The 56881-nt window shown below is 71.1% G+C and carries 55 protein-coding genes and 3 tRNA genes (2 of these 58 cut by a window edge); 27 read left to right on the top strand and 31 right to left on the bottom strand.

The window, feature by feature from the left end; translation table 11 throughout:
* Positions 1-1746 carry the 3' portion of a sigma-54-dependent Fis family transcriptional regulator gene (locus MMF94_RS19745; RefSeq protein WP_241038524.1) on the top strand. It extends 72 nt beyond the left edge of the window, so only the last 1746 of its 1818 coding nucleotides appear in the window; its start codon lies off the left edge, out of view; its stop codon occupies positions 1744-1746.
* A 7-nt stretch (positions 1747-1753) separates the two neighbouring features.
* On the opposite strand, the gene MMF94_RS19740 is transcribed toward MMF94_RS19745, so the two are convergent.
* Both MMF94_RS19740 and MMF94_RS19735 read right to left on the bottom strand, forming a co-directional pair.
* Positions 1754-2230 carry a MerR family transcriptional regulator gene (locus tag MMF94_RS19740; protein ID WP_241038521.1) on the bottom strand — a complete coding sequence of 159 codons (477 nt, stop codon included), beginning with the start codon at positions 2228-2230 and terminating at the stop codon, positions 1754-1756.
* Between the two features lie 11 nt (positions 2231-2241).
* Positions 2242-3117, bottom strand: a complete 876-nt coding sequence (locus tag MMF94_RS19735; RefSeq protein ID WP_241038516.1) for an SDR family NAD(P)-dependent oxidoreductase — start codon at positions 3115-3117, stop codon at positions 2242-2244.
* A 109-nt stretch (positions 3118-3226) separates the two neighbouring features.
* Here MMF94_RS19735 and MMF94_RS19730 point away from each other — a divergent pair, with 109 nt between their 5' ends.
* Together MMF94_RS19730 and MMF94_RS19725 are read left to right on the top strand one after the other, a co-directional pair.
* The gene (locus MMF94_RS19730; protein ID WP_241038514.1) at positions 3227-4153 is read left to right on the top strand and encodes an ABC transporter ATP-binding protein; all 927 of its coding nucleotides are present in this window, start codon (positions 3227-3229) and stop codon (positions 4151-4153) included.
* Positions 4150-5337, top strand: coding sequence for an ABC transporter permease (locus tag MMF94_RS19725; protein WP_241038511.1), 1188 nt, complete (start codon positions 4150-4152; stop codon positions 5335-5337). The genes MMF94_RS19730 and MMF94_RS19725 overlap by 4 nt, the downstream gene beginning before the upstream one ends.
* A gap of 27 nt (positions 5338-5364) precedes the next feature.
* Here the strand turns inward: MMF94_RS19725 and MMF94_RS19720 are convergent, their stop codons facing one another.
* The 6 genes from MMF94_RS19720 to pdxH all read right to left on the bottom strand — a co-directional run bounded on the left by MMF94_RS19720 (position 5365) and on the right by pdxH (position 13150).
* The gene (locus MMF94_RS19720) at positions 5365-6462 is read right to left on the bottom strand and encodes a sunset domain-containing protein (protein ID WP_241038509.1); all 1098 of its coding nucleotides are present in this window, start codon (positions 6460-6462) and stop codon (positions 5365-5367) included.
* Positions 6463-6573: 111 nt separating this feature from the next.
* A complete protein-coding gene (locus MMF94_RS19715) occupies positions 6574-7962 on the bottom strand; it encodes a cryptochrome/photolyase family protein (RefSeq protein ID WP_241038507.1) in 1389 nt (462 codons plus the stop codon).
* A 118-nt stretch (positions 7963-8080) separates the two neighbouring features.
* A complete protein-coding gene (locus MMF94_RS19710) occupies positions 8081-9379 on the bottom strand; it encodes a citrate synthase (protein ID WP_241038506.1) in 1299 nt (432 codons plus the stop codon).
* A 95-nt stretch (positions 9380-9474) separates the two neighbouring features.
* The gene (locus MMF94_RS19705) at positions 9475-10833 is read right to left on the bottom strand and encodes an APC family permease (protein ID WP_241038505.1); all 1359 of its coding nucleotides are present in this window, start codon (positions 10831-10833) and stop codon (positions 9475-9477) included.
* Positions 10834-10916: 83 nt separating this feature from the next.
* Positions 10917-12293, bottom strand: coding sequence for an MFS transporter (locus MMF94_RS19700; protein WP_241038504.1), 1377 nt, complete (start codon positions 12291-12293; stop codon positions 10917-10919).
* A gap of 206 nt (positions 12294-12499) precedes the next feature.
* Positions 12500-13150 carry a pyridoxamine 5'-phosphate oxidase gene (gene pdxH / locus MMF94_RS19695; RefSeq protein ID WP_241038503.1) on the bottom strand — a complete coding sequence of 217 codons (651 nt, stop codon included), beginning with the start codon at positions 13148-13150 and terminating at the stop codon, positions 12500-12502.
* Positions 13151-13514: 364 nt separating this feature from the next.
* Between pdxH and MMF94_RS19690 the strand changes: the two genes are divergently transcribed.
* Complete coding sequence (locus tag MMF94_RS19690; protein ID WP_241038662.1) at positions 13515-14630, top strand: citrate synthase 2; 1116 nt, start codon at positions 13515-13517, stop codon at positions 14628-14630.
* A gap of 19 nt (positions 14631-14649) precedes the next feature.
* Here MMF94_RS19690 and MMF94_RS19685 read toward each other — a convergent pair whose 3' ends face one another.
* Positions 14650-15921, bottom strand: a complete 1272-nt coding sequence (locus MMF94_RS19685; RefSeq protein WP_241038502.1) for an MFS transporter — start codon at positions 15919-15921, stop codon at positions 14650-14652.
* 71 nt (positions 15922-15992) lie between these two features.
* On the opposite strand from MMF94_RS19685, the gene MMF94_RS19680 reads away from it, so the two are divergent.
* From MMF94_RS19680 to sepH, 3 genes are all read left to right on the top strand, one after another.
* Entirely contained in the window at positions 15993-17099 is a 1107-nt protein-coding gene (locus MMF94_RS19680; protein WP_241038501.1) for a GlxA family transcriptional regulator, read from the top strand.
* The gene (gene serC, locus MMF94_RS19675; RefSeq protein WP_241038500.1) at positions 17096-18232 is read left to right on the top strand and encodes a phosphoserine transaminase; all 1137 of its coding nucleotides are present in this window, start codon (positions 17096-17098) and stop codon (positions 18230-18232) included. Before MMF94_RS19680 ends, serC begins: the two co-directional genes overlap by 4 nt.
* A 240-nt stretch (positions 18233-18472) precedes the next feature.
* Positions 18473-19546: a septation protein SepH gene (sepH, locus tag MMF94_RS19670; protein ID WP_241038499.1), complete on the top strand. Its 1074-nt coding sequence runs from the start codon at positions 18473-18475 to the stop codon at positions 19544-19546.
* 11 nt (positions 19547-19557) lie between these two features.
* Here sepH and MMF94_RS19665 read toward each other — a convergent pair whose 3' ends face one another.
* Positions 19558-20115, bottom strand: a complete 558-nt coding sequence (locus MMF94_RS19665) for a DUF2537 domain-containing protein (RefSeq protein WP_241038498.1) — start codon at positions 20113-20115, stop codon at positions 19558-19560.
* 4 nt (positions 20116-20119) lie between these two features.
* Complete coding sequence (locus MMF94_RS19660; RefSeq protein WP_241038496.1) at positions 20120-20932, bottom strand: TrmH family RNA methyltransferase; 813 nt, start codon at positions 20930-20932, stop codon at positions 20120-20122.
* 175 nt (positions 20933-21107) lie between these two features.
* Between MMF94_RS19660 and MMF94_RS19655 the strand changes: the two genes are divergently transcribed.
* The 7 genes from MMF94_RS19655 to MMF94_RS19625 all read left to right on the top strand — a co-directional run bounded on the left by MMF94_RS19655 (position 21108) and on the right by MMF94_RS19625 (position 28798).
* Entirely contained in the window at positions 21108-22616 is a 1509-nt protein-coding gene (locus MMF94_RS19655) for a glutamate-cysteine ligase family protein (RefSeq protein WP_241038494.1), read from the top strand.
* Positions 22617-22881: 265 nt separating this feature from the next.
* On the top strand, positions 22882-23790 hold the full coding sequence (locus tag MMF94_RS19650) for a hypothetical protein (RefSeq protein WP_241038493.1): 909 nt from the start codon (positions 22882-22884) through the stop codon (positions 23788-23790).
* Positions 23787-24470 (top strand): hypothetical protein, encoded by a 684-nt coding sequence (locus tag MMF94_RS19645; protein ID WP_241038490.1) that lies wholly within the window; start codon positions 23787-23789, stop codon positions 24468-24470. Before MMF94_RS19650 ends, MMF94_RS19645 begins: the two co-directional genes overlap by 4 nt.
* A gap of 3 nt (positions 24471-24473) precedes the next feature.
* The gene (locus MMF94_RS19640) at positions 24474-25610 is read left to right on the top strand and encodes a VldE C-terminal domain-containing protein (protein WP_241038488.1); all 1137 of its coding nucleotides are present in this window, start codon (positions 24474-24476) and stop codon (positions 25608-25610) included.
* A gap of 4 nt (positions 25611-25614) precedes the next feature.
* Complete coding sequence (locus tag MMF94_RS19635; RefSeq protein WP_241038487.1) at positions 25615-26226, top strand: hypothetical protein; 612 nt, start codon at positions 25615-25617, stop codon at positions 26224-26226.
* Between the two features lie 19 nt (positions 26227-26245).
* The gene (locus MMF94_RS19630; protein ID WP_241038485.1) at positions 26246-27823 is read left to right on the top strand and encodes a family 16 glycosylhydrolase; all 1578 of its coding nucleotides are present in this window, start codon (positions 26246-26248) and stop codon (positions 27821-27823) included.
* Positions 27824-27880: 57 nt separating this feature from the next.
* Positions 27881-28798 carry a glycoside hydrolase family 16 protein gene (locus MMF94_RS19625; RefSeq protein WP_241038483.1) on the top strand — a complete coding sequence of 306 codons (918 nt, stop codon included), beginning with the start codon at positions 27881-27883 and terminating at the stop codon, positions 28796-28798.
* Between the two features lie 141 nt (positions 28799-28939).
* Here the strand turns inward: MMF94_RS19625 and MMF94_RS19620 are convergent, their stop codons facing one another.
* Positions 28940-30376 carry an NCS2 family permease gene (locus tag MMF94_RS19620; RefSeq protein ID WP_241038481.1) on the bottom strand — a complete coding sequence of 479 codons (1437 nt, stop codon included), beginning with the start codon at positions 30374-30376 and terminating at the stop codon, positions 28940-28942.
* Between the two features lie 44 nt (positions 30377-30420).
* Between MMF94_RS19620 and MMF94_RS19615 the strand changes: the two genes are divergently transcribed.
* Genes MMF94_RS19615 through MMF94_RS19605 form a run of 3 tightly spaced genes read left to right on the top strand, consistent with a single transcriptional unit; the run spans position 30421 to position 32358 of the window.
* Positions 30421-30672 carry a DUF2530 domain-containing protein gene (locus tag MMF94_RS19615; protein WP_241038479.1) on the top strand — a complete coding sequence of 84 codons (252 nt, stop codon included), beginning with the start codon at positions 30421-30423 and terminating at the stop codon, positions 30670-30672.
* Between the two features lie 28 nt (positions 30673-30700).
* Complete coding sequence (locus MMF94_RS19610) at positions 30701-31438, top strand: SDR family NAD(P)-dependent oxidoreductase (protein WP_241038477.1); 738 nt, start codon at positions 30701-30703, stop codon at positions 31436-31438.
* Entirely contained in the window at positions 31438-32358 is a 921-nt protein-coding gene (locus tag MMF94_RS19605) for an SMP-30/gluconolactonase/LRE family protein (protein ID WP_241038475.1), read from the top strand. The genes MMF94_RS19610 and MMF94_RS19605 overlap by 1 nt, the downstream gene beginning before the upstream one ends.
* Before the next feature lie 12 nt (positions 32359-32370).
* Here the strand turns inward: MMF94_RS19605 and MMF94_RS19600 are convergent, their stop codons facing one another.
* From MMF94_RS19600 to MMF94_RS19590, 3 genes are all read right to left on the bottom strand, one after another.
* The gene (locus tag MMF94_RS19600; RefSeq protein ID WP_241038473.1) at positions 32371-32580 is read right to left on the bottom strand and encodes a hypothetical protein; all 210 of its coding nucleotides are present in this window, start codon (positions 32578-32580) and stop codon (positions 32371-32373) included.
* 39 nt (positions 32581-32619) lie between these two features.
* Positions 32620-33816 (bottom strand): L,D-transpeptidase, encoded by a 1197-nt coding sequence (locus MMF94_RS19595; protein ID WP_241038471.1) that lies wholly within the window; start codon positions 33814-33816, stop codon positions 32620-32622.
* Between the two features lie 95 nt (positions 33817-33911).
* The gene (locus MMF94_RS19590; RefSeq protein ID WP_241038469.1) at positions 33912-34949 is read right to left on the bottom strand and encodes a UDP-N-acetylmuramate dehydrogenase; all 1038 of its coding nucleotides are present in this window, start codon (positions 34947-34949) and stop codon (positions 33912-33914) included.
* A 24-nt stretch (positions 34950-34973) separates the two neighbouring features.
* On the opposite strand from MMF94_RS19590, the gene MMF94_RS19585 reads away from it, so the two are divergent.
* The gene (locus MMF94_RS19585) at positions 34974-35480 is read left to right on the top strand and encodes a DUF2505 domain-containing protein (RefSeq protein WP_241038467.1); all 507 of its coding nucleotides are present in this window, start codon (positions 34974-34976) and stop codon (positions 35478-35480) included.
* Here MMF94_RS19585 and MMF94_RS19580 read toward each other — a convergent pair.
* Entirely contained in the window at positions 35449-36711 is a 1263-nt protein-coding gene (locus MMF94_RS19580; RefSeq protein WP_241038465.1) for an MFS transporter, read from the bottom strand. The genes MMF94_RS19585 and MMF94_RS19580 overlap by 32 nt on opposite strands.
* Before the next feature lie 81 nt (positions 36712-36792).
* Between MMF94_RS19580 and purU the strand changes: the two genes are divergently transcribed.
* Positions 36793-37686 (top strand): formyltetrahydrofolate deformylase, encoded by an 894-nt coding sequence (gene purU / locus MMF94_RS19575; RefSeq protein WP_241038464.1) that lies wholly within the window; start codon positions 36793-36795, stop codon positions 37684-37686.
* A 74-nt stretch (positions 37687-37760) separates the two neighbouring features.
* On the opposite strand, the gene lon is transcribed toward purU, so the two are convergent.
* The 7 genes from lon to MMF94_RS19540 all read right to left on the bottom strand — a co-directional run bounded on the left by lon (position 37761) and on the right by MMF94_RS19540 (position 44741).
* A complete protein-coding gene (lon, locus tag MMF94_RS19570; protein ID WP_241038463.1) occupies positions 37761-40106 on the bottom strand; it encodes an endopeptidase La in 2346 nt (781 codons plus the stop codon).
* A gap of 134 nt (positions 40107-40240) precedes the next feature.
* The gene (locus tag MMF94_RS19565) at positions 40241-40807 is read right to left on the bottom strand and encodes a YbaK/EbsC family protein (RefSeq protein WP_241038462.1); all 567 of its coding nucleotides are present in this window, start codon (positions 40805-40807) and stop codon (positions 40241-40243) included.
* A complete protein-coding gene (locus MMF94_RS19560) occupies positions 40804-41106 on the bottom strand; it encodes a DUF2516 family protein (protein ID WP_241038661.1) in 303 nt (100 codons plus the stop codon). Before MMF94_RS19560 ends, MMF94_RS19565 begins: the two co-directional genes overlap by 4 nt.
* Before the next feature lie 88 nt (positions 41107-41194).
* On the bottom strand, positions 41195-41950 hold the full coding sequence (locus tag MMF94_RS19555) for a hypothetical protein (protein WP_241038461.1): 756 nt from the start codon (positions 41948-41950) through the stop codon (positions 41195-41197).
* Positions 41951-41971: 21 nt separating this feature from the next.
* On the bottom strand, positions 41972-42322 hold the full coding sequence (locus MMF94_RS19550) for a helix-turn-helix domain-containing protein (protein WP_241038660.1): 351 nt from the start codon (positions 42320-42322) through the stop codon (positions 41972-41974).
* A gap of 317 nt (positions 42323-42639) precedes the next feature.
* On the bottom strand, positions 42640-43854 hold the full coding sequence (locus tag MMF94_RS19545; protein WP_241038659.1) for a DUF445 domain-containing protein: 1215 nt from the start codon (positions 43852-43854) through the stop codon (positions 42640-42642).
* Between the two features lie 368 nt (positions 43855-44222).
* Entirely contained in the window at positions 44223-44741 is a 519-nt protein-coding gene (locus MMF94_RS19540; RefSeq protein ID WP_241038460.1) for a bifunctional DNA primase/polymerase, read from the bottom strand.
* A gap of 275 nt (positions 44742-45016) precedes the next feature.
* On the opposite strand from MMF94_RS19540, the gene MMF94_RS19535 reads away from it, so the two are divergent.
* Positions 45017-45925, top strand: a complete 909-nt coding sequence (locus MMF94_RS19535; protein WP_241038658.1) for an NAD-dependent epimerase/dehydratase family protein — start codon at positions 45017-45019, stop codon at positions 45923-45925.
* A gap of 97 nt (positions 45926-46022) precedes the next feature.
* On the opposite strand, the gene MMF94_RS19530 is transcribed toward MMF94_RS19535, so the two are convergent.
* Entirely contained in the window at positions 46023-46226 is a 204-nt protein-coding gene (locus MMF94_RS19530; protein WP_142059975.1) for a cold-shock protein, read from the bottom strand.
* A 301-nt stretch (positions 46227-46527) separates the two neighbouring features.
* On the opposite strand from MMF94_RS19530, the gene MMF94_RS19525 reads away from it, so the two are divergent.
* Positions 46528-47457 (top strand): acyl-CoA desaturase, encoded by a 930-nt coding sequence (locus tag MMF94_RS19525; RefSeq protein ID WP_241038459.1) that lies wholly within the window; start codon positions 46528-46530, stop codon positions 47455-47457.
* 21 nt (positions 47458-47478) lie between these two features.
* Here MMF94_RS19525 and mftR read toward each other — a convergent pair whose 3' ends face one another.
* The 6 genes from mftR to MMF94_RS19495 form a co-directional block, all read right to left on the bottom strand.
* On the bottom strand, positions 47479-48099 hold the full coding sequence (gene mftR / locus MMF94_RS19520; protein ID WP_241038458.1) for a mycofactocin system transcriptional regulator: 621 nt from the start codon (positions 48097-48099) through the stop codon (positions 47479-47481).
* Between the two features lie 102 nt (positions 48100-48201).
* Positions 48202-49551, bottom strand: coding sequence for a sensor domain-containing diguanylate cyclase (locus MMF94_RS19515; RefSeq protein ID WP_241038456.1), 1350 nt, complete (start codon positions 49549-49551; stop codon positions 48202-48204).
* Between the two features lie 285 nt (positions 49552-49836).
* Positions 49837-49910 (bottom strand) — tRNA-Phe (locus MMF94_RS19510).
* 27 nt (positions 49911-49937) lie between these two features.
* A tRNA-Asp gene (locus tag MMF94_RS19505) sits at positions 49938-50011 on the bottom strand.
* 37 nt (positions 50012-50048) lie between these two features.
* Positions 50049-50121, bottom strand: a tRNA-Glu gene (locus MMF94_RS19500).
* Between the two features lie 146 nt (positions 50122-50267).
* Entirely contained in the window at positions 50268-50504 is a 237-nt protein-coding gene (locus MMF94_RS19495) for a hypothetical protein (RefSeq protein ID WP_241038455.1), read from the bottom strand.
* A gap of 367 nt (positions 50505-50871) precedes the next feature.
* Here MMF94_RS19495 and MMF94_RS19490 point away from each other — a divergent pair, with 367 nt between their 5' ends.
* Positions 50872-51093: a heavy-metal-associated domain-containing protein gene (locus MMF94_RS19490; protein ID WP_241038454.1), complete on the top strand. Its 222-nt coding sequence runs from the start codon at positions 50872-50874 to the stop codon at positions 51091-51093.
* 86 nt (positions 51094-51179) lie between these two features.
* Complete coding sequence (locus MMF94_RS19485; RefSeq protein WP_241038453.1) at positions 51180-51584, top strand: hypothetical protein; 405 nt, start codon at positions 51180-51182, stop codon at positions 51582-51584.
* 8 nt (positions 51585-51592) lie between these two features.
* Here the strand turns inward: MMF94_RS19485 and MMF94_RS19480 are convergent, their stop codons facing one another.
* Positions 51593-52921, bottom strand: coding sequence for a GDSL-type esterase/lipase family protein (locus MMF94_RS19480; protein WP_241038452.1), 1329 nt, complete (start codon positions 52919-52921; stop codon positions 51593-51595).
* A 422-nt stretch (positions 52922-53343) separates the two neighbouring features.
* Here MMF94_RS19480 and MMF94_RS19475 point away from each other — a divergent pair, with 422 nt between their 5' ends.
* The 4 genes from MMF94_RS19475 to MMF94_RS19460 form a co-directional block, all read left to right on the top strand.
* Positions 53344-55221, top strand: coding sequence for a propionyl-CoA synthetase (locus MMF94_RS19475; protein ID WP_241038451.1), 1878 nt, complete (start codon positions 53344-53346; stop codon positions 55219-55221).
* A gap of 198 nt (positions 55222-55419) precedes the next feature.
* Complete coding sequence (locus tag MMF94_RS19470; RefSeq protein WP_241038450.1) at positions 55420-55719, top strand: hypothetical protein; 300 nt, start codon at positions 55420-55422, stop codon at positions 55717-55719.
* An 80-nt stretch (positions 55720-55799) separates the two neighbouring features.
* Positions 55800-55991: a ferredoxin gene (locus MMF94_RS19465; RefSeq protein WP_241038448.1), complete on the top strand. Its 192-nt coding sequence runs from the start codon at positions 55800-55802 to the stop codon at positions 55989-55991.
* Positions 55992-56163: 172 nt separating this feature from the next.
* A protein-coding gene (locus tag MMF94_RS19460; RefSeq protein ID WP_241038446.1) for an acyl--CoA ligase family protein crosses the window boundary here: on the top strand, positions 56164-56881 show its 5' end (the start). The gene runs 890 nt beyond the window's last position; only the first 718 of its 1608 coding nucleotides appear in the window; the start codon lies at positions 56164-56166; its stop codon lies beyond the right edge, outside the window.

Genomic DNA, 56881 nt, shown 5'->3' with positions numbered 1-56881 from the left:
ACGTCCTTCCTGGTCGATGACCATGTGGAGGAGGGCACGGTCCGCGAAACCATCCTCGCGTCGTGGACTCGCTCCAGAGAGTGGGACGTCGCCACCGACAGTGTCGAGCTGTCGTGCGAGTTCGACACCGAGCCCGACTCACCGCTCGTCCGGGCCGCGGCGCCCATCATGGCCGACGTCGCCGACCAGCTGGCCGGGGAACCGGTGAGCCTCATCCTCACCGACGCCGACGGCGTCGTACTGGAGCGGCGCACCGGCGACTCGGGGCTGAACCAGCACCTGGACAAGGTCTGGCTCGCCCCCGGGTTCTCCTACGCCGAGCGCTTCATCGGCACCAACGGGATCGGCACCGCACTGGAAGGGCGCGGTCCCGCGCAGGTGTTCGGCCACGAGCACTACGTCGACCACCTCGCCGACCTCGCCTGCGCAGGCGCCCCGATCTGGCACCCGGTCAACGGCAAGCTGCTCGGCGTCGTCGACCTCACCTGCTGGCGCCCCGACGCCGGACGTTTCATGTCCACCGCGGTGGCCCGGATCGCACGCCAGATCGAGAACGCCCTGCTGGACCAGTCCGGCCCGCGCGAGCTCGCTCTGCTGCACGACTACCTGACGGCATGCCGGCGTGGCCGCGGAGCGGTGCTGGCCGTCAGCCCCGACCTGGTGATGTTGAACGACAGCGCCCGCGCGCTCATCGACCCCACCGACCAGGTCACACTGCTCGCCGGGGCCACCGAAGCGCTACGTTCCGGCCGCAGGCTGCTGCTCGTCGACCTACCTAGCGGGGCCGTCGCGCGCGTGCACTGCCGTCCGAGCTGGTCGGACCGTGACACGGCCGGCGGCGTCCTGACCGTTCAGCTCGCCGCACCCGAGATCGCCCGTCCCCGCCAGGGCCCGACGCCCCCGACGTCGTCGCAGCTCGCCGTCGGGTCCGGGGTGCTCTGGATGAAGTGCTGCCAGGCCGTGGACCGCCACTTCCGCAACCGGGAGTGGCTGGTGCTGGAGGGCGAGCCGGGCGTCGGGAAGAGCACCATCGCCCGGGCCACCCACCAGCGGCGCACCCCGGCAGCGCACCTGCGCCTGCTCGACGCCGACGACTACGGGCCGCGGTGGATCGCGGAGATCATCGACGAACTGGAGAACGGCAGCGGCACGCTCGTGCTCTCCCACGTCGACCGGCTTCCTCCCGACGGGCTGCAGGCCCTCGTCGACGCCCTCGAACCGCACCGCGAGTCCACCGACCCCGAGCGCCCCTGGGTCGTGGTCACCGTGGGCCCCGGCGGCCTCGACTCGAGCGCCCTCCTGGAGTCCTTCCCCCGCACCGTGGTGGTGCCGCCGCTGCGCCACCACGTCGAGGACGTCGCCGAGTTGGTCCCCCACCTGCTCGCGCGGCTCACGCGAGGAAGCGACCTCACCTGTTCGTCGGAGGCCATGCGTGTGCTCATGCGGCACCGCTGGCCCGGCAACGTCGAGCAGCTCTACCAGGCGCTGCGCAAGGCCGTCGCCCGTCGCCGGTCCGGCGTGCTGGCGGCGGCGGACCTGCCCCCGGAGTGCCGGGCGATCACCCGCCGGGTGCTCACGCCGCTCGAGGCCATCGAGTGCGACGCCATCGTCAACGCCCTGCTCGACAACGACGGCAACAAGGCAGAGGCGGCCCGTCACCTGGGGATGTCACGCGCCACGATCTACCGCAAGATCCGCGGCTACGGGATCTCGACGCCTGGTCTCGAAGCCGGCAGCCGAGGGTGACCGCCGATCAGACGTGACCGTCGCCGGTGGCACCGCCGTAGGTCGCGATCTTGTACTCGGTGGCGGCCAGCGACAGCGTGAGCTCGCGGATCTGGCGCCGGACCGTGTCACGGTGCTCGATCAGCATCTCCAGCCGCTCGGGCACCGTGTCCTCCCCTGCGTCGACCAGCGCCACGTAGTGCTGCAGATCCCGGATCGCCATCCCGGACAGCCGCATGCGCGTCAGGAACACCAGGCGCCGCACCACCGCAGGCTCGTAGAGACGGTGGCCTCCCGCGTCCCGGCCGACCTCGATCAGACCGATCCGCTCGTAGTAGCGCAGCGTGTGCGGCGAGAGGTCGAGCAAGTCGGCCACCTCGGCGATCGACATCGGCTCCTCGACGCCGGTGACGTCGACGAGCCGGTGGATCACCTCGACCGACATCGGTCCGTCCAGCTCGCCGAGCGCGCTGAGCGCCCTGCTCATCAGGTCCTCGGTTGCCACGGTGGTCGAGACTAGATCGGCCGGACCGAGGGCACGGCGTCGGCGAAGTCGGCGCCGACCGAGGCGTGGCGCCACCCCTCCAGTTCAGCGAGGCCACGGTGGTAGGACGCGGAGATCCGCTCGACCGCCTCGCAGCCGAGTGCGAGCCGCAGCGGCAGGTCCGAGCCGTGGACGAGGTCGACCAGGATGTCGCCCGCGCGGGCCGGGTCGCCCTGCTGCATCCCGTCCGCGCCTGCCATGTCCGTCCGAACTGCGGCGAGCACATCGGCATAGGTGTCGCTCGCCTCGGCGAAGCCCAGGACGCCCGGCGCGTTGAACGACGTACGGAACCGGCTCGGCTCGACGATCAGCACGCGGATACCGAACGGCGCGACCTCCCCGGCCAGCGCCTCCGACCATCCCTCGAGTGCGAACTTGCCGGCCGAGTAGGCGCCGACGCCGGGGAACGACATGCGTCCGCCCTGGCTGCTCATCTGGACGATGGTGCCGCTGCCCTGCTCCCGCATGGCAGGCAGCGCGGCGCGCACGAGCGCGGCCGGGCCGAACAGGTGCAGGTCCATGAGGTCACGCAGGGTGGCCTCGTCCACTTCCTCGGCAGCCCCGACGAGGCCGCGTCCGGCGTTGTTGACCAGCACGTCGATGCGGCCGAACCGGTCGAGTGCGGCCCGGATGACCTCCGGTGCACGAGCGGTGTCGCGGACGTCGGCGGCGATCGCGGCGAACCGGTCGGGGTGGGCCGCCGCGAGGTCGGCCACCGCGTCCGGCCGGCGGACAGCGGCGACGACGCGGTCCCCCGCAGCCAGCGCGGCCTCGGCCAGCCCGCGGCCGAGGCCCTGCGAGGCGCCGGTGATGATCCAGGTCGATGGTGTCGTACCAGGGGTTGTCATGCCGGCGAAGCTAGGTCTTCGAGCGCGCTCGAACGCAAGCGCCGCGACGTCCGACGGCTGGTTCTCACGACGGCGAAAAGCGGCTTGACCGACCAGTAGGGTCACTCGCGTGCTGGACATTGGGGGGATCTCGAAGCGATTCGGATCCCGGCAGGCACTCGCGGACGTGACCTTCGCGGTGCGGCCAGGCGAGGTGTTCGGGTTCGTCGGCAGCAACGGGGCCGGCAAGACCACGACGATGCGGATCGTGCTCGGCGTGCTCGAGGCCGATGCGGGCGAGGTTCGCTGGAAGGGCTCCCCGATCGACGCCGAGCTGCGCAGGCGCATCGGGTACATGCCCGAGGAGCGCGGGCTCTACCCGAAGATGCGAGTGGGCGAGCAACTTCGCTACCTCGCCCGTCTGCACGGACTGAGCGCCGCCGAGGCCTCCACCTCGGTGCAGCACTGGACGGAGCGGCTCGGGGTCTCCGAGCGGGTCGGCGACGAGGTGCAGAAGCTGTCGCTGGGCAACCAGCAGCGTGTGCAGCTCGCCGCGGCGCTGGCGCACGACCCCGAGGTGCTGGTGCTCGACGAACCGTTCTCCGGGCTCGACCCCACGGCCGTCGGCGTGATGAGCAGCGTGCTGCGGGACAAGGCCGACTCGGGCGTGCCCGTGATCTTCTCCAGTCACCAGCTGGACCTGGTGGAACGCCTGTGCGACCGGATCGGGATCATCGCGGCCGGGCGGATGGTCACCGTCGGCACCGTCGGGGAGCTCCGGGCGCGCGACGGCGTCGTTCTCGACGTGTACGGGCCGCGCCCCGGCTGGGCAGACGCCCTCCCCGGCGTCGAGCTCGTGGCAGGCGACGACATCGACCACACCCGAGTGCGCCTCGCCGAGGGCGTCGACGACCAGGACGTCCTGCGCGCGGCACTGGCGGCAGGCCCGGTGCACGAGTTCCGGCGCTGGCGACCCCCGCTCACCGAGCTCTATCGCGACGTCGTCGAGGCCGGACCCACCGCCACGGCCGAGCCCGGGGATGTGCCCGCGGCATGACGGCCCCGCTCGGTCCCCGGCAGGTGGTGCTGCTCGTCGCGCGCCGCGAGTTCGTCTCCCAGGTCAAGTCGCGCGGCTTCGTGATCGGGATCGTGATCACGATCGTCCTCTTCGGCGGCCTGTTCCTGCTCTCGGCGTACATCAGTTCCGAATCCGACAGCAAGACCCTCGGTGTCACGCAGCAGACGGCTGCGCTGCAGCCTGCGCTGGAGCAGGCCGCGAAGGCCCAGGGCATCGACCTCACGGTGCGCACGGTCGACGACGGGGCCGGCAGGCAGCAGGTGGACGCCGGTGACCTCGACGCCCTGTTCACCGGCGAGGCCGGCGGCTACGAGCTGCTCGGCCTCGACTCGGTGGACAGCAGGCTGCAGTCGCTCGTCTCGTCGGCCGTGCAGCAGCAGACCCTGACGTCGGCCCTCACCGGAGCCGGGATCGACCCGGCACAACTCACCGCACGGGCGAAGGTGAGCGTCGACACGCTCCAGCCGGTGGACCCCGAGTCCGGGCAGAAGCTCGCACTCGCCCTGGTCGGGGTCATCCTGTTGTTCTTCACGCTCAGCGGCAACGGCCAGGTCGTGGCCACGGGAGTGGTGGAGGAGAAGCAGAGCCGCGTGGTCGAGCTACTGCTGGCCACCATCAAGCCGTGGCAGCTCATGGCCGGGAAGATCATCGGGCTGGGTGCCGTCGGGCTGCTGCAGCTGGTGATCCTGAGCGCGATCAGCGCGGGGAGCGCCGGCGCCGCAGGCCTGCTGACCGTGCCGACCGCCGCCGTCGGGATGTTCGTCATGGTGGTGGTCTGGTACCTGCTGGGGTTCTTCCTCTTCGCGGCTCTCTACGCCGCGATCGGGTCCACCGTGTCGCGCCAGGAGGAGCTCAACTCGGTGGTCGCACCGATGATCTTCCTGCTTCTCATCCCGTTCGTACTGACCCTGAACCTGCTGCCCAACGACCCCCGCAACGGCGTGGCCGAAGTGCTGTCCTTCGTCCCGTTCTTCTCACAGACCGTGATGCCCGCCCGCTACGCCCTCGGCGTGGCACCGCTGTGGCAGGTGCTGGTGTCCGCGCTGATCGCGCTGGCCGCGATCGTCGTTGTGGTGCGCCTGGCCGGGCGGGTCTACCGGAACTCCGTGCTGCGCACGGGCGCCAGGGTGAGCCTGCGCGAGGCACTGACCAACCGCTCCTGACCCGTCCGATCCCGGGTCGGGGCCGAGTCAGCTCTCGGTGCGCTTCTTCGGCGCCCATTCGGTGAACCCGGCCGCCTGGGCGTCAGCCGCGGAGCGGAACCAGATCTCCGCCTTGGTACGGCGGAAGTACGGGCTGGCGGGCGAGTGGAAGAGCAGGGAGCCAGTGCTGGCCTTGATCGTGTACTCGGGGTCGGGCGCCGAGCCGTCCGGGCCCGCGGCGACCGCGCCAGGGGGCAGCGTGGAGGTCTGCGGTGACGGCGACGGCTTGCGCCGTCGCGGCGACGGCCGGTCCGATCGGGGGGTGGCCCTCCTCGGAGGCGCCGGGGTGAAGAGCGAGTGCGGCTCCGGCTCCACCGGCCGCGCCCACGAGACGGCGGGCTGCACCGGCAGGAGCTCGGTCTCTGCGTCGTCGGGCGAGGTCGTCGAGCCGGTCGTCACATCCGCGGCGGGCGCGGGCGGCGCGGAAGGAGCGGGCGGTGCGGCAGGCGCAGCAGGAGCGGGCGGTGCGGCAGGCGCAGCAGGAGCGGGCGGTGCGGCAGGCGCGGCAGGAGCAGGCGGCGCGGCGGAAGCGGCAGGCTCGAACATCGAGGCGGCCGTCTCGGACGCGGGCGGCGTCTCCGGACTACCCGGCGTCGCCTGCGTCTCTCCTACGGCTGAGGAAGGGGCGGCCGGCTCGTCCGGCACGGGCACCGCTTCGGCAGCCTGGGCCGCAGAAGCCGCACCCGGCTCGGGCTCCACCGGCGCCGCCGAAGCGACCGGGTCGCTCGCCTCGGGCGCCGCCGGAACGGTCTCGGCCGGCTCCACCGGCTCGGCTGCAGCAGCCACCGGAGCGGGCGCCTCGGGCTCCACCGGGACGGCCTCTGCCGGAGGCGTCGAGGGTGCGTCGGTCGTCGTCTCGGAGACGACTACCACCGGAGACGGAGCGATCGTGGCGCTCGCTCGCGATGGGGACAGGAGCGGCTGTGCAGGCGCCGGGGGCACCAGCGCGGGCACGGGTTGCACGCCCGGCCACGGTTGCACGCGGACGTTGGCGGCGGCCCGACGGGACCGGACGAACCAGATGGCAAGGCCCAGCAGCAGCACGACCAGCCCGAGCCGACCGCGACGCCGCGGCGACCGCCTCACGTCTTTCCCGGCCATCGCCCACCCTTCTTGTCGCTGTGTCCCGAAGGGTAAGGTCGTCGCCCATATGGAGCAATTAAGCGGGTCGCGTAGTAGTTCCCCGCGGTCTCCTGATCAGCCTCTCGTGGCTTTCACCCGCTCGTAGCGCGCCAAGGCCTCCTGCCGCTCGGCCTTGTGGTCGACGATCGGCTCCGGGTAGCCGTTCGGCACACCGCCGGGCAGCGTCCACGGTTGGTGAACGGCTTTTCCCGCCACATCTCGTAGCTCGGGAACGAACCGCCGCACGTACTCGCCGTCCGGGTCGAACTTCTCCCCCTGCAGCACGGGATTGAAGATCCGGAAATACGGAGCCGCGTCGGTGCCGCTCCCGGCCGTCCACTGCCAGCCGTGCTGGTTGGACGCCAGGTCCCCGTCGACGAGAAGTTGCATGAAGTGACGCGCACCGCGCCACCAGGGCAGGTGCAGATCCTTGACGAGGAAGCTCGCCACGATCATCCGCAACCGGTTGTGCATCCACGCCTGCTCCCGGAGCTGGCGCATCCCGGCGTCGACGATCGGGTAGCCGGTGCGCCCTTCGCACCAGGCGTCGAACAGCCTGTCGGCCTCACGGCCGGACGCCAGCGGCAGCGCGTCGAACGCGCTGTCGTAGTTCGCCCTCGCGGAGTCGGGGCGCTGGAACAGGACGTCGGCGTAGAACTCGCGCCACGCCAGCTCTGTGCGGTACGTCTCGGCCGACGACGAGCGCCGGGACGCCAGGTCGGCGAGCATCGTCCGCGGATGGATCACCCCGTACTTGAGGTACACCGACATCCGCGACGTGCCCTCCTTGTCGGGCCGGTTCCGGTCGCTCCCGTAGCCCGACACCCCCGCGTCGAGGAACTCGTGCCAGCGGGCGAGCGCGGCGGCCTCGCCCGCGTCAGGGAGATCGGCGTCCACCTGCTCGTCCTCCGGGACGCTCACCGCGCGCGGGCCACCACACCGCTTCGCGGGATCGAGCCACGTGACCGTCGAGGCGTCGGTGTCGGCAGGCGAGCGCCATCCGTGCTCGGCCCAGGCCCGCCGGAACGGCGTGAAGACCCGGAACCCCTCCCCGTCACCCTTGCGCACACGGCCCGGCGCGACCGCGTACGGCGACCCGGTACGGACGAGCTCGAGGCCATCGGCGACCAGTGCCTTCTCGACCGCCTCGTCACGGCGCACCCCGTACGGGCCGAAGTCGGCCGCGATGTGCACGGTGGCCGCGTCGACGGATGCCGCGACCGCGGGCACGACGTCGGCAGGGTCGCCGCGCACGACGAGGAGCCGCCCACCCAGATCCCGGTCGAGCGCGCGCAGCGACCGGTAGAGGAAGGTCCGGCGCGCCGGGCCGGACGGTCCGAGCAGCGCGGGGTCGAGCACGAACAGAGCGAGCGACCGGCGCGCGGCACCGGCCGCGGCGAGGAAGGTGGGCTGGTCCCGTACCCGCAGGTCACGGCGGAACCAGACGACGGCTGTGTCACCCATGGGCCGACGCTAACGGCGGGGAGCACATCCCGCGCGTCGACAACCGCCGAACGCCGACGGGACCGTATCGCTGACGCCGGACGTCAACGATGCGGCCCCGCCGGTGTGCGAAAGGAGCTCAGCGATTACCCATCGGAACGTAGGGACGCTCCGAGGAACCGACGTAGAGCTGGCGAGGGCGGCCGATCTTGGTGGTGGGGTCGTTGATCATCTCGCGCCAGTGGGCGATCCAGCCCGGAAGGCGACCGAGAGCGAACAGGACCGTGAACATCTTGGTGGGGAAGCCCATGGCCCGGTAGATGACGCCGGTGTAGAAGTCGACGTTCGGGTAGAGCTTGCGCTCGATGAAGTAGTCGTCGGCGAGCGCGCGCTCCTCGAGTGCCTTGGCGATGTCGAGAAGCTGGTCGGTGACCCCGAGCTTCTTGAGGATCTCGTCGGCGCTCTGCTTGACGATCCTCGCCCGCGGGTCGTAGTTCTTGTAGACGCGGTGCCCGAAGCCCATCAGGCGCGCACCCTTGTCCCTGTTCTTCACCCGCTCGACGAACGCGTCGACGTTGCCGTCCTCCACGTCGCGAATGCGCTGGAGCATCTCCAGCACGGCCTGGTTCGCGCCGCCGTGCAGCGGACCGAACAGGGCATTGATGCCGGCCGAGATGCTCGCGAAGAGGTTGGCCTGCGACGACCCGACGAGCCGGACCGTGGACGTCGAGCAGTTCTGCTCGTGGTCGGCGTGCAGGATGAGCAGCACGTCGAGGGCACGTGCGAAGTCAGGGTCGATCTCATACGGCTCGGCCGGGAAGCCGAACGTCATCCGCAGGAAGTTCTCGACCAGGCCGAGGGAGTTGTCGGGGTAGAGGAAGGGCTGCCCGACCGACTTCTTGTAGGCGTACGCCGCAATCGTCGGCACCTTGGCGAGCAGCCGAACTGTCGACAGCTCGACGGCGTCCTCGTCGAACGGGTCGAGGCTGTCCTGGTAGAAGGTGGACAGTGCGCTGACGGCGCTCGAGAGCACCGGCATCGGGTGAGCGTCGCGCGGGAATCCGTCGAAGAACCGTTTGAGGTCCTCGTGCAGCAGGGTGTGGCGGCTGATCTTGTTGGTGAAGGCGTCGAGCTCGGACCGGGTCGGCAGCTCCCCGTAGATGAGCAGGTAGCTGACTTCGAGGAACGAGGAGCTCTCGGCGAGTTGGTCGATCGGGTAGCCCCGGTAGCGCAGGATCCCGGCGTCACCGTCGATGTAGGTGATCGCCGAGCTGCACGCTGCGGTGTTGCCGTAGCCGGAATCGAGTGTGACCAGCCCGGTGGAGGGCAGGAGCTTGCTGATGTCGAAGGCGGACGCACCTTCGGTACCAGCGTGAATAGCCATCGCGTGCTCCCCGCCGGGGTGGCGCAGAACAGCGGTCGTGGTCTCGTCGGCCATGTGGAGGTTCCCTCGCACTCTTCGTTTCGTGGTTGGCCGCAACGCTAGTGCTCGATCGGGTGAGTGCGCCCGACGAAACATGTGACGTGGGGCGCTCAGCCCTTGGTGAGCTGTTCGGGGTCCACGTCCACTCTGCCGACCACGAGATAGTTGATGAGCCAGAGTGCTGCGCCCACCGCCAGCAGGATCCCAGCCAGCGCGAACTGCTGCAACGGCCGGCCGGACAGGGGCGTGGCGAGGAAGCCGCAAAGCACGATGCCGGCGTAGGGGCTCCAGGCCGGCGCGCGGAAGTGGTTGTGCTCCACCTTGTCCTTGCGGAGCACGAGCACCGCGATGTTGACGACGGTGAAGACGGCCAGCAGGAGCAGGGCCGTGGTGCCGCCGAGCTGCGTGATGTCGACACTTCCGACCAGGATGATCGCGATGACGCTGGTGAAGATGATCGCGAACCAGGGCGTCCGGCGGCCCTCGTGGACCCTGCCGAACACCCGCGGGAGAACCCGCTCGTTCGACATCCCGTAGAGCAGGCGGCTCGCCATCAGCATGTTGATCAGCGCGGAGTTCACCACCGCGAACAGACCGATCACGGCGAACACGCCGAGCGGGAACCCGGGCGCCCCCACCTCCAGCACGCGGAAGAGGGCGCTGCTCTTCGCCGCGGCGAGGTCGTCGGCAGGCACGAGCATCGAGGACAGCACCGCGATGATCACGTAGATGGCCGCGGCGACGGCCATGCCGAGTAACATCGCCCGCGGGAAGATCCTCGGCGGGTTGTGGCATTCCTCGGCCATGTTGACGGAGTCCTCGAAGCCGACCATCGCGAAGAACGCCAGCGATGTGGCGGCGGTGATCGCGATGAACGCGGTGGTCTCCCCGGTGTTGATCTCCACGAGCCGGGACGGCTCCCCTGCTCCGCCCGCCACCGCGACGATGCCCACACCGATGATGAGCAGCAGACCGGACAGCTCGATGAGGGTGAGCACCACGTTGGCCTTGACCGACTCCCCGACCCCGCGGAAGTTGATCAACGCGAGCCCCACGATGAAGGCCGCGGCCACGGCCCAGGTGGGCAGCTCGATGAACTGCCGCAGGTAGGTGTCGGCGAACGCCTTGGCCGCGGTGGCGGCGGACGTGACCCCGGACGCCATCACCGTGAACGTGACCATGAACGTCAGGAAGTTGATGCCGAACGCCTTGTGCGTGTAGAGCGCCGCACCGGCCGCCCTCGGGTACTTGCCGACCAGCTCGAGGTAGCTGAACGCCGTGATGAAAGCGACGATGAAGGCCAGCAGGAACGGCACCCACAACGCGCCGCCGATCACGCCTGCCACCGATCCGGTGAGCGCGTAGATGCCGGTGCCGAGGATGTCGCCGATCACGAAGAACAGCAGCAGCTTCGGACCGATCGCCCGCTTCAGAGCCGGCTGGCCAGTGACCGTGCTCACATCAGTCATACGATGATGGTGACTGTTGATGCGCCCTACGTCATCCGGTGGCCGTCCGGTTTGTCAGGATCGATACCTGCCCGTCATACGATTCATGGCCGATCGGCTGCCACCGGCGCGCGGTAACGCCAGAACACCGGGAACACCGCGACCACGACGATCGCGAACACGATCGTCGCGAAGCCGCCCGCCGCGACGGCCGCCGAGGGACCCACCGCGGCCGCGGCAGGCCCGTGCCAGAGATCCGCGAGCCGCGGGCCGCCGACCACCACCACGGTGAACACACCCTGCATGCGGCCACGCATGTCGTCGGTGGCCACCGTCTGCAGCATCGAGTTCCGGAACGCCGAACTGACCATGTCGCCTGCGCCTGCCACGGCGAGGAACAGCACCGCGAACCACAGCGAGCCCGACAGCCCGAACAAGGCGATGCCGACCCCCCACGTACAGATCGCGATCGTGACCGCCACGCCCTGCCGCCGCACGTGTGTGAGCCAGCCCGAGAACAGGCCGGCCACCACCATGCCTATGGGTATCGCGGCGAACAGCAGCCCGAGGGCCGGTCCGCCGGCGATCGGGTCGCCGAACACCGTGTGCGCCATCTCGGGGAACACCACCCGTGGCATCCCGAAGCCCATGGCGACGACGTCGATGAGGAACGACACCAGCAGGACCTTGTGCAGTGCGACGTAGCGGAACCCCTCGATGACCTGGCGGGCCCCGGCGCGGCGCGTGACCGCCTTCTCCGGCGGGAGCGAGGGGAGCCGCCAGGTGGCCCAGAGGGTGGCGAGCAGCGCGATGGCGTCGATGAGATAGAGCGTCGGCAGCCCCACGACCGGGATCAGGACCCCGGCCAGGAGCGGTCCGGCGATGGCGCCGACCTGCTGCACCGTCATGTTGAGCGCGTTGGCCGCCGGTAGCTGCTCGGCGGGCAGCAGGCGGGGGATCACCGCGTTGCGGGTGGGCTGGTTGATGGCGAGGAGCGCGGTCTGCACGGCGAACAGGACCAGCACGCTCCACACGCCGCCGACGCCGCTCGCCGCTGTCACCCACAGGGCGAGCGACGACAGCGCGATCCCCCCACCCGAGGCCAGCAGCAGGACGCGCCGGTCCATCACGTCCGCGATGGCGCCGCCCCAGAGCCCGAACACGACCAGCGGCACCAGCCCGAAGACGCCCGTCAGCCCGACGTACGCCGACGAGTTGGTGAGCTGGTAGATCTGGGTGGGGACGGCCACCACCGACAACTGCGAGCCGACCACGGTGACCACACCGGCACTCCAGAGGCGCCGGTAGGCAGGCGTACGCAGCGGGCGGGTGTCGGCCAGCGCGCTACGGGCGATCACGCGCAACCGCTGGGTGGTGAAGGCGGTGCGCCGTGTCGGCGCGTCAGGGCCTGTGTCGATCCGCCCGGTTGGAGCTTCCGGACCCAGGCTGCTCGGGCGGGTGGGTTCGTCGGGTCCGGGCATCACTCGGATACGAGTACCACCTCTGTACCGAGAGTTCCGACCAACACCTCAACCGGACAAACCGCTGTCCACCCTCGGGCCGGGCTCCGAACGCGACCTTCACCTGCGCATCCACGAACGACGAGCGCCGTCCGCGGATCGCCGGGCCCGGATCGCGCGAGCGATGAGTGCCGAGGATCACGGTGGCCGGCGTCCCGCGGCCGGCGTCACGGCGCCAGCCGGCGCACCCTCCAGCTGCGATCGTGACCGTCGACCTCGAAGCGCAGCCGGTCGTGCATCCGGTTGGCGCGGCCCTGCCAGAACTCCACCTGCTCCGGCGCGAGCCGCCAGCCGCCCCAATGCGGTGGCGCCGGCACCGCGGCATCGTCGGCGAAGCGGCGCGTGGCGGCTTCGAGCGCGTCGTCGAGGGACCGGCGGTCGCGCACCACCGTGGACTGTGCCGACGCCCACGCACCGAGCTGCGCCCCGCGCGGCCGCGTGGCCCAGTACTTCTGCGTCTCCTCCGGCGTCACGAGCTCGACGGGACCACGGACGTGGACCTGCCGATGCATCGTGTACCAGGGGAAAGTGGCCGAGGCGTAGCGGCTGAACCGCAGGTCGTGGCTCTTCTTCGAGGTGTAGTTGGTGTAGAACACCACCCCCCGCGGATCCACGGCCTTGCACAGCACGGTCCGCGACGACGCACGGCCGTCCGCACCCGCTGTGGCCAGCACCATCGCGTTGGCCTCTGCTATTCCGGCCTCCTCGGCCTCGACGAGCCAGCGGGCCAGCTGCTCGTGCCAGGTCGGCGCCAGCGCGGCGACGTCGAGCTCCGCGCTGTCGTAATCAACACGCATCGTCGCCAGTTGCTCCGCCATGCCGCGCCTCCCCGGGTTCTACGAGGTCACGCTATGACCCGGCGGTTTGGTCCGATAGATCCGGTGACGGATCCAACACCGTCTGCCCGTTGCCTCGGTGGGCTCGCCGAAGGCAAGGTGACGCGATCGCGTCGACCGTGCACGTCAACCGTGCCGGACGGACGCGATCGGCGCGCCGGCCCGGACGCACTCCGCCGGACGGCGAGCGAAGCCCGGCCGACGACGCCACCGGTGCCTTCGGCCGGTGACCCCTGTCGGGCACCACGACGAGGAGGACGCGGTGACCACTGCGCCGATCCCATTGGGCACGACCCCTTCCGGCACCGCGGAAGCCTCGAAAGGGCCGGCCACGGCCGACCATGAGATACCCCCGCCGCCGCCGGGATTCACACCAGGACTCGAAGGCCACGTCGCCTTCCGCACGGAGATCGCGGAGCCGGACAAGAACGGCGGTGCCCTGCGCTACCGCGGCGTCGACATCGAGGATCTCGTCGGCAAGGTGACGTTCGGCAACGTCTGGGCACTGCTCGTCGACGGCCGTTTCGGACCGGGCCTGCCCCCCGCCGAGCCGTTCCCCATCCCGGTGCACACCGGTGACGTCCGCGTGGACGTGCAGGCCGCGCTCGCGATGCTGGCTCCGTACTGGGGCTACCGCCCGCTGCTCGACATCACCGAGGACGAGGCCCGCGAGCAGCTCGCCAGGGCGTCGGTGATGGCCCTGTCCTACGTGGCCCAGTCGGCCCGCGGGATCGGCGTTCCTGCGGTGCCTCAGTCGCGCATCGACGAATGCAGCACGATCACCGAGCGGTTCATGACGCGCTGGCGCGGCGAGCCGGACCCGGCGCACATCAAGGCCGTGGACGCGTACTGGGTGTCGGCGGCCGAGCACGGGATGAACGCCTCCACCTTCACCGCCCGCGTCATCGCGTCCACCGGCGCCGACGTCGCAGCGTCGCTGTCGGGGGCCATCGGGGCGATGTCCGGGCCGCTGCACGGCGGAGCCCCTGCCCGGGTGCTGCCGATGCTCGAGGCGGTCGAGCGGTCCGGCGACCCGAAGGCGCTGGTCACGGGCATCCTCGACCGCAGGGAGAAGCTCATGGGCTTCGGGCACCGGGTCTACCGGGCCGAGGACCCGCGGGCCCGCGTGCTCCGTCGCACGTGCCAGGAGCTGAAGGCCCCGCGTTACGAGGTGGCGGTGGCGCTGGAGCAGGCGGCACTGAGCGAGCTGCGCTCCCGGCGCCCCGACCACCCGATCGAGACCAACGTGGAGTTCTGGGCCGCGGTGATCCTCGACTTCGCCGAGGTGCCGCCGCACATGATGCCTGCGATGTTCACCAGCGCCCGCACCGCCGGGTGGTCGGCGCACATCCTGGAGCAGAAGCGCGAGAACAAGCTCGTGCGCCCGTCCGCTCAGTACATCGGCCCCGGCCCGCGCAGGCCGTCCGAGGTCGAGGGCTGGGGCGAGATCAAGCACGACTGACGGCCGCGCCGGCCCCGGGTCACGCCGGGGCCGGCAACGGCATCCGTCGCACCAGCAGCGAGAGCACGCCTGCCACCACCGCCAGCGCTCCGCCGACGTACCAGGCCATGTCGTACGCGCCCAGCTCGTCGCGCACGATCCCCGCGCCGAGCGCCATCAGGGCCGCGCCGACCTGGTGGGAGGCGAACACCCAGCCGAACACGACGGGCGCGGACGCGCCGAAGAACTCCCGGCACAGCGCCATCGTGGGCGGGATCGTCGCCACCCAGTCGAGCCCGTAGAACACGATGAACGCCACCATGTTCGCCTGGATGTCGGGCCCGAACAGCCACGGCAGCGCGAGCAACGAGAGCCCGCGCAGCACGTAGTAGGCGAGCAGCAGCAGCCGGGGATTGACGCGGTCGGTGAGCCAGCCCGATGCGATCGTGCCCGCCACGTCGAAGATCCCGACGAGCGCGAGGAGCCCTGCCGCGGTCGTCTGCGGCATCCCGTGGTCGTGAGCTGCTGGGATGAAATGCGGCTGGATCAACCCCATCGTCGTAGCGCCGCAGATCATCATCCCCAGCGCGAGGTACCAGAACGGACCCGTCCTGGCCGCGGTGGCCAGCGACCGCACTGCCAGCCGCGCCGCGCCCGACCGCACCGGGTCCACGTCGTCGGCCTCGGTGCCGCCGTAGGGCACCACGCCGACATCGCGCGGGCGGTCACGCAGCAGCCACATCACGAGTGGGGCCACGGCCAGCGCCGCGGCAGCCACGACGAGAGCGGCTGGCCGCCAGCCGTACGCCGCGGCGAGCTGGGACACGAGCGGAAGGAACACGAGGCCGCCCGCCGCACCGCCTGCCGTGAGCACGCCGGAGACGAGCCCACGACGGGCGACGAACCACCGTCCGGTCACCGTCGCCACCAGCGCAAGTGCCATCGACCCGGTGCCCAGCCCGACGAGCACGCCCCAGCACAACACGAGCTGCCAGCTCGCTGTCATGAACACGGTGAGCCCGCTGCCGGCTGCCACCACGACCAGCGCCACCGTGACCACGGAACGGATGCCGAAGCGCTCCATCAGCGCGGCTGCGAACGGCGCCGTCAGCCCGTAGAGGGCCATGTTGACGGCGGCGGCGAGTGAGATCGTCGAGATCGACCAGCCGAACTCCATGTGCAGCGGGTCCATCAGCACGCCGGGGACGGCCCGGAAACCCGCGGCGCCGACCAGCGCCAGGAACGTGACGGCCGCGGCCCACCAGGCGGGATGGATGCGACGCGTGCGCGCCGGTGTACTGAGTTCGGTCACGCCGGTAAGGATCAATGCTGCCCACTCGGGACGAAAGTGGCCCGATGGCCATCATGTGTAAGGATTCGGCCATGGCCCTTCCCAACGGACAGGCCCGTACCCCCGGCGACGACCTCCGCCGCGTCCATGAGGTCGCCGTGCTCGCTCTGCCCACCGTGGTGGCGTTCGAGCTGGGCCTGCCGCATCGGCTGCTCGGCGGGGCCGTCGACGACGACGAGCGCCCGCTCTACAACGTGCGCGTCGCCACCCTGGACGGCGGACCGGTGCGCACCTCGGCCGGATACCAGGTGCTGCCCGAGCACGACGCGTCGATCCTGCGCACGGCCGACACCGTGGTCGTCCCCGGGATCTACAGCGGTACCGCGCGGGAGCACGGCGAGCTCGAGCCGGAGCTCGCCGCCGCGCTGCACGGCCTCGACGCCCGCATGGTGTCCATCTGCACCGGGGCGTTCGTGCTCGCCGCGGCAGGCCTGCTCGACGACCGCCCGGCCACCACCCACTGGATGCACGCCGCCGCGTTCCGGGCGATGTTCCCTGCGGTGCTGCTCGATCCCGACGTCCTCTACGTCGACGACGGTGACGTGCTGACGTCCGCGGGGAACGCCGCGGGTATCGACCTGTGCTTGCACATCGTGCGCCGCGACCACGGCGCCTCGGTGGCCAATCGCGTGGCACGGCGCAGCGTGGTGGCACCGTGGCGCGACGGTGGGCAGTCCCAGTTCATGGAACCGCTCCCCGACCCCGGCGGTCCCGGCACCGCCCCCACCAGGGCATGGGCCTTGGAGCAGCTCGGCACGCCCCTCGCCCTCGCCGACATGGCCGCGCACGCCGCGATGAGCGTGCGGACGTTCACCCGGCGGTTCCGCGACGAGACCGGACTCAGTCCCGCACGCTGGCTCGCGATGCAACGGGTGGCCCTCGCGCGGCGGCTGCTGGAGACCACCGACCTTCCTGTGGAGCGCGTCGCGGCCGACGCGGGGTTCGGCACCGCCACGTCGATGCGCCTGCATCTGCACGCCGCCATCGGGGTGTCGCCGCTGGTCTACCGGCGTACATACCGCGGCGACGGCGCCGCCGCCCAGGACGATCAGCACAGGTCCGGACGGGTGTCCCGTCACGATTCCGTGAGTACCCACACCCGGCTCGACACGCCAACGGCTGCGACACTGGAGCGGTGACAGCCTCGACGACAACCGACCTGAAGATCCCCGCCGAGCTCAAGCCCGCCGACGGGCATTTCGGCTGCGGCCCGTCCAAGGTTCGCCCAGAGCAGCTCGCCGCGCTCGCCGACGCCGGCGCCGCTGTGATGGGAACGTCGCACCGGCAGAAGCCGGTGAAGTCGCTGGTCGGGCGCATTCGCGCCGGGCTCGCCGACCTCTTCTCGCTACCGGACGGCTACGAGGTCGTGCTCGGCAACGGCGGCACCACGGCGTTCTGGGACGCCGCGGCATTCGGCCTCGTGCGCGAGCGCGCCCTCCACCTGGCCTACGGCGAGTTCTCGTCGAAGTTCGCCGACTCCACCGGCGGCGCCCCCTTCCTGGGCGACCCGGTCATCGTCAAGGCGGACGCCGGCAGCGCCCCCACTCCCACCTCGGATCCGTCGTGTGACTTTCTCGCCTGGGCCCACAACGAGACCTCCACCGGCGTCGCCGTTCCCGTCGTGCGCCCGGACGGCTCCACCGACGGCCAGCTCGTCGCGATCGACGCCACCTCGGGTGCAGGCGGGCTGCCCGTCGACATGAGCAACGCCGACGTCTACTACTTCGCGCCTCAGAAGGGCTTCGCCTCCGACGGCGGCCTGTGGATCGCGCTGATGAGCCCCGCCGCCCTGGAGCGGGTGGCCGAGATCGCGGCCACCGACCGGTGGATCCCGCCGTTCCTGTCGCTCGCCACGGCCGTCGACAACTCGGGCAAGGACCAGACCTACAACACGCCCGCCGTCGCCACCCTGTTCCTGATGGCCGACCAGATCGACTGGATGCTGGGGCTCGGCGGCCTCGACGCCTGTGTGGCCCGCACCGCCGACTCGTCAGGGCGGCTCTACACCTGGGCCGAGAAGTCCTCGTTCGCCACGCCGTTCGTCGCCGACCCGAAGCACCGGTCCCAGGTGGTCGGCACGATCGACTTCGCCGACTCGGTGGACGCGGCGGCGGTCGCCAAGACGCTGCGGGCCAACGGGATCGTCGACACCGAGCCCTACCGCAAGCTCGGGCGCAACCAGCTGCGCATCGGCATGTTCCCCGCGGTCGAGCCGGACGACGTGCAGGCCCTCACCTCCTGCATCGACTGGGTAGTCGAGCAGATGGCCTGACCGTCCACCGGTCGCGTCCTGTTTCGATCTCCACCGGTGACACTGGGTAGTCGAAACCGTAATGTCGGATCAGTGCGCCTCTGAGGCGAAAACGTGCAATGCTGCGCGCGGGGGGAAGCGCTGACCGGGGCAGCGTCGACGTGAGGCGACGTTGCACCGGCCCGGCGCGCCTCCACCTCAGGTTGCGATTCGGCAACTACCGTCACCCAGACGGGGAGAACGAGAGCGGGGAGGCCGTCGATGCGGGCGCTGCGGGTCGTCGGGATCACCGAGAGCGGCGGTGAGATCTCCGTCGTTCTCGAGGATCCTGTTCGCCACGAGCGCTTCACCGTACCGGCGGATGAGCAGTTACGTGCTGCCGCACGGGGAGACCTCTCCCGGCTCGGACAGATCGCGATCGAGTTGGAGAGTCAGTTGCGCCCTCGCGAGATCCAGGCCCGCATCCGTGCCGGAGCATCCGTGGAGCAGGTCGCCACGGCCGCAGGTGTGCCGCTGCAGAAGATCGAACGCTTCGCGTACCCGGTGCTATTGGAACGTTCGCGCACGGCGGAGGTGGCGCAGCGCGCCCATCCGGTGCGTGCCGACGGACCCGACACACGCATGCTCGGCGACGTCGTGGCCCACACCTTCGGGCTGCGCGGCCAGAACTACGGCGAGGCCGAGTGGGACTCGTGGAAGGGCGAGGACGGCCGCTGGGTCGTCGCACTGTCCTGGCGCGCGGGCCGGTCGGACAATCGCGCGCACTGGACGTTCCAGCCCGGGGCGAACGGCGGCACGGTCACTGCTGTGGACGAGCACGCCAGCGACCTGGTCGAGGGGTTGCCGGCACGGCCGCTGCGCACCGTCGGACCGGTCATCGAGCTCGGCCGCACCGAGGAGATCCCGGAGCCGCCCGCGCCCGACCACACCGAGGAGCTGCGCGCAGCCGCCTCCGACACCGTGCGCGCCAGCGGGCGCATCGACAGCGGCCGCGACCACACCGCTTCCGAGACGTCACGCGCGGCGGAGCGCCCGGTCGCTCGCCCCGCGCCCGAGCCTCGCCGGGCCGCGCCGCCGGCTCAACGCCAGCCACCGGCCGAGCCCCGCACCACTCCCGCCCCGGCTGCCCCGGCTGCGAAGCGCGAGCAGCCTGCTGCGCCCCCGCGGTCCGAGAAGCCGGTGGCCGAGCCTGCCGCCGAGCAGCCCGTGGCCGAGGAACCGGCCGCGAGCCAGCCCGCGCCCGAGGCGCCCACCACGAACCGGCGCACCAAGAAGGGCAAGCCGGTGATGCCGTCCTGGGACGAGGTCCTCCTGGGAGTGCGCGGCCAGCGCTGACCGCCGGCCGTTCAGCCCAGCAGCCCCAGCAGCAGCACGAGCCACGCCGCCACCAGGCCTGCCGCCGCGCCCGTCGCCGGCCAGCGCCAGAACGGCGTGGCCCGCAGCAGGTAGAGCGACGGGGCCAGGCCGAGCCCGACGAGCAGGTTGGCCGGCACCCACAGCAGGCCGAACGCCTCGGCGAACGCGCGGCTGAGCGCGATGTCGGCGAACGCGATGAGCACCGCGAAGAACGCGGAGACGGCGAGTCCCGTGGCCCAGGGCGTCGGTCCGGTCGGCTCGCCCGACGTCCGCGGGATCGGGCCGGTGGAACCCACCTGGATCGACTCGACCTCCCCGGTGATCGGATCGGTGAACTCCACGGAGCGGCCGAGGTGGTCGGCCACGCGCGACGCCAGCTGACGCCCGCGTCGTTGCAGAAGCTCGAGCTCGCGTGGGCCACCGGAGCGCGTCACCGACACCGCGAACGCCGCCCACTCCCGCAGCGCCTCCTGCAGATCGCGTGGCAACGCAGGGTCGCCCGGTTGTCGTTCCCCGAGTACGACCCGGCCCCCCGCGACGAGCTCCACGGCCTCACCCTACGACTGATCCCACGGCGTGGAAGGCGACGGCGGCCGCGGTAGCGACGTTCAGGGAGTCCACCCCGGTGGCCATCGGGATCCGGACCCGCAGATCAGCCGCGGCGAGCGCCTCGTCCGAGAGACCAGGGCCCTCCGCGCCGAGCAGCAGCGCGACGCGCTCTCCCTGCAGCCCCGATGCCGTGATCGGCACGGCGTCGGCTGCCGGTGTCAACGCGGCCACCCGCAGGCCCGCAGCCCGCAGCACGTCGAGCGACGCAGGCCAGGGGCCGGGCAGCTCGGTGAACGGCACCCGCAGGACGTGTCCCATCGAGACGCGCACGCTGCGCCGGTAGAGCGGGTCGGAGCAGCGCGGCCCGAGCAGCACCGCGTCGACTCCGAGCGCCGCCGCGTTGCGGAACAGGGCGCCGAGGTTCTCGTGGTCGTTCACACCTTCGAGCACCGCCACGAGACGTGCGTCGCGCACCAGCGCCGCCGGATCGGGCGGCGCCGCCCGATCCGCCACCGCGAGCACCCCCCGGTTGAGATGGAAACCGACGACCTCGGCCATCGTCGGGGCGTCGGTGGCGTAGGCAGGCACCGCCAGCCCGGCAAGATCGGTTGCGAGCTCGTCGATCCGCCGCCGCACGCCCAGCAGCGAGCGCACCGGGTACGGCGAGTCGATCATGCGCCGCACCACGACCACCCCTTCGGCGATCACGAGGCCGCGGCCTCCCGGCCGGTCCGGGCGCCGGTCGGCGGACGTGAGGTCCCGGTAGTCATCCGCCCGTGGGTCACCCGGATCGTCGAGAGTGATGATGGTCGCCACGCTCCGAATCGTCCCAGCCGCGGCGTGTCGGCTCCGTCATCCGGTCGGCCGTAGCGGCGGGTTCACCCACCGTGTCACGGTTGACAACCGCCCGGAGGCGCCCGCCGCCCGAGGACTGCTCGGTCCGAGCATCGAGACACTCCGGCTCGGCCCGGGGGCAGGAGGCACCGCACGCATGGGCCAGGACGTCGACCGGCGAACGTTCAGTCGACGGGACAGACAGCAGTACCGGGCGAAAGTGCAACGCTGCCTCGATGTCCTCGCCCTGATGCTGCGGGAGCACCCGTTCGCCCGTGACGAGCCGATGACGGGGATCGAGGTGGAGCTCAACCTCGTCGGCCGCGACTTCGAACCATCCCTGACCGGCGCCGACGTGCTGGACGCGATCGGGTCGTCGGAGTTCCAGTCCGAGCTCGGCCGCTGGAACCTCGAGCTGAACCTGCCTCCCCGGCCGCTCCCCGGCGACCAGTGGCGCCACCTGGAGCACCAGCTCCTCGACGAACTCGCCGTCGCGAGGGCGAAAGCACGGGACTGCGGCGCCCTCCTGGCCGTCATCGGCATCCTCCCCACCCTGGAACGCCGCCACCTCGTTCCCGACGCCCTGTCGCCCGACCAGCGCTACGAGATGCTCAACGAGCAGATGCTCAACGCCAGGGGCGAGCCGATCCGGCTCGACATCGCAGGCGACGACCCGTCGGGCAAGCACGGGGTGGAGCCCGAGCACCTCACCGCCGACTTCGACTCCATCGCCCCCGAGGCGGCCTGCACCTCCATGCAGCTGCACCTGCAGGTCCACCCCGACGCGTTCGCCGGGTACTGGAACGCCGCGCAGTGCCTGGCAGGCGTGCAGCTCGCCGTCGCCGCCAACTCCCCGTTTCTGCTCGGATCCCGGTTGTGGGCCGAGACCCGGGTCCCGCTGTTCGAGCAGTCCTGCGATGTGCGCACGCCCGAGCTGCGCAACCAGGGCGTGCGGCCGAGGGTGTGGTTCGGCGAGCGCTGGATCACCTCGATCCTCGACCTGTTCTCGGAGAACGGGCGGTACTTCCCCGCGCTGATGCCCGTCACCGAGGACACCGACCCGATGGCCGAGCTGCACGACGGTCACGTACCCGGCCTCGACGAGCTGCGGCTGCACAACGGCACCATCTGGCGCTGGAACCGGCCCGTGTACGACGTCGCCGACGGGATGCCGCACGTCCGAATCGAGAACCGCGTACTGCCGGCCGGGCCGACCCCGATCGACATGGTGGCCAACGCGTTGTTCTTCTACGGGCTGCTGCGTGAGCTCGTAGAGGCCGAGCGGCCACTGTGGAGCTCGATGTCCTTCGAGGCCGCCGAGGAGAACTTCACCACCGCTGCGCGGCACGGCATGGAAGGCCCGCTCTACTGGCCGGGCAGCGGCTGGATCCGTCCCGACGAGCTCGTTCTGCGCAAGCTGCTTCCGCAGGCCGCCCAGGGGCTGCGCCGCTGGGGCGTCTCCGCCGAGGTGAGCGATCGCTATCTCTCGGTGATCGAGCGGCGCTGCCTCAACCGGCGCACCGGGGCAGCCTGGCAGCTCGACACCGTGGCGGCGCTGGAGGCCCGCGGTGCCGACCGGCACACGGCGCTGCGCGGCATGCTCCAGCGCTACCTGGACTCCTCAGCGGCCAACGAACCGGTGAGCGACTGGCCCGTTCCGGCCTGACCGGTCCGTTCACCATCGCAAAGCCCTTTCCCGTTCCGCCCCGTGGCGCTGTGCCCCGCTCCTAGTGTCGATCCCGTTCCGATCGCGGCCGATCCCAGATAGCCGCAGGTCGACCGGCCGATCCGGTCGTCCTCACCACTAGTCCGCGCGCCCCGGCGCCCCGCTGCGGGTGCGATCTCGCGCGCCCGCAGAACGGGGGGACCATGCCCGATCGACCCCATCCGACCCTTCGCAGGCCGCTCCCCGGCCGCGGCCGGTGACGGCCGTGGCCCGTTTCCGGCTCTTCGGCCGCGCCCCGACGCCGGCAAGCCCCTCACCCGCGCCGCCCGGGCCCGGTGCCTGGCCCTACGGCCCTCCTGGTCCCTACGGCCCGCCGCCGCCCTGGGGTGCCGCCGGCCCGCCACCGGTCGGTGCGGGTGCTCCCTGGCCCGCCCAGGTCGCCGGACCGGCCACGCGTGCGGCGCGCCCGCTGCCGCCGCAGGGCGCGGTACCACCCGCGGATCCCCCCACCGACCCCGTCGGCTTCCCGCCGATCCCCGCCGTCCCGGCTCCCCGGCCACCCGCGCCCCAGCCGCCCGGCTGGTGGGGGCAAGCAGCGCCACCGCCGCCCGGCCCACCCACGCCCCACCCGGCCGAAGCGGCCGCCCTGGCCGGCGCCTTCGCCGTCGACTACCTGTCCTGGGACGAGGAGGACCCCCAGCGGCGGGGCCGCGTGCTGCAGGACTATCTGGCCTCCTCCGGCGCCGACCCGGCGCATCTGGGCTGGTCCGGCCACGGGCGGCAGCGCGCCGAGTTCGCGCTGCCCGGCCGGGTGAGCCCCGACGGCGAGGGCCGCGTGCTCGTCGACGTCAGGGTCCGGGTCACGCCGTATCGCTGCGTGGGCGAGCGGGAGGCCGACCGGGCCACGGGCACCGGGCCGGAGCCCGGGAGCACCGTCGGCACGCCCGCGTCCGCCCCCGCTCCCACCGGCCGCGGCTGGCGCGGACTCCCGTCGTCCTGGATACGGCTGAGCGTCGCCGTGGTGTCGGAGGGCGGCCGCCTCGTGGTCGACGCGGGCGAGGAGACGCTCGGCGAGGAGCCTGAGCCGCAGCCGCCGCCCGCCATCGCTGCCGACGACCACACGCTCGCCGACGACGACCCGCTCAGCGAACCCCGCGCGGCGGGTGCCTGGTGAGCACCGTCCGCAAGCCCGTCATCGTCGGGCTCGCCGCCGGCGACGGCGCCACCACGCTCGCCGCCGCCCTGCACGCCCACGACGGGGGGCGGCTCGAGGCACGCGCCGCCCGCGGAGCCGACATCGTGGTGTGCCGCCAGGCGTCGCTGCGGCATGCCGCCACCCTGGTCTGCGCCCCGGCCCGCCCACGCCCCATCCTCGCGGTCACCCTCGGGCCGGGCGACGAGCACGCACCGGCAGATGGCCTCCGCCACGCGCTGCACCAGCGCTTCGAGGCCGTCGTCGCGCTCCCGCACGTGGCCCAGTGGCACCTCCTGACGACAACCCACCATGACGCCGCCGCCGTACTGGCCCAGCCACCGGAGCAGCTGACCAGCCCGCTGCGCGAGCACGCCGCAGCGCTGCGCGCGCTCGTCGCGGCCCTCGTCGGGTCGGGCCTGCTCGCCAGGCCGGTGCCGCCGCTGCTGGCCCGGCCGAGCGCTGATCCGCCGAGGGCGATCCCCGTCCCGGTCATGCGGCCGGCCGAACGAGCGACGCGGTTCCAGCCCGTCCTGATCGCCGCGCCACGCCCGGTCGCGCCGGTGCCCGTCCCACGCCTCGAACCGGACCTGGAGCCCGACGACGACGCGCTCGAGGCCGAGGCCACCGGCGAAGCCGTCGCGGCGGGACGAGCGGGGTGAGCAGTGAGTCGATCGTCCCGGGTGCGCGGACGGGCGACACCGGTGCTGGCCGCTGTTGCCGGGCTGCTCCTGTTGGGAGCGACGCCGGCACCCGTGCCGCCGTCGGTGTCGGGTGTGGCCGTCGAACGCGTGCCTGCGCTCGCCCGCGAGTCGCTCCCGCTGATCACCGAACTGACCACGACCCAGTGCCCCGAACTGCCACCGCTGTGGGTGGTGGCCCAGGTTCAGGCGGAGTCCGGGTGGGACCAGGCGCTGGAGTCCGAGCGCTCCGGCGGACCGGCCGGGCTGTACCAGTTCAGCCGCGGCAACTGGGAGGCCGCCGGTGGGCAGGCCTGGCGGTCGGACCCACCCCACCCGGACGACCAGGTCCTCACAGCTCAGGAGCATCTCCGGATCGCGGTGCCGTGGGTCTGCGCGAACCTGCGAGCCGTCACCGCGCACCTGAAGTCGACCGGCAAGCAGACCGATCCGCTCGACGCCATGCTCGTCTGCCATATCGCGGGGTGCGGCCGGGTGACGGACAGCGCCACCGGCGTACCCGCGGCCGGGGAGGCCGGCTGCGGCGAGCGGTGCGCGCAGGTGGTGCGCCGCTACATCGCCGCGGTCCACAGCAACCTGGAACGGTTCGCCGCGCCACCCCCGCCTGCGTCCGCACCGGTGCCGGCCCCGGCTGCCGCTCCGGCGGCGTGGACCGGTGGCGCCACCGCCTGCCGGCCACCCGACCCCACCGGCGACGGATGTCTCACCGGGGCCACGCGCCACGGCCTCGAAGCGGCCGCGGCGGCCTTCGGCAGCTGGTCGGGCGGGCCCCTCATCCGCTCGGCGGGCTGTTGGGACAAGCACGCCTGGAATCCGCGCAGCGACCACTCGCGTGGCCGCGCGTGCGATCTGTTCCCCACGACCGCCGGCACCTTCCCCAAAGGGGCCGAGCTGGACAACGGCTGGCAGGTGGCCAACTGGTTCCGTGCCAATGCCGAGCCGCTGCGGGTGAAGTACCTGATCTGGCAGGGCCGCTACTGGGACCCGAGCGTCAAGGACGACGGCGGGTGGGGCCGGCGCTACACCGGCGGCGGTGTCTACGACGTCCGCGACGCCACCGGCGGCCACTTCGACCACGTTCACGTGAGTTTCCGGGAGTGACGCCGTGAAGCGTGGAGACCACCGGGTGCCCCTGCTGGCCGCACTCGCTGCCGCCGCAGTGGCCGTGATGGCGCTGGTGCTGGTGGGAGGCGCGGCCGCCGGTGTCGCGCCCCCGTCGGGCGACCCCCCTCTCGGCGGCACGCTGAGCGAGGACGACCGCGTCGCGCTCGACGCGCCGCCCGTGCAGCGCGGCGCCCCTCCCCTCCCGGTCGACCCCGGCGTCGACCTCACCGATCCCGAGGCCGTCGCCCGGGCGTACCTCGCCGCCGCCCACTCCGTCACGCCGGCCGACACGGGCCGCACGCACCGGCGGGCGGCGGGCTACGCGGCGCCGGACACGGCTCCGGGGGCGGTCGGCGAAGTGGTCCTCGACCCGCCGCCTCCGGGCGCTCTGCGCACCGCGGCGGCCACCGCGCTGGAGCTCGTGGCCGTCGACCACGACGACGTGCGGCGCGGATACCGCGCCGAGGTCGGCACGGCCACGGGGCCGCCCGGTGGCGAGGTCGTGGTCGAGCTCGTCACCCGCTACGTCGTGCTGGCCCGCCAGTCGGACGGCCGGTGGCTGGTGGCCGCCGACTCCCCTGACACCCCCGATCTCCCCTCCGGGGAGCACTGATGCGACAGGAGTGCCCGTCATGAGCTTCCAGGAGCTCGAGGAGCTGGTCCGGAAGTACCTGTCGACCGGCATCGCCGTGGTGGTCATCCTCGTCGCGCCCGGCACCGATGCCGCCACCGGCGACGCACTGCCCTCGGAACCGTCGATCAAGGTCATCGAGCCCGGGGTGAGCGGCTCCCCGGCCGCCGCTGCCGACGGCGAGGAGCCGGCCGACACCGCCCCCGACGAGCGCACCGGCGCCGCCGGCCGCGACCCCGAACGCAGCAGTGATGCCGGCTCCGGTGACACCGGGTCGAGCGGCAGCGCCTCTGGATCCCGCTCCCAGGACAGCGGCGACGACACGTCCGAAGACACCACGGACAATGCACCGCGCTCCACCGACGGCTCGGACGAGAGCTCGGCCGAGAACGACGACGACACCCGGGACGACGACCGCAACGACACCGGCGGCAACGACACGGGCAGCAATACCGGCACCGAAAACGACAGCGATGAGAGCGACAGCAGTGAGAACGACAGCGACGAGAGCGACATGAGCAGTTCTGGCGACGGACGCGGCGACAGCGCCTCCGGCTCCGATACCGACAGCAGACAGAGGGGAAACGAGGCCGACAGCGATCGCTCCGGCACCGCCTCCCGCTCCGGCAGTTCCGACTCCGGCTCGGACTCTTCCGACTCAGGCTATTCAGACTCCGGGTCCGACAGCGGTTCCGGTTCCGACGACTCCCGCAACTCGGCCGGAGCAGGTTCAGCCACCGGATCGAGTGCAAGCGACGGCACCACAGCGGCGGAGCAGCACGGCTGGGGCGCACCCAACCGCGAGGACGACTTCTCCAACGGCACCGACCAGTGGGACATCTACGACGGCCCCGGCCACGGCGGGAATGGCACCCGCTCGCCGTCGGCCGTCTCCGTGGAGGACGGGATCCTCACGATCACCGGTGATTCCTCGGGCACCACGGCCGGAATGGCGTGGAACCCGGGCCAGAAGTACGGCAGGTGGGAAGGCCGGGTGCGGGCACCGGTATCGGATCCGTCCTACAACGCGCTGCTGCTGCTCTGGCCCGACGCCGAGGACTTCCCGGTGGGCGGAGAGATCGACTTCATGGAGATGATGGACCACACTCGCCAGAAGACCGACATCTTCATCCACTACGGCGAGGACAATTCGCAGGTGAACGGCTCGGTCGAGATCGACGGCACCGAGTGGCACAACTGGGCGGTGGAGTGGACCCCGGAGGCGATCACCGCCTACGTCGACGGCGAGGAGTGGTACCGCACCACCGACAGCAGCATCTTCCCGCCCGGACCGATGCACCTGTGCATCCAGCTCGACTGGTTTCCCGAGGGCGACACGCCCAAGCAGTCGATCATGGAGGTCGACTGGGTGCGGCAGTATTCCCTCGACGGCTCCACGAGCGATACCGGCACCACCGGTAAGCGCAGGAGCGCGAGCGAAGACGACGACAACGGCAACGAACGCGGCTCGGCAGACGACAACAGCAAGAAGAGCGACGAGCGCGATGACGGCGACGAGGGGGACCAGAATGAGAGCCCGGTGCGAGAACTGCTCCGTCGGCTGTTTTCGTGGCGGTGACCCGTTCGTGACCCACTCTCAGCATTCACACAGTGCTGTCACCCTACGGTTTCCGGCGTGGCCGACACGCAACAGCTGACCATGCCCGACCCACCGGACAATCCGCCGCCCACGGTCAAACGCCGGACGGCCATCGTCATGGTGGCCGTCGCGGTGGTGGCCGCGTTGCTGGGGGTGCTGATCGGCGTCGCGGTCAGCCAGGGCGGGGGTGACGGCCAGCAGACACCGGCCGCCGCCCCGGCCGACGAGGGCATCGACACCCGCGACCCGATTCGCCCCGAGGGCCGCGCCACCCTCGACCCGAGCACCCGCTCCGACACCGAGGCCGCGATACGGAACAACTGGCCGCTGGTGGCGAACGACGAGTTCGACGGCACCACGCTGAACACCGGCCTCTGGTCCGCCTACAGCGGGAAGACCACCGGCGGCGTCGGTCAGCACGATCCGGACAACCTGTCGGTCTCGAACGGCACGCTGAAGATCACCAGCCACGGCTACTCCTCGGGAGGCATGGCGTGGTCGCAGGGCCAGCAGCACGGACGCTGGGAGGTGCGGGCTCGCGCGCAGCAGGGCACCGGCTACGGCGCGGTCATCCTGCTCTGGCCGGACGCCGAGGACTGGCCCGAGGGGGGCGAGATCAACTTCATGGAGATCCCCAACGGGCTGCGCAACGAAACCCATTTCGTCCTGCACTACGGCGAGAGCAACAGCCAGATCGGCACCACCACACCCGGCGACTTCACCCAGTGGCACAACTACGCCGTGGAGTGGGGTCCCGACCACGTCGCCGGCTTCATCGACGGTCAGGAGATCTTCCGCAGCTCCGACCCGAAGACCATCCCGCCGCGCCCGATGCACCTCGCGATGCAGCAGGACATCGGCCCCTACGGCAAGGACTGGATCCCGCCGATCGACGACACCACCCCTGCCCAGGTGCAGCTCGAGGTCGACTGGGTGCGCATCTACGCCCCGTGAGACGGGCGGACCGAGCCAGAACGTGTGTCGGGGCCCTGGCCTGTAGGCCAGGGCCCCGACACGATCCCGAACTGACGCGTCACTCCCACCACGAAGCGACGTAAGGAAGGTTAGCCTGCCCTTCCTCGGATCGCAAGAGCTCTACACGCCGAACAGTCCCCGCAGTGGCCCCACCGCGAAGTAGCCGGCGAAAGCCACGGCCACCACCCACATCACCGGGTGCACGGTGCGGACACGGCCGGTGGCCGCAGCCAGCACGACGTAGGCGACGAAGCCCGCTCCGATGCCGTTGGCGATCGAGTACGTGAACGGCATGACGACGATCATCAGGAAGGCCGGCAGCGCCACCCGGAACTCGGTGAAGTCGATCTGGGTGATCTGGCGCATCATCAGCGCCCCGACGATCACCAGCGCAGGCGCCGCGGCCTCGATCGGCACGATCGAGTAGAGCGGGGTGAAGAACATCGCGAGCAGGAAGAGCAGGCCGGTGAGCACGTTGGCCAGGCCGGTGCGTGCGCCCTCCGCGATGCCACTCGCCGACTCGACGTACACCGTGTTCGACGACGCCGAGGCCGCGCCACCGACCACCGCGCCCATGCCCTCGACGATGAGGGCCCGGCCGACGCGGGGCAACTGACCGTCCGGCCCGACGAGCCCGGCCTGCTGGCCCAGCCCGGCCATCGTGCCCATCGCGTCGAAGAAGTTGGCCAGTACGAGCGTGAACACCAGCAGCACGACCGTGATCAGGTCGAGGTGGACGAACGCGCCGAAGGACACGGCCCCGACCAGCGATAGGTCGGGCAGGCCGACGATGCTGTCGGGCAGCGTCGGCACCGACAGCGCCCATCCCTTCGGGTTCGTGCCCGCCGACGGCCCGGCGTGCACGATCGCCTCGACGATGATCGCCACCACCGTGGTGCTGATCACCCCGAGCAGAATCGCGGCCCGCACCCGGCGCGCCACGAGGACGGTGGTGATCAGCAGGCCGATCACGAACACGAACGTCGGCCACGACGCGATCGAGTTCTGGATGCCCAGGCTCACCGGCACGGTGGTGCCGGCCGAGTCGGAGATGCGCCGCACGAAGCCGGAGTCGACCAGCCCGATGAACGCGATGAAGAGCCCGATCCCCACGGCGATCGCCGCCTTCAGCTCCGGCGGCACGGCGTTGAACACCGCCGTGCGGAACCCGGAGGCGGCGAGCAGCACGATGATCACGCCGTCGATCACGACCAGGCCCATCGCCTCCGGCCAACTCATGATCGGAGCGAGCGTGACGGCGACGAGCGAGTTGATTCCGAGCCCTGTCGCGATCGCGAACGGATAGTTGGCGACGAGCCCGAACAACAGCGTCATGATCCCGGCGACCAGCGCGGTGACCGCGGCGACCTGCGGGATGCCGAGAACGTTGCCCAACGCGTCCGGCTTGGCACCCGGTCCGCTCGTGGCGATGCTGCCGAGGATCAGTGGGTTCAGAACGATGATGTAGGACATCGTCACGAATGTGACGAGCCCGCCGCGCAGCTCACGACCGACGGTGGAGCCGCGCTCGGACACGTGGAAGAGACGTTCGAGCACGCGCTCACCGTAGATCGCCAAGCGGACGGACGTAGGCTGGAAACATGGTCGAGCCACCGCCGCTCTCCCCACGGCTGAGCCATGTCGGCACCGTGGCGGTGGTGGGCACGACGCTGTGGCTCGTCGGGGCGGTGGTCCTGCTCGCCGCGTGGGCCCTCACCGGCCGGCCGCTGGACATCTGGTTCGCCACATGCGTCGCCGGAACGCTGCTCGGCGCGTTCGGATACGGGGTGTACTCATGGCAGCGGGCCGCCGTGCGGCGGGGGTCGCGCAGCGCCCAGCAGGGCCTGGAGTGACCTTCTCCCGCCGCATTAGGCTCGGGCCATGACCGACCGACCCATCGCCGTCGTCACCGGCGCCAGCTCGGGCATCGGGGCCTCCACGGCCTACGCCCTCGCGAAGGCCGGGTTCCACGTCGTGCTCGGAGCGCGCCGCGTCGACAAATGCGCCGAGATCGCCGCCGCGATCGACGGCACGGCGGTGCGCCTGGACGTCACCGACCCCGAGTCGGTCGCCGCGTTCGCCGCCGCGGTTCCCGTCTGCCGGCTGCTGGTCAACAACGCGGGTGGCGCCAAGGGCCTCGAGCCGGTCGCGGAGGCCGACGAGGAGGACTGGCGGTGGATGTTCGAGACGAACGTGATCGGCACCCTGCGCGTCACCAAGGCGCTGCTGCCTGCGCTGCTCGCATCGGGCGACGGGCACATCGTCACGATCACCTCGATCGCGGCCATCGAGGCCTACGACAACGGCGCCGGTTACACCGGGGCCAAACACGCACAGGCGATGCTGCACCGCACCTTGCGCGGCGAGCTGCTCGGCCGACCGGTGCGGCTCACCGAAGTCCTGCCCGGACTCGTGGAGACCGAGTTCTCCCTCGTGCGTTTCGACGGTGACGCGGACCGGGCAGCGGGCGTGTACCGCGGCATCGAGGCGCTAACGCCCGACGACGTCGCCGACGTGATCGCGTTCGCCGCCACCCGTCCGAGCAACGTGAACATCGACCAGATCGTCGTCAAGCCGCGCAACCAGGCGAGCGCCATGCGGATGAAGCGGGAAGGCTGATGTCGATGCTGATCGAGTCCGGTGCCGTGCTCGAGAAGGTGGGTTCCGGAGCCGTCTGGGCCGAAGGGCCGGTGTGGCTGGCGGAGAGCAGGACGCTGCGCTTCAGCGACATCCCGAACAACCGGATCCTCGAGTACTCGGAGCAGTCCGGTGAGCTCAGGGTGTACCGCGATGACGTGGAGTTCACCAACGGCCGCACCCTCGACCTCGACGGTTCGGTGGTCCAGTGCTCGCACGGCAGGCGCGCCGTGGAACGGGAGCGCGACGGCGTCGTGGAGACCATCGTCGACAGGTGGGCAGGGGTTCGGTTCAACTCGCCGAACGACGTCGTCGTCAAGAGCGACGGCACCATCTGGTTCAGCGATCCCTCCTACGGGATCCAGAAGCCGGGTGAAGGTCACCCTGGCGAACTGGAGTACCGCGACCACTACGTGTTCCGGTTCGATCCCCGGGACGGGTCGGTGACCCCGGTCGTCATCGACGTCGAGATGCCGAACGGGCTCGCCTTCTCGCCCGACGAGTCGCTTCTGTACGTCGCCGACTCGGGCGTCTCGCCGCCCGACGGCCACCGCGACCCGAACCGGCCGGGTGGTCATTCGATCCACTGCTACGACGTGTTCGACGGCAGGCGGTGCAAGAACGGTCGCGAGTTCGCCGAGGTCGACCCCGGGCTGCCCGACGGGATTCGGGTGGACGAGGCCGGCAACGTGTGGACGTCGAGCCTGGACTCGGTGCAGGTGTTCGACCCGGCCGGCAATCGGGTGGAGCGTGTGCCCGTGCCGGAGAAGATCGGCAACCTGTGCTTCGGGGGTGAGGACGGGCGCACCCTCTACATCGTCGCGACGTCGAGCCTGTACCGGATCCGCACCACGGTGCGGGACGCCGCGGCGGTGCTCCGCGGAGCGGCCGCGGGCCGGTAGCGCCGACCCCTGCTACGAGGTCGTCTCCTCGGACTGCCTGCGCTCGGTGGCCGCGTCGGCAGGCGCGTTGCCCTCCACCGCCTCCGCGATCCGCTCCTCGGAGTCGCGCAGGATCTCGACGGCCGCGGCCCGCCGGTCCTCATCGCCGCGCTCGACCGCCAACTCCTCGGGGAGGGGTTCCGCGCGGGTGACCGCCTGGTCGCTCAGATCATCGGGACGCATGCGGGCGCGTACCCGCCGTAGCCGGGCGCCAACCCCCGACTACAAGGCGGAGAGCTTCTTCCACTGGTCCCAGCTGAGCGTCCAGTCCCAGATGTCGCCGTCACGCGCGGAGAGTTGGACGGGAGTGCCCGTCACCTCGACCGGGTCGCCGTAGAGCGCCGTGTCGTAGTAGGCCTTCGCGTTGTCGATCGAGAGATTGACGCAACCGTGGGTGACGTTGTCGGAGCCCTGCGCTGCCGCCGATGCCGGGTTGGCGTGGATGAACTCGCCGTTGTTGCTGATCCGCACCGCCCACTGCTCGACCGTGTCGTAGTTGTACTGCTGGCTGACCATCCGCTTGTCGGTGAACTTCTCGCTCACCACGTGGATCCCCGAGCGCGTGTTGCGGTTGGGGTCGGAGCCGAGCCCGTAGCTCGCCGGGAAGTCGGCGATCTGGCTCCCGTCACGCATGACGATCATCCGGTGGCTGTTGACGTCGGCCTTGACGATCTGCGCGCGACCGATCTCGAAGGTGGACGTGACGTTGGCGGCGCCGTAGGCGCCCTGCCCGTAGGCCACCCCGAAGAGCTCGGCCTTGACGGTGACCGTGGTGCCGCTCGGCCAGTACTGCTTGGGGCGCCAGTCGACTCGCGAGCCGCCGCCCTCGTCGGGCAGCCAGCCCCACGAACCCTCCACGGGCACCGACGTGCTGACCGACAGGGCGTGTTCGACCGCGGCCCGGTCGGCGACGTGGCCGTTGAACTGGATGCGCACCGGTGCCGCGACACCGACGGTGCGCCCGTCACCGATGTTGAGCGTGCCGCGCACGGTCGTCGCGGGCGAGAGGGTGGAGAACGATCCGTTCACCGGCGCCGACTTACCGTCGGTGCCGACTGCACTGCCGCTCCAGGTGTAGGTGGTGCCGTAGGCGAGGGGACCCGCGGCGGTCCACTCCGTGTGCTCGCTGTTGAACGAGCCCTTGACCGGCTTCCCCTTCGGACCGGTGAGGGCGACCTCGTCGAACTTGCCCTCGCGGACCGTGGCCGTGGCCGTGGCCGTCGGGTTGGTGCTGTCCGAACCGGCTGCGGGCGAGTAGGAGACCTTGGCCACAGGAGCGACGTCCTGCGGAGGGTCCGGCTCCGGCTGCGATGCGCTCGAGACCGTCTCCATGGCCTGCCGTCCGGCGGCGGTGGCCGCGGTGACCACACCCAGCGAACCGATCAGCACCACTGCCAGGACCAGCAGGATCCTCTTCATGAACTTCCCCTCACAGCACTTCCCGCAGGGAGAGAGACGCCCGGACCCCCCGCCCGGTTGCCCCACAACGCTGCTATGCGGAGCGTACGCATTGATCAGATCCGGCAGCCGACCAGCACCGGCTCCGGCACCAGTTCGATCCCGAACCGTTCCTGCACACCGCGCCGCACGTCGCTCGCCAGCGCGAGCAGGTCGGCGGTGGTGCCGTCGCCGCGGTTGGTGAGGGCGAGCACGTGCTTGTCGGACAGCGCGACGCGCCCCCCGGGCCCGGGATGCCCCCTGCGGAACCCGGAGTGCTCTATCAGCCAGGCCGCCGGGACCTTGACGAGTCCGGGACCGGCCGGCCAGCGCGGTGCGCCCTCCGGCGCCTCGGCCTCCGGAAGCACGGGGTTGGTGAAGAACGAGCCCGCGCTCCAGGTGTCGTGGTCGGTCGCGTCGAGCACCATGCCCTTGCCGCGGCGTAGCTCGAGCACGGCCTCCCGCGCCGCCGCCGCCGGGACCCGCGAGCCGGGCTCGACGTCGAGCGTCCTGGCGAGCTCCGGGTAGCGGATCGGCGCGCTCGTGGCGTCGGTGGAGAGGGCGAGACGGACGCGCAGCACGATGGCATCGTCGCGGCCCTTGAGGGCGCTGGTGCGGTACCCCAGGCCCAGCTCCTCCGCAGGCACGTGCTCGCGGACGACGCCCGCGCCGCGGTCGTAGAGGTCGACGTCGAGGAGCAGTTCGGCGATCTCCACGCCGTAGGCACCGACGTTCTGCACGGGGGTGGCACCGGTCCGGCCGGGGATCCCGGAGAGGCACTCCAGCCCGCCGAGCCCATCGGCCACGCAGGCCGCGACGACGCCGTCCCAGTCCTCGCCCGCCTCGACCGTGAGCACCACGGAGCCGTTCTCGCCGTGCTCCACGGCCCGTCCGGTGCTGGCGATCCGCACGACAGTGCCCTTCCACCCCTCGTCGGCGATGACGACGTTCGATCCGCCGCCGAGCAGCAACAGGGGCTCCCGGGATGTGTCGGCCGCTCGTACGGCCTCGACTACTGCCTCGGCAGAGGGCGCGGCGACGACCGTGCGCGCCGGACCGCCGAGCCGCAGCGTCGTCAGCGGGGCGAGCCGCGTGGCCACTTCAGGTACCGGCACGAGGGTCAACGGTAGCCTCCCCGTATGCCACGGGAATTCGACTACCGCTCGACGTGGCCGTACCCCGCCGACGAGGTGTACGCCACGATGACCGACCCCGAGTACCTACGTGCGCGGCTGGCGAAGATCGGGGGCCCGGGCGCGGCACTCCTGGAGCACCACCCCGATGGCGACGGCGGCGTGCGTTACCGGCTGCGGCACGGCCTCGACGCGCAGGACATGCCGGCCGCGCTCCGCACGGTGCTGCCGGGAAACATCACCATCGAGCGCGCCGAGAGCTGGAAGAAGCAGGGCCCGGGCCGCTACGACGCCACGGTGGCGGTGACGATCCACAACACGCCCGCGTCAGCGGCAGGTGGCATGCAGTTGCACGACGCCAACCCGGGCAGCGAGCTCCTCCTGCGCCTCGACATCAGCGTCAAGGTCCCCCTGATCGGCGGCCGGATCGAGGAGGTCGTGGTCGGGCGGATCGGTGAGCTGTTCGATCTGGAGACGCAGTTCACGCGCGAGTGGCTGGAGCAGCGACACTGACCGCTCGGGTCCCCGCCCGTGCTCGGCGCCTCCGGAAGGCGGTGTCCGCCAGCCAGAACGCGAGCCCGATCGCCGGCAGCACCCCGCCGAGCACCGACACCCCGGACCAGCCGTTGCTCGCGTAGGCCGCCGCCGACAGGCCGCTTCCCACAGCGCCGCCGAGGAAGTAGAGCGTCATATAGGCGGAGTTGAGCCTGCTGCGCGCCTCGGGACGCAGCGCGTAGACGATCGCCTGGTTGCTGACGTGCACGCCCTGCACGCCGAGGTCGAACAGCAGCAGCCCGATCGCGAGGGCCACCACCGCGCCCACTCCCGGACCGGCGCCCTGGCCGATCAGCAGCCAGGCCAGCGTCGAGACGAGCAGGAACCCGCCCACCGCGTGGTGCGCCCAGCCGCGGTCGGCCAACCGGCCTGCGAACCGAGCGGCCGCCGCGCCCGCCACGCCGAACAGGGCGAAGAGCCCGATGGCGCCCTGGTCGAAGTTGTGCGGCGGCGCGGCCAGCATGAAGCCGATGCTGGTCCAGAGGGCGCTGAACGCCGCATAGCTCGACGCGCTGTAGACCACCCGCCAGCGCAGCACCGGCTCCTCACGCACCAAGGTGACGACCGAGCGCAGCAGCGCGAAGTAGTGCATCTTCGTGGCGGGCGGCAGCACCGGCAGGGTGCGCCACAGCAGGACGACCGCCACCGCGGTGAGCACGGCACCGAGCACGAACACCGCACGCCAGCCGAGCGCTTGCGACACCAGCCCCGCCACGACCCGCGAGACCAGCACGCCGATCAGCAGCCCGCTCATCACCGTGCTGATCGTCTTGCCCTGCCGGCCCTCCGGGGCGAGGTGCGCGGCGAAGGGGACGAGCACCTGCGCGGCCACCGTTGTGAGCCCGACGAGCGTCGCGGCCGCGCCCAGGACGCTCAGCGACGGGGCGACGGCGACAACCACCATGGCTGCCACGGTCATCGACAGCATCGTGACGACGAGCTTGCGGCGTTCCAGCAGGTCACCCAGGGGCACGATGGTGGCGAGCCCGAACGCGTAGCCCAGCTGGATGAGCGTGAGGACCACGCCGACCTGCGACGAGGTGGCGTGGAACGCCTCGGCGAGTGCGTCTTCGAGGGGCTGGGCGTAGTAGTTGTTGGCGACGATGACGCCGGTGGCGAACGTCATTGCAGCTACTGCGCGACGGCGGGTGCGGGCTTTGTCGTCGGTGCCGTTTGCCCGTGAAGTCACGCATAACAGGATGCTCTGCGGCCGAGCCGCCGAGAGCATGCCGTCTGCCACACCGCGTCGGCCACAAGGCACGATCTCCTTGTGGATGCGACCGCCGACCAGCGCTATGTGATCACCCTGAGCTGTCCCGACACCACCGGAATCGTGGCGAGGATCGCAGGCTTCCTCGCAGACGCCGGCGGCTGGATCACGGAGGCGGGCTACCACTCCGACCCGGACACCGGATGGTTCTTCACCCGCCAGGTCGTGCGCGCCGACTCACTCCCCTACGGGGTCGACGAACTGCGGGACCGCTTCGCCGAGGTCGCGGCGGAGCTCGGCGGGCAGACCGACTGGACGGTCACCGACACCGCGGTGCCCAAGCGGGCCGTGCTCCTGGTGACCAAGGAACCGCACTGCCTGCACGACCTGCTGGGCCGTGTGGCGGCCGGTGAGCTCCCGGTGCAGCTCGACGCCGTGATCGGCAACCACGACGAGCTGGGCGAGATCGTGCGCGCGCACGGCGTGCCGTTCCACCACGTCGAGTTCCCGCCGCCGGGCAACGTGCGGTACGCGGTGGAGAAGGAGAAGGCGTTCGACGAGCTGAGCGGACTCGTCGAGGGCTACGACCCCGACGCGATCGTGCTCGCCCGCTTCATGCAGATCCTTCCGGCCCAGGTCTGCCGGGCGTGGGCCGGGCGGGCGCTGAACATCCACCACAGCTTCCTGCCCTCGTTCGTCGGCGCCCGGCCCTACCACCAGGCGTACGCGCGCGGGGTGAAGCTGATCGGCGCCACGTGCCACTACGTCACGCCCGACCTGGACGCCGGCCCGATCATCGAGCAGGACGTGATCCGGGTGGACCACGGCGACACCGCGAACGACATGGTGCGCCGCGGCCGTGACATCGAGCGGCTCGTGCTGGCCCGCGGCCTGCGGTGGCACCTGGAGGACCGGGTGCTGGTGCACGGCAACAAGACGGTGGTCTTCCGCTGACGACACCCTGAACGCACGAACGGCGCTCCCGTCCGTGAGGATCGGACGAGAGCGCCGTTCGCTGGGGTAGGGAATCAGGCGGCGGTAGCCACCTGAACCGGCTCGAGAGCCAGCTTCAGGACCTCGGCGACGTCGGCCACCGGGTGCACCCGCAGCTCACCGCGCACCGACTCCGGCAGATCGTCGAGGTCGGGCTCGTTGCGCTTCGGGATGATCACGTCGGTCAGCCCGGCCCGGTGCGCGGCCAGCAGCTTCTGCTTGACACCACCGATCGGCAGGACCTTGCCCTGCAGCGTGACCTCACCCGTCATCCCGACGTTCGACTTCACCGGTCGCCCGCTGGCGAGCGACGCGAGAGCCGTGGTCATCGTGATGCCGGCGCTCGGCCCGTCCTTCGGCACGGCGCCCGCCGGCACGTGGACGTGCAGCTTGCGCGACGCCAGGTCGCCGGCCAGGCCGCGGGAGCGCAGGTAGCTCAGCGCGATCGACACCGACTCCTTCATGACGTCACCCAGCTGGCCGGTCAGGGTCAGACCGGGCTCGCCCTCCATCGAGGTGGCCTCGATGAACAGCACGTCCCCACCGGCGCCGGTGACCGCGAGCCCGGTGGCGACACCGGGCACGGACGTCCGCTCTGCCGTCTCTGGCGTGAACTTCGGCCGGCCGAGGTAGCCCACCAGCGCGTCCGCGTCGATGTGAACGGGCCGCTCGACGTCCTCCCCGTGCGGAGCGTCAGCGGAGCGCGCATCAGCACCGGCATCGATCTGCACGGCCACCTTCCGCAGGACCTTCGCGAGGCCACGCTCCAGCTGCCGCACACCCGCCTCGCGCGTGTACTCGGCGGCGATCATGCCGAGTGCGACCTCGGAGAACTCGACGTCGGACGGCTCCAGGCCCGCCTTCTCGATCTGGCGCGGCAGCAGGTGGTCGCGCGCGATGGCGACCTTCTCCGCCTCGGTGTAGCCGTCGAGCGTCACGATCTCCATCCGGTCGGCCAGCGGGCCGGGGATGGCCTCGAACACGTTGGCCGTGGCGAGGAACAGCACGTCCGACAGGTCGAGGTCGACCTCGAGGTAGTGGTCGCGGAACGTGTGGTTCTGCGCAGGGTCGAGCACCTCGAGGAGCGCCGCGGTCGGGTCGCCCCGGAAGTCGCTGCCGACCTTGTCGATCTCGTCGAGCAGCACGACCGGGTTCATCGAGCCCGCCTCGCGGATGGCCCGCACGATCCGGCCGGGCAGCGCGCCGACGTAGGTGCGCCGGTGCCCGCGGATCTCGGCCTCGTCCCGCACACCACCCAGGGCGACGCGGACGAACTTGCGGCCCAGGGCCCGCGCGACCGACTCACCCAGCGATGTCTTACCGACACCGGGCGGGCCGACCAGCGACAGAACGGCACCGGACCCGCGTCCGCCGACCTTGTCGAGGCCGCGGCGGTTGCGCCGAGCCCGGACGGCCAGGAACTCGATCAGCCGCTCCTTGACGTCGTCGAGGCCGGCGTGGTCGGCGTCGAGGATCGCCCTGGCGGCAACGAGGTCGTCGGTGTCCTCGGTGGTCGTCGTCCACGGGATGTCGAGAACGGTGTCCAGCCAGGTTCGGATCCAGCCCGACTCCGGGCTCTGGTCCGACGCGCGCTCCAGCTTGCCCACCTCGGTGAGCGCGGCCTTGCGCACATGCTCCGGCAGGTCGGCGTTCTCGACCCGCGTGCGGTAGTCGTCGGCGCCCTCGGGCTCGTCCTCACCCAGCTCCTTGCGGATCGCGGCCAGTTGCTGGCGCAGCAGGAACTCGCGCTGGGTCTTCTCCATGCCCTCGCGGACGTCGTTGGCGATCTTCTCGGAGACCTCCTGCTCGGCGACGTGCTCGCGCGTCCACTCGATCAGCAGCTCCAGCCTCTTGACCGGATCGGTCTCCGCGAGCAGCTGGGACTTGTGGTCCAGGTCGAGGTAGGACGCCCAGCCTGCCGTGTCGGCGAGCTGGCCGGGGTCGGTGATCTGCTGCACCGAGTCGATGACCTGCCAGGCACCCCGCTGCTGCAGGATCCCGATGACGAGGGCCTTGTACTCCTTGGCGAGCTCGGTCGCCTTGCCCGTGACGGGCGGGTCGGGGATCGGAGTCGCCTCCACCCACAGCGCGGCACCGGGGCCGGTGACTCCGGACCCGATCTGCCCGCGACCCTCACCGCGCACCACGGCCGCGCGCTCCCCGCTGGGGAGCCTGCCGACCTGCTCGAGGACGGCGATCGTGCCCACTGCGGCGTACTTGCCGTCGAGGCGCGGAACGATCAGGACCTTGCGATCGACGCTGTTCGCTGCATCGACCGCTGCCTGCACATCCGGCTCGTCGAGCCGGACGGGAACCACCATGCCGGGCAGCACCACCGAGTCGGCGAGCGGAAGCACCGGCAGCTTCAGCGTCTCTGTCATGCCCGAGTCAACGCTTACACCGTTGAACGAATTCCAGCGCTCAAGTAAATCCGCCGTGAGCGAACGCAGGAAACTTGAGCCCAGCCGACGCACTATGGAGCCGTAGTGCGGTCACAGCTCCCCGCCCGGCAGCACTACGGCTCCATAGTGCGCTTTCCCAGGGCTTCCAGTACTTCTGCGTTCCGGAGGCGGGTCGTCAGCTCTCCGGGGAGGGCCAGCTTCGAGTGGCGCACGCCGCTCCCGATCACGACGGCAGGGGCCGCTGCCACCGCGGCGTCGACGAGCACCGGCCAGTCCTCGGGCAGGCCGATCGGCGTGATCCCGCCGTACTCCATGCCACTACGCGCGACGGCGTCGTCCATCGGCGCGAACGAGGCCTTGCGCGCGTTCAGCCGCTTGCGGACCAGCCCGTTGACGTCGGCACGCGTGGTGGCGAGCACCAGGCAGGCCGCGTAGCGCGTCTCGTCGCCGCGCCGACCGGCCACCACCACGCAATTGGCCGAGCCGTCGAGCGGGGAGCCGTAGGCCTCGCAGAACGCCGCCGTGTCGGCCAGCCCCGGGTCGATCTCCGCGACACCGACCAGCGCGGCGTCGGCAGGATCGAGCAGCTTGAGGGCATGGGCGACGGGCTCACCCAGCAGATCGGGACGGTCGAGCGCGGGGACCGCCTCCAGCGAGCCGAGGACGGACCAGGCACTCACCAGCGATTACCGCCGCCCTGCACGCCCACCACCGCGGGCTTGACGTCGACGATGTAGACGAGCACAGCTACTAGAGCGGCCAACCAGAACAGGGTGCCGCTGCTGCGCGGACCTCCCTGGAACACGACCAGCACCAGCACGCTGGCACCGGTGATCCCGAGCCAGGCCGGCTTGGTGAGCTTGTCGGCCGCGGTGAACGCGTCGGCACGCTGCATCAAGGCGTGAATAAAGGCGTAGGCACCCACGGGGATGGCCAGCAGCCACAGCGCCCACAGCACCCAGTCATCGAGGTCGTACAGCAGGCTCACACGGGCAGCCTACCCTGGACGACCACGACACAGCGCCCCCGAGGAGTACGAGAACCTCGGGGGCGCTGCACGGATCGGGTCAGCTCTTCGGACCCGTGCCGTTCGTCGTACCGGTCCGGCGGGTGGCCGGGCGGCGGGTGGCGTCCTTGGGAGCAGTGCGGTTGGCGGCCCTGCGGGTGGCGCTGCGGGCGTCGTGGGCCAGCTCGTCGCCGGCCTCGTTGATCGCACCGGCCGTCTCGGCACCGGCCTTGGCCACGGCCTTCGACGCGTCACCGCTCACGTCGGCGACCTTGTCGGCGGTGCGCCCGCTGATGCGCTTGCTGGCGCGGGCAACCCGCTCGCCGGTGGACCGGGTCTGGGTGGTCACCGTGGCCAGGGCCTTGGTGGCGGCATCGTGGGCGTCGTCGACCAAGCCGTCGACACGAGCGTCGAGCTTCTCCGTGTAGGAGCCGAACGTCGCGAGTGCCTGCTCCACCTGGGGCTGCTTGCGGATGCGTCCCCAGGTCTTCTCACCGCGCTCCGCGAAGCCTGCGTAGGCCTGCTCGGCCTGCGCACGCAGCTCGGCCACCGTCTTGCGCAGCTCCTCGGACGACAGGCGCTGCGGCAACTCGGCGACGCGGTGCTGCACGTCCTCTGCCTGGGCGGTGGCACGCGTGCGGGCCACGGCGGCGCGGGCACGAGCAACCTCGGCGGCCTTGGACACAGCGGAGACGGCGATCTCGCCCGCGCCCAGGACGGCGAACAGCGGGGTGCGGGCGATCTCGGCACGCTCGGCGGCGTTCTTGGCGGCCTGCTCACGGGCCTTACGGACGTCAGCGGCGGTAGGTAGTGACACGGGCATGATGATCACTCCTCGTCATGATGGTTCGGTGGTGTGGCCGGGGGCAGCGTGCTTGCCGCCCTCCTGCCGGAAGGACTGGTAGATCTCGAGGAGCACCTGCTTCTGGCGCTCCGTCAGGGTCGGATCAGCGAGCACGGCGTCGGTGACGTCGCTCGCCGGCCTTTCGTCGAGAATCCCGGCCTTCACGTACAGGGCCTCCGCGGAGATCCGCAGACCCTTCGCGATCTGCTGCAGGATCTCGGCCGACGGCTTGCGCAGCCCCCGCTCGATCTGGCTGAGGTAGGGGTTGCTGACGCCGGCAGTGCGAGCCAGCTGACGCAGCGACACCTGAGCGCTCTCCCGCTGGCTGCGGATGTAACCGCCGATGTCGTCGACGGCCTGGCCGACGGCCTGGCCCGCCTGCTCGACGACCTGGCCGACGTGCTCGACCGCGTGTCCGACGCGCTCCCCGGCCCCGTCCTGTCTTGGGACCCTCGGTACTGGCACGTCCGATCACCTCCCGTTCGCGCAGCCGACCTTACCCACGAACGCTAGCTGTTGCAAGCACAGAGCTTGCACGTTGCGTGGCCTTCGTCACCGGTTCGAGCAGCGAAGACTCACCGCACGCCGAATTAGGTGTGCTTGCTAAAGACTGCGCGCATAGGACGAGAGATCGCTGTGCGCGGTCGAGTGATTCCGGAGAGCTACGAGCCGAACGCCAGCTGACCGACGGTGTAGATGACGAGCCCGGCGAGCGCACCGACGACCGTGCCGTTGATGCGGATGAACTGCAGGTCGCGTCCCACCTGCAGCTCCACCTTGCGCGAGGTCTCCTCCGCGTCCCAACGCTCGACGGTGTCGGTGATCAGCGTGGTGATCTCCGCCCGGTAGTGCCTCACGACGTAGCCGGCCGCGTCGGCCAGCCAGCCGTCGACCTTGCCGCGGAGCTCCGTGTCATTGCTGAGGCGCGTGCCGAGTGCGATGAACCCGTCGCGTACCCGGTTGCGCAGCGCGCTCGACGGGTCGGCGGCGGCGTCGAGGATCATCCCCTTGACCGTGCTCCAAGCCTGGCCGATGAATTTCTGCACGTCCGGGTGCCCGACGATCTGGAACTTGATCCGCTCGGCGCGCTCGATCGTCTCCGGGTCGCGCTGCAGGTCGGTGGCGAACTCGACGAGGAAGCGGTCGACCGCCTTGCGTAACGGGTGCTCGGGGTCGGTCTTCACGTTCCACGCGAAGTTCTGCACCTCGAGGTAGACGCGGTCGGCGATGAGGTCGTCGACGAACCTGGGCGACCACGACGGCGCCCTCTCGTGCACGACCCGCAGGACCATGTCGTGGTTGGCCGTGACCCAGTCGTATGCGCGGTCGCACACCAGATCGACCAGGCGCAGGTGCGACCCGTCGGCCAGCACGCCCTCCAGCACCGTGCCGAGCGGCGGCCCGATCGGGCGCTCCAGGAGCTTCGGCACGAGGATCTGCTCGATCACCTCCTGCACGTCCTCGTCGCGCAGCACGGTCACGACACCACGGGCGGCCGTGGCGAGCTCGGCGGTGATGCGGGAGGCGTTGGCCTCCTGACCGATCCACGCACCGACCCGCTGCGACACCTGGACGCGGGCGAGCTTGTCCCGCACCACGTCCTCGGCCAGGAAGTTCTCCCCGACGAAGTCGCCGAGGCTGTCGCCGATCATGTCCTTCTTCGTCGGGATGATCGCGGTGTGCGGGATCGGCAGCCCCAGCGGGCGCCGGAAGAGCGCGGTGACGGCGAACCAGTCGGCGAGCGCGCCCACCATCCCTGCCTCGGCCGTGGCACGGACGTACCCGATCCACGCCGGCCCGTCATTGACTTCCCACCAACGGGACACCAGGAATATGACCGTGGCGAGCAGCAGCAGTCCGGTGGCGAAGCGCTTCATCCGCCGCAGGTCACGCGCGCGGGTGGCGGCGTCGATCCGGCCGAAACCCAGGCCGACCTGGACGACAGGTCGCGGGAACGAGCCCGCGGGGCGCTTCGCCTCCGGCGCTTCCGATCCGGGGCTCTCCGAGATCTGCACGAACCCATACTGCCTGCCCGACCGCAGTCTCGTTGTCCGGAACTGGGTCTGGCCGGGGTCGATGGTGTTCCACCGACCCCGGCCACGTTCGTGGTGCGGCCGCACAGCGAGGATCTCCCCCGGGACCAGCCCCCCTCGGGCGCCACACCACCGGCGAGCCCGGGTCCCCCCGGCGCGGCGCGACGAGCCGCGTCAGCGGGAGGTGAGCCGGGTGCCGGCTGCGCGGTCCGTCAGAACCGCAGTCCGACCGCCATCGCACCGGCGGGCCGCTGGGCGCCCGGGTGCAACTCGCGGTCGGCCCGCCACCGAACGGCGTCGGCGGCGGCATGCACGATCAGCCCCGGCGACGGCACCCGGTAGCCGGTGAGCGCGGGCGCAACCCGCCAGTGCACCCAGCCGTCGGGCACCTGGGACGGCGGAGCCAGCACCGGGGCACCAGCGGTGTGGAGGGCGACGCCGGCGGTCTCGCGCAGCTCCTCCGTGAGCGCGCCACCGGTGGCGACCGGGAACCACCACGACCCGGTGGGCGTGGCCGCGACCGGCACGACCGCTCCCGCGGCGCGCAGCTGTGCGCAGACCTCGCGCCCGCAGGACGCCGGTACCTCGAGGACATCGAGGGCCGAGCCGGTGATCAATAGGAGCGACGTGGCCGACTCCTCCACCACGGGCCACCCGTGGTCGACGAACTCGAGCGCCGCCGCACGCAGCTCCGCGCCGTACACCGCGCGGTAGCTGTCCCAGCCCGGCATCTTTGACCTCCGATGTTGTGCGAGCCCGCCCGGTTGGCGTGTCTCTGTGAGGCTCAACACTGAGCATGACGGCTCCGACACGCGTTTCAGAGCCTGCAGCGGCGACCGAGCCCGACTCCGAGACGAGCGGGAGCGCCCATGCACATAGTCCGTTCGGCCCTTGTGAACGGCGGGCGACCGGTAGGCGTCGGGGGATCGACGGCTGCTCCGTGTGGAGGTATGTCGCCTGTCGCCGGTTATCGTCGGCCAGCGGCTGAAACGATGCTCCGGTGCTGATGATCACCGGTGGGACCGGCTATCTGGGGAGCGCACTGGTCGAGCTGGCCGTGCGGGAGGGGCACGACGTCCGCGTACTCGTGCGAGACCAGGCGAAGGCGGCGGAGCTCCTACCCGATGGCGTGGACGTCGTGGTGGGCGATCTGGCCGACACCGATGCGGTGCGCCGCGCCGTGCACGGCTGCCACGCGGTGCTCCATCTCGCGGGCTCCGTGGAGAGCTCGGCCGAGGCGACCCGCAGGGCCAACGTCGAGGGCACACGCTCGGTGCTGGCGGCCGCGACGGACGCCGGGGTGGCGCGCTTCGTCTACACCAGCAGCAGCGCCGCGGTGATCGACTCCTCGGGGCTGGTGGCCGAGTCCCCCACGGGGGCGCACGCCCTCACCGATCCCTACTCCGTGAGCAAGGCGGCTGCGGAGGACCTCGTGCTGACGGCCGCCGCGGGCGGCATGGGCGCGGTCATCGTCAACCCGGTGAGCATCTACGGCCCGAGCCCGCGGGGGCCGTTGTCCTACAACGGTCTGTTCATCGCGGCCGCTCGTGGCGAGGTGCCGGCCGTCGTCGACGCCGCCGTGGGATGGGTTCTCGCAGAGGACGCGGCAGCCGGGCATCTACTCGCTCTGGAGCGCGGCGAGCCGGGCCGGCGGTACGTGCTGAGCGGAGAGGTGGCCACGTTCGGCCGCGTTCTGCACACCTTCGCCGACCACGTGGGTGGCACGCGGGTGCGCACGCTGCCACCGGGCTCATCGCTCGGGGAGGACGCCGACACGTACGCCCGCCGCTCCGAGGTCTACGGGCACCTGCCGCCGGTGCGGGTGGACGACGCGGGCGCGCGGGCGCTGGGCTTCTCACCGGTCGGTGTGGACGAGGGCGTGGCCCGCACGGCGGCGTGGGCCAGGAGCAGCTGACCGACCTACCTCGTGTCGTGGAAACGACACTGGAGACGCCGATGCCGGCGCCCATGACGGGCGCCGGCATCGAAGCTGCGATCCGAGAGAGGCTCTCTCAGATGGGGCGGACCGTGTCGGCCTGCGGGCCCTTGGCGCCCTGGCTCGCCTCGAACGAGACGCGCTGGTTCTCCTCCAGGGTGCGGAAGCCGTCCGACTGAATGGCCGAGTAGTGGACGAAGACGTCCGGGCCGTTGTCGTCGGTCGCGATGAAGCCGAAGCCCTTCTCGGCGTTGAACCACTTGACGGTGCCCTGCGGCATACCTGTTCTCCATACGTGAAGCGGACCCTGCCGGCACTGTGCCGACCGGGGGCTGCACGGGAACACCGACGAACGCTTGGAAACCTCTGCATCGCCTGTGAAGCCCACCGTCACTCTCCACGGACGCTTCACAACGATCGAGGAAGACACGACTGCAACCGCGGCAGAACCTATCACGGGGGCCCGCGAACGCGCGTAAGTCGATTCGACCGATGGTTGGTTCGCATGGCCAAAGCGAAAGCCGCCCGTTGCCGTACCGTGACCTTTGTTCCCCGGCCCTGTGATGAAGCGAAGGATCCACATGCCCCCTGTCCTGCAGGAACGCCCGCCGGCCGCCGCCCTCACCGAGGGCCGCAAGTCCGGCACCGAGCAGGCCCTCGTCATCGCGTTCATGGTCATACCGCTGCTGGCGGTGGCCGCCGCGGTCCCGCTGGCCTGGGGCTGGGGACTCAGCTGGCTCGACGTCGGCCTCGCTGCGGCGTTCTACGTCCTGAGCGGGCTGGGTGTCACTGTCGGGTTCCATCGCTACTTCACCCACGGCTCGTTCAAGGCGAAGCGGCCGTTGCGGATCGCCCTCGCCGTGGCGGGCAGCATCTCGTTCCAGGGCAGCGTCGTCGGCTGGGTTGCCGACCATCGGCGCCACCACGCCTTCTCCGACAAGGACGGCGACCCCCACTCACCCTGGCTGTTCGGCACCGGTCCGGCGGCACTCGTCCGCGGTTTCTGGCACGCCCACATGGGCTGGCTGCTGGGCCGCGACCGCACCAACGCACGCCGCTTCGCACCCGACCTGCTGGCCGACCGTGACATCGCGGCGGTCGACAGGAGCTTCATCCTGCTGACGCTGGCGAGCCTCGGCCTGCCTGCCCTCATCGGCGGTCTCGTCAGCTGGTCGTGGTGGGGCGCCCTGACCGCGTTCTTCTGGGCCGGCCTCGTGCGGGTGGCGGTGCTGCACCACGTCACCTGGTCCATCAACTCGATCTGCCACATGGTGGGCGAGCGCCCGTTCGCCGCACGTGACCGCTCCGGGAACGTGTGGTGGCTCGCCGTGCTCTCGTTCGGCGAGTCGTGGCACAACCTGCATCACGCCGACCCGACCTGCGCGCGGCACGGGGTGAAGCGTGGGCAGGTGGACATCTCCGCCGCCGTCATCCGGATCTTCGAGAAGTTCGGCTGGGCCCACTCCGTGCGCTGGCCCACGGCTCGCAGGCTGGAGCGGCTCTCGCGGTGAGCCGACCCGGGGCCGGCCCCGCTACCGGGCCGGCTCCGGCACCAGGCCGCTCTCCAGCGCGCGGAAGACCACCTCGAGCAACTCGTGCAGGTTGCCGCCCTCGGTGAGCCAGCGCTCGTAGGCGGCCAGCGCCACGCCCAGGCTGGCGTGCCCGATCGTCTGCGGCACGAGATCGTCAGGCGACAGGCCGAGTCGCGACGCGGCGTACTCCGCCACCACCCGACGCCATTTCGCGTAGCGCAGTGTCGAATGGGCCTGGAGCGCAGGTGTGTCGAGGATCAGCCGCAACCGCCGCCTGTGCCACGGTTGCTCCTCCGGATGCACCTCGTTGAAGTCGAGGACCGCGCGCCGGACTCCGGCCATTATCGGCAGGTCCGCGGGAAGCGCAGCGAAGGTCCGGCGCATCCGTTCGAGCTCTTCGTCGAACGCACCCCATGGAATGTCGTTCTTCGAGCGGTAGTAGCGGAAGACGGTGCGACGCCCGATGCCCGCGGCATTGGCGATGTCGTCCACCGTGGTGGTGTCGAAGCCGCGTTCGCTGAAGAGCTCAAGCGCGATGTGTTCGATCTCGGACCGCGTGGTGACGGGACGGCGGCCGGCTCTGCGGGCCGGAGCCGTGTCATCCATCGGGTGTGCGGACATGTCGAATTCCTCGGCGGGCGCGAGCACTAGCGGCCACAAACCGCCTGATCGTCCCACGGCGGGCCGACGGGCACCGGGCCGCGCCGCCGCAAGCCCCGGTGGTCAGGGGCGGCGATACGGCGCGGGCCGCGCTGTGCGAGCCCCTCCCGGTGCGCTCGGCACGGCGGAGAGCCCCATCCGCACGGTGTTGCGACCGGCATGCTTCGCGCAGTACATCGCGGCATCGGCCACCTCGAGCAGACGCCCCAGCTCGTTGCCGTCGGCCGGCATCATCGCGCCGCCGATGGAGACGCTGAGATGGTCGATCACCGCCTGCCCCACCGGGTCGGCGAGGTCGACCCGCAGCGCCCTGATCCTCCGGCGGATGCGCTCCGCCACCGCCTCCGCCCCGGGGTGCCCGTCGTCACCGTCGAGACCGGGCAGGAGGACGACGAACTCCTCGCCCCCGAAGCGCCCGACGATGTCGTCGTCACGCACCTCGCTGCGCACCGCAGCCGCGACGGTGGCGAGCACCTGGTCGCCCACGAGGTGTCCGTACCGGTCGTTGACGTGCTTGAAGTGGTCGAGGTCCAGCACCAGCACGGTGGCGTGCCCGCCCGAGCGTTCGACGCGGCGCAGCACCCGGCTGGCCTGGTCGTGCCAGGCGGCGGCGTTGAGCAGCCCCGTCTTGCCGTCGGTGCTGGCGGCCTCCTCGAGCTGGCGCACGAGGACGGTGCGGTGGAGCACGATCAGCGGGGGAAGCACCAGCACCGCGTACCCAGGTCCGAAGGACGCCATCGCGCACGCGGCGAGCGCCCCCATGGAGAGCGTGGCGAACTCCAGGACGGCGTCGTCACCGTGACAGAGCGTCTGCAGGAACGTGGAGAAACGGCGGTTCGGGCCGCACAACACGATCACCGCGACGACCAGGGTCATGTTGACTGCTGCGTACACCACCAGGGCGAGCAGCACCGTCAGCAGGCCACCGACGGTGCGGAAGAGAACGGTGGGCTCGCTCAGCGCCATCACGGCCGCGGCGGCCTGCACGGCGAGCACGACGGTGGCCGTGCTGAAGAGGGCCCGGTGGGGTGGCACGCCCGAGCGGCGCCACACGCGTGCGTAGATGTGCAGGCAGAGCACGAGCGCCACGGCCACGGCCAGCGGCGCCGGAAGCAGCGCGGCAGCCGCGAACGTCCAGACCGAGCTCAGGTCGATGTGCGGCCCCTCGTCCGACTGGCGTCTTACGCGCTCGACGCCCAGCGAGGCCTCGGTGCTGACGATGCCGGCCGCGGTCAGCACGGCGAGGATGAGCGCCCACGAGTGCGGGAGATCGCCGATGCCGTGGCGCAGGCTCATGACGAGTGTGCCGACAGCCACCAGCTCGACGAGCAGGATCACGGTGAGTACCGGTGCGGGTAGCGACCACACGCCCCAACGGGTGAGGCCCGCAGGGCCGCGCCGTGGCAGTCGCATTCCCGAGAACCCTTTCGAGCGGGCTGTCGTCACGTTCGCATGCCCCCCATCCCCCGACGGATGGTAGCCGGATGACAACCCTACGTCAGCGGCCCGGGCGAACTGATCCACCCGCCGAGCGGTGAGCTGCCGCGACAAGGCGGGCAGCGACACACGCCGCGTATACATCCAGGGGGCCGCGCTCCCAGCCTTTCCGGCAGGCCGAACGAGACATGGCCAGGCCAGGATACCTGGCGTGCTGCCACGGAGCAGGAAAGCTCGTGATGCCGAGCGCTGCAGAAGTTGTGGCCAGGGGCGGGGTCGAACCGCCGACCTACCGCTTTTCAGGCGGTCGCTCGTACCAACTGAGCTACCTGGCCGAACCGGCGGTGTGCCGGAAGGTGGAGCGACCCAGACGGGACTCGAACCCGCGACCTTCGCCGTGACAGGGCGACGCGCTAACCAACTGCGCCACTGGGCCTTGCTGTACTGCATCGTACGGTCGTGCCGGTGAAACGTACCCCCAACGGGATTCGAACCCGCGCTGCCGCCTTGAAAGGGCGGAGTCCTAGGCCGCTAGACGATGGGGGCTTGGACCACCAGGGCAGTCCCCGCCCGCAACGGCTGTCCGTTGGGAGCCGCATAAGCATATGACAGGGTCTGAAGGGCCCCACACCCGGGGGTACCTATCGAGCCGGACCGGCTCGACCGCAGGTCACGGCCGAGCCGGCGGGCCATCAGCGGGTGACGGGTGGTGGCTGGTCGGGGTTGGCGGAGATCAAGCCGAGCATGTCGAGCAACTGCCGGAGGTCGTCGGAGTCGGCGGAGTTGCGCGCGACCACCAGCCTCGCGCGGTGGAGCTGGTCGTCGGAGACGCGATAGGCGTCCGCAGCCGTGCGCTGACTCGGGATGGCGCCCCCCGGTGCCATCCGTTCCTCACCGATCTCCCGCCGTGCACTTCCGATACCACTCATCGACGCCTCCCCGTGCGGTCGCCACCAGGCCTCGACCGATCGGGGGCGCGCAACCGCGGACAGCGCCGTCCGCAGAACTCGGTCGCCTTACCCGGCGCGGGTACCCCACCCCGCGCCGGAACGCCCCGTAGCCACCCCCGTGGCCGTGACCGGCACGTTACCTACCGCCCTTCCGCGACGCACCCCCTCTTAGCGGGAGAAGATCCGACTCGACCGTGACGGAGCGAACACAGGAGAGTCGCGAGCGTCGCCACGCTTACTTACCCCCTGGCCGTATTGTCACCACTGGAATCGTGAACGGCGTGGGCCGGGCGGGAACCGGATGCCGGTTCTGCCACCATTCGACCCACATCCGAGGAGGCCCTGCATGTCCGTCGAGGCACCGTTCCGCACCCAGGTCACCGTCGCCGGGATGACTTGCCAGCACTGCGTGATGTCCGTCACGGAGGAGATCAGCGAGATCCACGGCGTCGACGCCGTCGAGGTCAGCCTGGAGAGCGGGGCCGTCACGGTGCTCGCGGACCGCGAGGTCGCCCGTCACGAGATCGCGGCGGCCGTCACCGAGGCCGGCTACGACCTCGTCGACTGAACCGCGCAGACCATCCCGGAGCGGGTCCGCAGGCCGTAGCGCGTGCTCGGCGATCTTCGGCCATCCCCCGGCCGTAGGCTCCGCGCATGCCTCCGCCCCGCGATCGCTCCCGCTCGCGCCATCGCGCCCCGGCTCCCAGCGGGAGAAACCCGGTCGCGAAACAGCCGGATGATCCCGTCGTCGAGGACGGGGAGCTCAGCTCGTACCTCGCCGCACTCTCCGGCGACGGCCAGGGTTCCACCGAACTGACCGGCCGCTTCGGGTCCGCTCAGGTCTTCCAGCTCCGGCTGCCCGCCTTGCGGATCGAGCAGTTGAGACGCATCGCCGCAGACCGCGGTGTCTCGCCCGGCGCCTTGGCCGTGGACTGGGTGATCGAGCGGCTGAACCGGGAGGACACGGCCACCGGGCCGCTCCCCGTCGTGACCGACGAGGACGAGGACGGCGACGAGAACCGCACGCGGCGCGGACGAGGCTGGTTCGGGCTGCGGTAGCGGAGCGCTCAGTCGCGGTCAGGGGTGAGGCAGGGGCTGCCGGTGAGCAGGTCCCGGTCCACCGATTCCGCCAGCGCGCGGTACCCGGCAGGCGAGAGATGCAGACCGTCCCCGGCGTCGAACTCGGGGGCGAGGCGGGTGGGGCGCGCCGGATCGGCGACCGTGGCGGCGAAGTCGAAAACGCCGTCGGCGTACTCCCGCCCGTGCACCCGCACCCAGGCGTTGACGGCAGCCCGGTTCGCGACGGCTGAAGCGGTGCCGTGGGCACCGGCGCCGGACGGGGTGATCGTCGTGAGGTACACCCGCTTGCCTGCGTTCCTCGCGCGCTCGGCGAACTTCTGCAGGCCCTTGATGATCTCGGCCGCGGGGCGGCGGGCGGCCACGTCGTTGGTGCCGATGTGCAGGACGACGTCGGTGGCCCCGGTAGCGCCCTCGACGTCGCGTTCGAACCGGGTGAGCGGGGAGTCCCCGCCGCCGACGGTGTCGTCGTTGAGGAGCCGGTTGCGGGCGATCCCGGCGTTGAGCACGGACATGACGTTGGTGCCGCCCGCCGTGGCGAGCCCGGCCGACAGGGCGTCGGGCCAGCGCTCGTCGAGGTCGGGGGCGCTGCCGACGCCGTCGGTGATCGAGTCGCCCATCGCGACCACCGCGTTGACCGGGCGGGGCGCCAGCACGTCCACGCCGGTGAGCACGAGCCACGAGAGGATCCGCGTGGGGAAGGCGGATGCGTCGCCGAACGTCCAGTCGCCCTTGCGGGAGATGTAGGACGTCTGCAGCGCCACCGAATGCTGCGTCATGACGGGCGGGGCAGCGGGCAGGAACATGCTGACGGCCAAGGGGTCGCCTGCCTCGACCTCGAGCGGCACCTGGTCGCTCTCCACCTCGGCACCGGGCGGGATCACGACCGACGTCTTCCCGCCGAACGCCACGGGCTCGACGCTGCCCGGCAACAGGCCCGCCCGTCCGTCGGAGCGCGCGGCCGACACCGCGCCGACGGTCAGCGGCACGGCGCCGTAGGCGTTGGAGAGCCGGATGCGGGCCTCGGACCCGGAGACCTGCGGGCGCACGATCATGCGAAGGGTGGTGCCGGCGAGGCCGGGGTTGCCGGGCGCGGGCTGCGCAGCCGTCTGCCAGGCGGTGACCCAGGTCGGTGACGAGCAGGCGTCCTGCGGCCGGAGGGGCCGGACGTCGGCAGCGGCTCCTCCCGCCCCGGTCGTGCCCACGGTGAGCCCGACGGCCAGGACGACGGCCACGGCGATCGCGAGGCCCGACGGAGCGTGACGATTCCAGCGCGGTCCCGGCCCTCGAAGGGCGAGCAAGCGGCGTCCGAACCACATCGGCCTGCTCCCCCGTCCGCCTGCAGCACGAAACCGAACCGAAGGTGCGGCATGACGCCCCGACGTCTGCCGAACCTCTCGCAGAATCTTCATCTCCCGCCCCCGCCGTTTCGCTACAGGACGCGCCGCACGAACGGGTAGTAAGCGACCCGTCACACGGAGTGGAACGAGCGCGTGCCCCTTCCGGGAGTCGGCCGATCGGGTGGTGACTGCACGTAGCGTCGATCGGTGCCCGCCGCCGCCGGACACGACCGGGGAAACCCGTGCGCCTCTCCACCCGAACAGGTGGAGATAGGGCACGTGGCGCAGTGGGCCTGCCGACGTCACCCGTCAGCGCTTACTGTCACGACCGGCCCCCGGGCCCGGGCCGCCGGGATTCGGGCCCGTGACCGACCAGGGGCCGCAGGGCAAGGAGGCCAGTCGTGGGCGAGTACGAGGACATCTTCCGCGCCAGCACCGACGACCCGGAGGCGTTCTGGCTCCGGGCGGCGCAGGCGATCGACTGGCACAAACCGCCGACACGAGCGCTCGACGACTCGCGGCCGCCGTTCTACCGGTGGTTCCCCGACGGGGAGCTCAACGTGTGCCACAACGCGCTCGACCGGCATGTGGAGGCCGGGCGCGGCGCGCAGCCTGCGCTGATCTACGACTCCCCCGTGACCGGCACGACCCGCACCTACACCTACGAGCAACTGCGCGACGAGGTCGCACGCTTCGCCGGGGTGCTCGCGGGCCTCGGCGTCGGGCACGGGGACCGCGTGGTGATCTACATGCCGATGGTGCCCGAGGCCGCCGTGGCCATGCTCGCGTGCGCCCGGATCGGCGCGGTGCACTCCGTGGTGTTCGGCGGGTTCGCGCCGCGGGAGCTCGCCGTGCGCATCGACGACGCCACACCGTCGGTGATCGTCTCGGCGTCCTGCGGCATCGAGGGCAAGCGCGTGATCGAGTACAAGCCCCTGCTGGACAGGGCGATCGAGTTGGCCGTCAACAAGCCCTCCCACTGCGTGATCCTGCAGCGCCCGCAGGCCGAGGCGGCGATGGGCGAGAACGACGTGGACTGGGCCGAGGCGATGCAATCGGCCACCCCTGCCGACTGTGTGCCTGTGGCCGCGACGGACCCGCTCTACATCCTCTACACGTCAGGCACGACCGGGAAGCCCAAGGGCGTGGTCCGCGACAGCGGAGGCCACGCGGTGGCGATGTGCTGGACGATGCCGAACGTCTACGACGTCGACACCGGGGAGACGATCTTCACGGCGTCCGACGTCGGCTGGGTCGTCGGGCACTCCTACATCGTCTACGCGCCGCTCCTGGCGGGGGCCACCACGGTGCTCTACGAGGGCAAACCGGTGGGGACACCGGACGCCGGGCAGTTCTGGCGCGTCGTCGCGGACCACGGCGTCAAGAGCGTGTTCACGGCGCCGACGGCGTTCCGCGCGATCAAGAAGGAGGACCCGAAGGGCGAGCACCTCGCCAAGTACGACCTCTCGACGCTTCGCTACCTCTTCCTCGCCGGTGAGCGGCTCGATCCCGAGACCCAGCGCTGGGCGTCGGACCTGCTCGAGGTGCCGGTGATCGACCACTGGTGGCAGACCGAGACCGGCTGGCCCATCGTCGCCAACCCGGCAGGGATCGAACTGCTGGAGATCAAGCCCGGATCGCCGACGAAGCCGCTGCCCGGGTGGGACGTCCAGGTGCTCGACGAGGCCGGGAAGCCGGTCGAGGCGGGCACCGACGGCCCGATCGTCGTCAAGCTGCCGATGCCCCCTGGCTCGCTGCCGACCCTCTGGAACGACGACGAGCGGTTCGTCTCCTCCTACATGTCCGCGTTCGACGGCTACTACCTCACGGGCGACGGGGGTCGCATCGACGAGGACGGCTACGTCTTCGTCATGGGCCGCACCGACGACGTGATCAACGTGGCCGGGCACCGGCTGTCCACCGGCGGGATGGAGGAGGTCCTCGCTTCCCATCCGGACGTGGCGGAGTGCGCCGTGATCGGCGTGGCCGACCCGATGAAGGGCCAGGTCCCACGCGGGTTCGTGGTGCTCAAGGCCGGCGTCGACCGGGACGAGGCGCAGCTACGGGCCGAGCTCGTGCAGCTCGTGCGCGACCAGGTCGGCGCCGTCGCGAGCCTCAAGGACGTCGCCGTGGTCGCGGCGCTGCCCAAGACCCGCTCGGGCAAGATCCTGCGCAAGACGATGCGGGGTATCGCCGACGGCAACGACGAGCCGGTGCCCTCCACCATCGACGACCCCGCGGTGCTCGACGCGCTGCGTCCGGTACTCCGCCGCGGGTAGCCGCAACCCCGTCCGCATCGAGCGGGGCCGGGGCCTGCAGGTCCCGGCCCGCTGCTCCATACGTGGGCGCTGCGCGCCCGCCGAATGGAGCAACCAGTCGGCGGGCCCGTAACAGGCAGTGCGCGAGAGGAGATGACCCGGAAAGGCCGACGCCCCCCACGACGGCCTCCGATCCACCGAGAGGACCCCCCAACTCTCATGACTCTCTCCCGACGTACCTGCGCCGCAGTTTCCGCCGCCGCGATCAGCGGCAGCCTCGTCGCCGGCATGGCCGGCACCGCGCTGGCGTACGACAACCTCGACTGCACCGACTTCAGCTACCAGGAGGACGCCCAGGCCGTCCTCGCCTCCGGCCCTGCCGAACCGCACCGGCTCGACGACGGCGCCGACGGATTGGCGTGCGAGTCGCTGCCGAAACGGCAGTCCGAATCGCCCGTGTCAGATCCGGAGGCCGCGGTCCCTGAGACGACTCCGCCGGTCGCTCCCTCTCGGTGGTGACCCGGCATCAGGCCGGAACGGCCGCGGTAGTGAGGGTCACCTGAGTATCGGTATGCCCGCGACCGGTGCACGATGTGTCCATGAAGGTCGTGGTCGACTTCGATCTGTGTGAGTCCAACGCCGTCTGCATGGGCATCGCCCCGGAGGTGTTCGAGGTGCGGGAGGACGACTTCCTCTACATCCTCGACGAGAACCCGCCCGAGTCGATGCGCCCGAAGCTCGAAGAGGCCGTCGCCGCCTGTCCGCGGGCGGCGATAAAGCTGGTCGACTAGGTCTCCGGGCCGGGACGAACCGGCCTGCGGCGAAGCGACGCGGTGACCCGGGCGGCCACCGCGGCACGTGCGGTGTGCCCACTTGCGATCACGTCGCCGGTGATGTCCGATCGACGTGTCGACGGTGGATTTCGAGCATGATGTCGGCTGTCGCCGCCCCGAGGAGCCTTCGATGACTGCTGTCTGGGACATCCCGCTGACCCCTCTGGCCTTCCTGCGCCGCTCCGCAGAGGTGTTCCCGGACAAGACCGCGATCGTCTACAGCGATCGCCGGCTGAGCTATCGCGAGTTCGCGGCCGAGGCCACGCGGGTGGCACATGCCCTGCGTGGATCCGGGATCCAGCCCGGCGACCGCGTCGCCTACATGCTGCCGAACATCCCCGAGATGCTCGTGGCGCACTTCGCTGTGCCGCTCGCCGGTGCCGTCCTCGTCGCGATCAACACCCGGCTGTCCACGCAGGAAGTGCGCTACATCCTCGATCACTCCGGCGCGAAGATGCTGGTGGTCGACGCGGCCCTGCACCCGGTGGTGGCTCCGGTCGCGGCCGGGTTGAAGACCGTCGACGAGATCATCACGGTGGTCGACCCTGCGAACCCCGGCGATGGCTCCGGCAGTGGCGTCACCTACGACGACCTGCTCGCCCGCGGTGGGAACGAGCCACTGCCGTGGGCCGTCGAGGACGAGACCGGTTGTATCTCGATCAACTACACGTCGGGCACGACCGGCAAGCCCAAGGGCGTGCAGTACTCCCACCGCGGCGCGTACCTGAACTCGTTCGGCGAGGTCGTGCACTCCGGCCACACGTTCGACAGCGTGTACCTCTGGACGCTGCCGATGTTCCACTGCAACGGCTGGTGCACGCCCTGGGCCGTCACGAACATCGGGGGCA

Origin of the sequence: Pseudonocardia alaniniphila (genome assembly GCF_022524485.1) — a bacterium.
GTDB classification, from domain to species: Bacteria; Actinomycetota; Actinomycetes; order Mycobacteriales; family Pseudonocardiaceae; genus Pseudonocardia; species Pseudonocardia alaniniphila.
Note: the sequence above shows the minus strand (reverse complement) of the source record. Positions and strands in the feature narration are given on the sequence as shown.

What these genes read in the sequence shown, in the direction of transcription:
- MMF94_RS19655 (WP_241038494.1), top strand. Translation starts at nt 21,108, where the DNA reads ATGGGCCAGGACGTCGACCGGCGAACGTTCAGTCGACGGGACAGACAG.
- MMF94_RS19515 (WP_241038456.1), bottom strand. Translation starts at nt 49,551, where the DNA reads ATGCGACTGCCACGGCGCGGCCCTGCGGGCCTCACCCGTTGGGGCGTG.
- MMF94_RS19585 (WP_241038467.1), top strand. Translation starts at nt 34,974, where the DNA reads ATGCCACGGGAATTCGACTACCGCTCGACGTGGCCGTACCCCGCCGAC.
- MMF94_RS19545 (WP_241038659.1), bottom strand. Translation starts at nt 43,854, where the DNA reads ATGAAGCGCTTCGCCACCGGACTGCTGCTGCTCGCCACGGTCATATTC.
- MMF94_RS19495 (WP_241038455.1), bottom strand. Translation starts at nt 50,504, where the DNA reads ATGAGTGGTATCGGAAGTGCACGGCGGGAGATCGGTGAGGAACGGATG.
- pdxH (WP_241038503.1), bottom strand. Translation starts at nt 13,150, where the DNA reads ATGGCGGAGCAACTGGCGACGATGCGTGTTGATTACGACAGCGCGGAG.
- MMF94_RS19480 (WP_241038452.1), bottom strand. Translation starts at nt 52,921, where the DNA reads ATGTGGTTCGGACGCCGCTTGCTCGCCCTTCGAGGGCCGGGACCGCGC.
- MMF94_RS19600 (WP_241038473.1), bottom strand. Translation starts at nt 32,580, where the DNA reads ATGCGTCCCGATGATCTGAGCGACCAGGCGGTCACCCGCGCGGAACCC.
- MMF94_RS19630 (WP_241038485.1), top strand. Translation starts at nt 26,246, where the DNA reads ATGAGCTTCCAGGAGCTCGAGGAGCTGGTCCGGAAGTACCTGTCGACC.
- MMF94_RS19605 (WP_241038475.1), top strand. Translation starts at nt 31,438, where the DNA reads ATGTCGATGCTGATCGAGTCCGGTGCCGTGCTCGAGAAGGTGGGTTCC.
- MMF94_RS19485 (WP_241038453.1), top strand. Translation starts at nt 51,180, where the DNA reads ATGCCTCCGCCCCGCGATCGCTCCCGCTCGCGCCATCGCGCCCCGGCT.
- MMF94_RS19470 (WP_241038450.1), top strand. Translation starts at nt 55,420, where the DNA reads ATGACTCTCTCCCGACGTACCTGCGCCGCAGTTTCCGCCGCCGCGATC.
- MMF94_RS19490 (WP_241038454.1), top strand. Translation starts at nt 50,872, where the DNA reads ATGTCCGTCGAGGCACCGTTCCGCACCCAGGTCACCGTCGCCGGGATG.
- MMF94_RS19725 (WP_241038511.1), top strand. Translation starts at nt 4,150, where the DNA reads ATGACGGCCCCGCTCGGTCCCCGGCAGGTGGTGCTGCTCGTCGCGCGC.
- MMF94_RS19595 (WP_241038471.1), bottom strand. Translation starts at nt 33,816, where the DNA reads ATGAAGAGGATCCTGCTGGTCCTGGCAGTGGTGCTGATCGGTTCGCTG.
- sepH (WP_241038499.1), top strand. Translation starts at nt 18,473, where the DNA reads ATGCGGGCGCTGCGGGTCGTCGGGATCACCGAGAGCGGCGGTGAGATC.
- MMF94_RS19705 (WP_241038505.1), bottom strand. Translation starts at nt 10,833, where the DNA reads ATGACTGATGTGAGCACGGTCACTGGCCAGCCGGCTCTGAAGCGGGCG.
- MMF94_RS19540 (WP_241038460.1), bottom strand. Translation starts at nt 44,741, where the DNA reads ATGCCGGGCTGGGACAGCTACCGCGCGGTGTACGGCGCGGAGCTGCGT.
- MMF94_RS19535 (WP_241038658.1), top strand. Translation starts at nt 45,017, where the DNA reads ATGATCACCGGTGGGACCGGCTATCTGGGGAGCGCACTGGTCGAGCTG.
- MMF94_RS19735 (WP_241038516.1), bottom strand. Translation starts at nt 3,117, where the DNA reads ATGACAACCCCTGGTACGACACCATCGACCTGGATCATCACCGGCGCC.
- MMF94_RS19525 (WP_241038459.1), top strand. Translation starts at nt 46,528, where the DNA reads ATGCCCCCTGTCCTGCAGGAACGCCCGCCGGCCGCCGCCCTCACCGAG.
- MMF94_RS19615 (WP_241038479.1), top strand. Translation starts at nt 30,421, where the DNA reads ATGGTCGAGCCACCGCCGCTCTCCCCACGGCTGAGCCATGTCGGCACC.
- MMF94_RS19700 (WP_241038504.1), bottom strand. Translation starts at nt 12,293, where the DNA reads ATGCCCGGACCCGACGAACCCACCCGCCCGAGCAGCCTGGGTCCGGAA.
- MMF94_RS19610 (WP_241038477.1), top strand. Translation starts at nt 30,701, where the DNA reads ATGACCGACCGACCCATCGCCGTCGTCACCGGCGCCAGCTCGGGCATC.
- MMF94_RS19530 (WP_142059975.1), bottom strand. Translation starts at nt 46,226, where the DNA reads ATGCCGCAGGGCACCGTCAAGTGGTTCAACGCCGAGAAGGGCTTCGGC.
- lon (WP_241038463.1), bottom strand. Translation starts at nt 40,106, where the DNA reads ATGACAGAGACGCTGAAGCTGCCGGTGCTTCCGCTCGCCGACTCGGTG.
- mftR (WP_241038458.1), bottom strand. Translation starts at nt 48,099, where the DNA reads ATGTCCGCACACCCGATGGATGACACGGCTCCGGCCCGCAGAGCCGGC.
- MMF94_RS19715 (WP_241038507.1), bottom strand. Translation starts at nt 7,962, where the DNA reads ATGGGTGACACAGCCGTCGTCTGGTTCCGCCGTGACCTGCGGGTACGG.
- MMF94_RS19680 (WP_241038501.1), top strand. Translation starts at nt 15,993, where the DNA reads ATGGCCCTTCCCAACGGACAGGCCCGTACCCCCGGCGACGACCTCCGC.
- MMF94_RS19465 (WP_241038448.1), top strand. Translation starts at nt 55,800, where the DNA reads ATGAAGGTCGTGGTCGACTTCGATCTGTGTGAGTCCAACGCCGTCTGC.
- MMF94_RS19710 (WP_241038506.1), bottom strand. Translation starts at nt 9,379, where the DNA reads ATGGCCGACGAGACCACGACCGCTGTTCTGCGCCACCCCGGCGGGGAG.